This is a genomic window from Vibrio sp. PSi01 (assembly GCF_054960695.1).
In genome coordinates, this window is sequence record NZ_JBHNYN010000026.1 from 1 (window position 1) to 41,920 (window position 41,920).

The 41,920-nt window shown below is 43.4% G+C and carries 30 protein-coding genes; 14 read left to right on the forward strand and 16 right to left on the reverse strand.

The features are described 5' to 3' along the window. Nucleotides 1-63 precede the first annotated feature (63 nt). A complete protein-coding gene (locus tag ACFI6G_RS20945; protein WP_010428948.1) occupies nt 64-519 on the reverse strand; it encodes a methylglyoxal synthase in 456 nt (151 codons plus the stop codon). Nucleotides 520-581: 62 nt separating this feature from the next. Beyond that, nucleotides 582-1,652, reverse strand: coding sequence for a TMAO reductase system periplasmic protein TorT (torT, locus tag ACFI6G_RS20950; protein ID WP_010428952.1), 1,071 nt, complete (start codon nt 1,650-1,652; stop codon nt 582-584). A gap of 92 nt (nt 1,653-1,744) precedes the next feature. On the opposite strand from torT, the gene torS reads away from it, so the two are divergent. Then, complete coding sequence (torS, locus tag ACFI6G_RS20955; protein ID WP_010428956.1) at nt 1,745-4,801, forward strand: TMAO reductase system sensor histidine kinase/response regulator TorS; 3,057 nt, start codon at nt 1,745-1,747, stop codon at nt 4,799-4,801. Nucleotides 4,802-4,931: 130 nt separating this feature from the next. Here torS and ACFI6G_RS20960 read toward each other — a convergent pair whose 3' ends face one another. Genes ACFI6G_RS20960 through ACFI6G_RS20970 form a run of 3 tightly spaced genes read right to left on the reverse strand, consistent with a single transcriptional unit; the run spans nt 4,932 to nt 8,972 of the window. After that, complete coding sequence (locus ACFI6G_RS20960) at nt 4,932-6,512, reverse strand: hydantoinase/oxoprolinase N-terminal domain-containing protein (protein ID WP_102385251.1); 1,581 nt, start codon at nt 6,510-6,512, stop codon at nt 4,932-4,934. Between the two features lie 4 nt (nt 6,513-6,516). Next, on the reverse strand, nt 6,517-7,641 hold the full coding sequence (locus ACFI6G_RS20965) for a DUF917 domain-containing protein (protein WP_016785124.1): 1,125 nt from the start codon (nt 7,639-7,641) through the stop codon (nt 6,517-6,519). Between the two features lie 5 nt (nt 7,642-7,646). Next, the gene (locus ACFI6G_RS20970; RefSeq protein WP_016769184.1) at nt 7,647-8,972 is read right to left on the reverse strand and encodes a cytosine permease; all 1,326 of its coding nucleotides are present in this window, start codon (nt 8,970-8,972) and stop codon (nt 7,647-7,649) included. Between the two features lie 93 nt (nt 8,973-9,065). On the opposite strand from ACFI6G_RS20970, the gene ACFI6G_RS20975 reads away from it, so the two are divergent. Beyond that, nucleotides 9,066-10,004, forward strand: coding sequence for a LysR family transcriptional regulator (locus tag ACFI6G_RS20975; protein WP_010428964.1), 939 nt, complete (start codon nt 9,066-9,068; stop codon nt 10,002-10,004). Nucleotides 10,005-10,135: 131 nt separating this feature from the next. Here ACFI6G_RS20975 and ACFI6G_RS20980 read toward each other — a convergent pair whose 3' ends face one another. From ACFI6G_RS20980 to ACFI6G_RS20990, 3 genes are all read right to left on the reverse strand, one after another. Continuing rightward, nucleotides 10,136-12,490, reverse strand: coding sequence for a fatty acid cis/trans isomerase (locus ACFI6G_RS20980; protein ID WP_016769186.1), 2,355 nt, complete (start codon nt 12,488-12,490; stop codon nt 10,136-10,138). A 156-nt stretch (nt 12,491-12,646) separates the two neighbouring features. Then, nucleotides 12,647-14,311 (reverse strand): VRR-NUC domain-containing protein, encoded by a 1,665-nt coding sequence (locus ACFI6G_RS20985; protein ID WP_462710456.1) that lies wholly within the window; start codon nt 14,309-14,311, stop codon nt 12,647-12,649. 57 nt (nt 14,312-14,368) lie between these two features. After that, entirely contained in the window at nt 14,369-15,607 is a 1,239-nt protein-coding gene (locus ACFI6G_RS20990) for an L-lactate MFS transporter (RefSeq protein WP_010428970.1), read from the reverse strand. 594 nt (nt 15,608-16,201) lie between these two features. Here ACFI6G_RS20990 and ACFI6G_RS20995 point away from each other — a divergent pair. Beyond that, nucleotides 16,202-16,582, forward strand: a complete 381-nt coding sequence (locus ACFI6G_RS20995; RefSeq protein ID WP_010428971.1) for a hypothetical protein — start codon at nt 16,202-16,204, stop codon at nt 16,580-16,582. Between the two features lie 148 nt (nt 16,583-16,730). Here the strand turns inward: ACFI6G_RS20995 and ACFI6G_RS21000 are convergent, their stop codons facing one another. Then, nucleotides 16,731-17,075 carry a YajD family HNH nuclease gene (locus ACFI6G_RS21000; RefSeq protein ID WP_010428973.1) on the reverse strand — a complete coding sequence of 115 codons (345 nt, stop codon included), beginning with the start codon at nt 17,073-17,075 and terminating at the stop codon, nt 16,731-16,733. A 289-nt stretch (nt 17,076-17,364) separates the two neighbouring features. On the opposite strand from ACFI6G_RS21000, the gene yghU reads away from it, so the two are divergent. Beyond that, the gene (yghU, locus tag ACFI6G_RS21005) at nt 17,365-18,222 is read left to right on the forward strand and encodes a glutathione-dependent disulfide-bond oxidoreductase (RefSeq protein WP_016785129.1); all 858 of its coding nucleotides are present in this window, start codon (nt 17,365-17,367) and stop codon (nt 18,220-18,222) included. Between the two features lie 180 nt (nt 18,223-18,402). Then, nucleotides 18,403-18,726: a DOPA 4,5-dioxygenase family protein gene (locus ACFI6G_RS21010; RefSeq protein WP_010428978.1), complete on the forward strand. Its 324-nt coding sequence runs from the start codon at nt 18,403-18,405 to the stop codon at nt 18,724-18,726. 167 nt (nt 18,727-18,893) lie between these two features. Here the strand turns inward: ACFI6G_RS21010 and fruA are convergent, their stop codons facing one another. From fruA to fruB, 3 genes are read right to left on the reverse strand one after another with little or no spacing between them, the layout of a single operon-like run. Next, nucleotides 18,894-20,654: a PTS fructose transporter subunit IIBC gene (fruA, locus tag ACFI6G_RS21015; protein ID WP_016769188.1), complete on the reverse strand. Its 1,761-nt coding sequence runs from the start codon at nt 20,652-20,654 to the stop codon at nt 18,894-18,896. Between the two features lie 15 nt (nt 20,655-20,669). Further along, nucleotides 20,670-21,647: a 1-phosphofructokinase gene (gene pfkB / locus ACFI6G_RS21020; protein ID WP_016769189.1), complete on the reverse strand. Its 978-nt coding sequence runs from the start codon at nt 21,645-21,647 to the stop codon at nt 20,670-20,672. 9 nt (nt 21,648-21,656) lie between these two features. Further along, nucleotides 21,657-22,790, reverse strand: coding sequence for a fused PTS fructose transporter subunit IIA/HPr protein (fruB, locus tag ACFI6G_RS21025; RefSeq protein WP_016785130.1), 1,134 nt, complete (start codon nt 22,788-22,790; stop codon nt 21,657-21,659). 393 nt (nt 22,791-23,183) lie between these two features. On the opposite strand from fruB, the gene cra reads away from it, so the two are divergent. Further along, the gene (gene cra, locus ACFI6G_RS21030; RefSeq protein WP_010428986.1) at nt 23,184-24,188 is read left to right on the forward strand and encodes a catabolite repressor/activator; all 1,005 of its coding nucleotides are present in this window, start codon (nt 23,184-23,186) and stop codon (nt 24,186-24,188) included. A gap of 13 nt (nt 24,189-24,201) precedes the next feature. On the opposite strand, the gene ACFI6G_RS21035 is transcribed toward cra, so the two are convergent. From ACFI6G_RS21035 to nirB, 4 genes are all read right to left on the reverse strand, one after another. Next, nucleotides 24,202-25,992, reverse strand: coding sequence for a bifunctional protein-serine/threonine kinase/phosphatase (locus ACFI6G_RS21035; protein WP_016769192.1), 1,791 nt, complete (start codon nt 25,990-25,992; stop codon nt 24,202-24,204). 234 nt (nt 25,993-26,226) lie between these two features. Then, a complete protein-coding gene (locus ACFI6G_RS21040; RefSeq protein ID WP_010428993.1) occupies nt 26,227-27,696 on the reverse strand; it encodes a NarK family nitrate/nitrite MFS transporter in 1,470 nt (489 codons plus the stop codon). A gap of 141 nt (nt 27,697-27,837) precedes the next feature. Beyond that, nucleotides 27,838-28,182: a nitrite reductase small subunit NirD gene (nirD, locus tag ACFI6G_RS21045; protein WP_010428996.1), complete on the reverse strand. Its 345-nt coding sequence runs from the start codon at nt 28,180-28,182 to the stop codon at nt 27,838-27,840. Between the two features lie 249 nt (nt 28,183-28,431). Next, nucleotides 28,432-31,014, reverse strand: a complete 2,583-nt coding sequence (gene nirB, locus ACFI6G_RS21050; protein ID WP_462710457.1) for a nitrite reductase large subunit NirB — start codon at nt 31,012-31,014, stop codon at nt 28,432-28,434. Nucleotides 31,015-31,515: 501 nt separating this feature from the next. Between nirB and ACFI6G_RS21055 the strand changes: the two genes are divergently transcribed. The 8 genes from ACFI6G_RS21055 to ACFI6G_RS21090 all read left to right on the forward strand — a co-directional run bounded on the left by ACFI6G_RS21055 (nt 31,516) and on the right by ACFI6G_RS21090 (nt 41,648). Further along, a complete protein-coding gene (locus ACFI6G_RS21055) occupies nt 31,516-34,071 on the forward strand; it encodes a molybdopterin oxidoreductase family protein (RefSeq protein WP_349662743.1) in 2,556 nt (851 codons plus the stop codon). Between the two features lie 425 nt (nt 34,072-34,496). Next, nucleotides 34,497-35,162 carry a hypothetical protein gene (locus tag ACFI6G_RS21060; RefSeq protein ID WP_016793474.1) on the forward strand — a complete coding sequence of 222 codons (666 nt, stop codon included), beginning with the start codon at nt 34,497-34,499 and terminating at the stop codon, nt 35,160-35,162. Nucleotides 35,163-35,326: 164 nt separating this feature from the next. Next, entirely contained in the window at nt 35,327-35,992 is a 666-nt protein-coding gene (locus ACFI6G_RS21065) for a hypothetical protein (protein WP_462710458.1), read from the forward strand. Nucleotides 35,993-36,665: 673 nt separating this feature from the next. Beyond that, nucleotides 36,666-37,820: a TIGR02391 family protein gene (locus ACFI6G_RS21070; protein ID WP_462710459.1), complete on the forward strand. Its 1,155-nt coding sequence runs from the start codon at nt 36,666-36,668 to the stop codon at nt 37,818-37,820. A gap of 143 nt (nt 37,821-37,963) precedes the next feature. Beyond that, nucleotides 37,964-38,560, forward strand: a complete 597-nt coding sequence (locus tag ACFI6G_RS21075; RefSeq protein ID WP_010429435.1) for a DJ-1/PfpI family protein — start codon at nt 37,964-37,966, stop codon at nt 38,558-38,560. 372 nt (nt 38,561-38,932) lie between these two features. After that, entirely contained in the window at nt 38,933-39,139 is a 207-nt protein-coding gene (locus ACFI6G_RS21080; RefSeq protein WP_077681051.1) for a KTSC domain-containing protein, read from the forward strand. Nucleotides 39,140-39,285: 146 nt separating this feature from the next. Further along, nucleotides 39,286-39,924 carry an AbiU2 domain-containing protein gene (locus ACFI6G_RS21085; RefSeq protein ID WP_462710460.1) on the forward strand — a complete coding sequence of 213 codons (639 nt, stop codon included), beginning with the start codon at nt 39,286-39,288 and terminating at the stop codon, nt 39,922-39,924. 566 nt (nt 39,925-40,490) lie between these two features. Beyond that, on the forward strand, nt 40,491-41,648 hold the full coding sequence (locus tag ACFI6G_RS21090) for an SH3 domain-containing protein (RefSeq protein WP_133146531.1): 1,158 nt from the start codon (nt 40,491-40,493) through the stop codon (nt 41,646-41,648). Nucleotides 41,649-41,920: the final 272 nt, after the last annotated feature.

Consider the following 41,920-nt stretch of genomic DNA (forward strand, 5'->3'; position numbering starts at 1 on the left):
TAAAGCAGGCTTTTTAGTTCTCGCGTATTGCCGCATCTATATCCAATCCAAGAGTGAATACAGTTAAGTGCGCTCAGCTAGATACGCTTCATAATCTGGAATCTCGATGATCACTTCTTGATCCAACAGAGAAGAATTAAACAAGAAGTTTGCAGTTGCGCGGTTAGTGGCAACAGGAATGTTCCAAACACTTGCAATACGAAGCAACGCTTTTACGTCTGGGTCATGAGGTACCGCATTCAATGGATCCCAAAAGAAAATCAGCATATCGATTTTTCCTTCAGAGATAAGTGCGCCTAGTTGTTGGTCTCCGCCCATTGGACCGCTGATCATGCTCTTGATTGCCAAGCCTGTTTCTTTGCTTAGTAGTGAACCCGTTGTGCCTGTCGCATATAGGAAATGGCTCTGTAGCTTTTCTTTATTTTCCTTAACCCATCTTAGTAGCTCTGGCTTAAAATGGTCATGAGCAACTAAAGCAATATGTTTGTGCGTTGGCATTGTACGCGTTGTTTTTTGCATGAATGTTCCCTAAATTATTGTTCGTATTTTTATTGTTATTGACTACTTAACTCAATATAACACTATGGATTCACACTGAATACCGGCCGAAACTCAGAAGGTGACAAAGAGTCGGCAATAATTTGATCTTTTAATGTTGCAGGGGTGAGCGCTTCAATTGTTGGTGCACTGTGCACCTCATAAGGCTGCCCACGCAAGTAGCTGACGGCTTGTTTTACGGATAAACGACCTTGCTCGACCATTTTATCTGTTGGTGCAAAAAGTACCTTATTCCGCAATAAGCCTCGGTAGATTCCGTGACTCAAATAACTTGAAATTAACCCAATTTCTTTGGTTTTGCCTGCCGCTCGGAGTTCACTGATCGCTGCTTCAATTGCGACCGCGCTGCCCACAATGTATTTGATATCAGGTTGTTCGATGACTTGTTGGACAAGGTTTCTTTGTAGCTCTTTATCGTTATCTGCCCAGTAGCTGATCGCGATTGTCACATCACTGGATTTAATCGCGTCGTAGAAACCTAATGCTACGGGTTTGGTGCCGCCACTGGATTGTGGTCCAAGTAATAGAGCAATAGGGGTTTTGCCTGAGCCTTTAGGATGTAGTTTTGCTAAGTATTCACCGACTTGAAAGCCCATTTGATACCAATCAACCCCCACAGTTCCTTTCAACACTTTTTGTTGTTCTTCACTCACTGTTAATTCGTTAACCGTAGCAAAAACCGGCGTTGAGCCTACCCAGTCGGTAAGATTATCGTGATAAGCGTCAGGTGAAACCGTGCCTAAAATAATGGCGTCAGCTCCCCATTTTGTGCAAAGCACTAATTGAGAAGCTTGTTTGGCAACGTTGGGGTAACCGCCTGCTTCCAAAACTCTGAATTCTACTTGTTGCTTCTCTGCTTCGGAAACCATGCCGTAATTGACCGATAACCAATATGAATCCTTAAGGTGAGGATAAATAGCACAAATCTTCTCTTTCTGTGATGTAGCGGTTGCCGGTTTTATAGGGCTCAAAGGTTCGCTAGCCTGACTTAGGGGCTTTTCAGAATCACTTAAAGATTCACTCGCATTTGTCGAAGCGCTCGTTATCACAAGCAAAGAGATAAGAAGTTTTGAAGCAAAGGGTTTAGAGAGCATGAATTGCCGTTTTATTGGTATTAGATAAGAAACACTGCAAAATATAGCGTATTCTGCATGGGTAAAGAAGAACGTTTTAAGGTTTAGGTTTTATGTTGTTAGCTTCAGCAAGTATTGGACGCAAGCTGCTGGCCTCATTTTTAGTGATGGCGATGCTCGTTCTTTTGTCTGCATTGATTGGTGTTTCTGGGTTTAGCTTTGTAGCAAAAACAGAGAGAAACGTCGTCGATTCGGCATTACCTGCGATGATTGAAGCTCGTCAGGTTTCTGAATTGAGTAATCGTATTATTTCGTCAGTGCAAACCCTCTCGAATGCTCGAAATGAAGCCGAGAGAAAAGAAGCGGGAACCGTCTTATTCGATCAACTTGAGGCGCTGCTCCAACATATCAAAGAGTTGGGTGTTGATAGCTTTGACTCTGAGCTTCTGAATAAACTCGAAAACAACGTGCAAAGTGTTATCAATACGCTGGCTGAGCTGGGTGTTTCTGTTGAACGTAAGTTATGGCTAACTAAAGAGCTGTCATCTCGTGTCGAAGAGATGCGTTTGCTTGCCGAAGAGCTTGAGCAACTCACTCGAACGCAAGTTCTGAATACTGCCACTATCGCGGTTGCTAATGTCACACATATCTATGACCTGCTAGAGTCACAAGAAACTGATAAAGCCTATCAAGCGCTAGATGCGCTTGTCGAAGTTGATCTCGACCTATCTGAACGTCTGCACGAATTGCATCTCCTCGCATTTAAGATGCTCAACCAAATTGAAGAAACTCAGACGGTAACCAATGTTGAACGTATTCATCAAATCCAAACTGAATTCGAATCTAATCTCAGAATTATGGTTCGCCGTGTAAAAGCGGTAGAAGATCCTACCCGTTCAGCACAGATGTCTCAGCTTCTTGAAGAGTTAAGAAAACGCCAAGTCGTGTTTGATATATCGCTAGAGCAATATGAAAACACCAAGAAGTCAGAGTTTCTGATGCAAAATACGTTGCAGTTGTTTTCTCAATTGAATACCACCGTCAACCAACTTATTGATGACTCAAATTTGAGTACAAAGAAAGCGGTAGATGAACTGACATCTACGCTAAGCTTGGCTCAATGGTCGCTCTCTGTCATCTCGATTATCGGCCTTGTTATTGTTGCCTTTATCGTGTGGCGTGTCGTTTATGTATCAGTGGTGAAACGTCTGACCGAGTATTCTTCAGCGTTAATGTTGATCGCACAGGGGCGACTTAATATTGATATTTCAGTCAAAGGTAATGATGAACTCGCTCACATGGGGGAAGCCATTATTACGGCGAGAAATACAGCGCAAGCGTTGCAAGTGGTGGCAGTGGGCGAAGCGAAAGCAAAACGCGAATTAGAAGAGCATAAGGAACATCTTGAAGAGTTGATCACTGAACGTACTTATCAACTACAACAAACCAACGAAAAACTGAATGTCGAGGTTGGTAATCACGCAAAAGCTCGTAATGCTGCTGAACAAGCGAGCCGCGCGAAATCCGCTTTCTTAGCGACCATGAGTCACGAAATAAGAACACCAATGAACGGGGTTTTAGGTACGGCTAGGCTACTTAAAGACACAGGGTTAGATCCACTACAGTCTGGTTATGCCGATATCATCAACCGCAGTGGTAAGAACTTATTAGCGATTTTGAATGACGTTCTTGATTATTCGAAGATTGAAGCTGGTCACCTAGAAATCCGAGTGGCTTCTTTTGACCTTCACCAGATGGTTCAAGATACATATCAGTTGATGGAAGGGCGCGCTGCAGAGAAGAAGCTAAATTTTGACTTCCATATTGAAAGTGACGTGAAACGCTATTGGCGCGGAGATGCGACTCGTATTAGCCAGATATTGAATAACTTAGTTGGCAATGCGATTAAATTTACCGAAAGCGGTTCGGTCGATATCTTTATTAGCCTAGATGTGGAAGATGAAAATCGGGTGATGTTCGAAGTATCAGATACGGGTGTTGGTATTGATGCAAGTGAACAGACATGTTTGTTTGATGCATTTAGCCAAACGGATAGTGGTCGGAATAAAACAGGTGGTACCGGTTTAGGCTTAGCCATTAGTAAGAGTATTATGCTGGCGATGAACGGCGACATTGGCGTCCATTCAGAAGAAGGCGAAGGTAGCCAATTCTGGTTCTCTGTTCCGCTTGAAATAGGCGAGAAAATAGAGACGAAAACGGCAGTAGTCGAAACCTGTATTCGTGCGAAAGTGCTTTTGATTGAAGATAACCCAGTGAACTGTATTGTTGCCGAAGGTTTCTTACATAACTTGGGCCATGAAGTTGTGATTGCTACAACAGGTCAAGAAGCTCGAGTCCTCTTTACTGAACAAGCGTTTGATATTGCGCTGGTGGATATTAACTTACCAGACTGCGATGGTGTTGAATTGATTCAGCAGTTAAAAAGCAGTTATGACACCCAGCGAGTCCAGACTTTATATGCCAATACTCAACATGTTCCACCAATGGTGGCTGTGTCTGCACACGTATTCAATGAAGAAGTCGAAGGTTATTTATCATCGGGGTTTGATGGGTTTTTACCTAAGCCGTTAGAAAAAGAAGCACTGTCACAACTCATTGTGACTCAGCTTGATGGTAAATCCTTGTTGCTTCCGCAGCCAGGCCCAGACGATGCTATATGTAAAGAGGCTGCAAGGCTAAATAAAATTGATAGGCCCAACAAAACGGATAGATTGAGCCGAACCAACGAAGAACATCAAGAGCCCCCTTATATGGCTGGTGTAATAGTTGATTCAATCTCGGAAATGAGCGCTCAGAAGTCAGGCGTAGGAGAAACGACAGTGACACTGATTGATCGAAAAGTAATAGAAGGCGACTTGTCTATTCTTGGTTTGGAGAAAATGAAACAAATTGTTGGGTTATTTGAAGAGAGTAGCCAGCAAACGTTGAATGAATTGGTTCAAGCAAGTGAAGCAGCCAATGGGCGAGAAGTAAAATCTCTGGCTCATAAGTTAAAAGGTTCTGCGGGTAGTTTAGGTTTATCTGCGTTATTGAATTTATGTCAGAGCATTGAAGCAAGCGATGATCCGTTGAAGCAGTACCGAGATTGCAGTGAGTCTCTGATTCAATTGACGAAAGACTCGCTAGCTGAACTACGATTACAACTATAAAGTGGTTGTTGAACTGAAACTCCGAGACTAAAAGTAAAAAAGCAGGCTATTTCTTTATTTGAATATAAAGAAACAGCCTGCTTTTTCCATTGTCGAATAAGACTTTAAATTAGACATTCTAAAAACGGCTCTAAGCCGTCTTGATATGTCCTGCAGCTTTTATTTTGATGTGAACCATATTGCCTTGTAGGTAGCTTAATGGAATCTCGCTGCGTTCAATGATCGCGACATTATCGCTGCAAGCGCCAGCTTCAATCGCCAGTTGCTTTGATTGTTCTTCCAAGCCTTTTAAGGTTTCCTCTCGAGAAGCGGGCTCAATCGGAACGATCTTATCGAACTGACCAGATATTTCACCCAGCGCAACACCAATGGCATTCGCTACTTCAAAGTGCTCTGGGCGAACCACTTGGCTTACACCTTCAAAATGATCTGGGAATAGGGCACTGCCGCCGCCAACCATGATCACGGGTACGCTCGCAGCTGACGTCTTCATTTTATCGATTCCTTCTTCAACATCCGTGACCATTTGTTGGTATACCTGACTGGCTTGTTCGCTCGATATACCAATCTCATCACTCAATTGATGCTCTGCCTGCCACTGCATTTGACCTGTTTTGAGTGCAATATCGGTTAGCGTAAGTTCATCACCGCCAAAGCTACGAGCGGCCTGCGTTAAGGTATGGCCAACACTTTCTGGGCCAAGCTCTATACGCTGTTGTTCAAAGCGAACCTTGGTACCACCACCAATCGCTAATGCCAAAATATCAGGCATACGGAAGTTGGTTCTGACTTCACCAATTTCTACCGCGAGGCTCGATTCTCTTGGGTAGCCGTGAGTAAGCACACCAATATCCGACGTTGTGCCGCCTACATCGACCACAATCGCGTCTTTAAGTTTGGTTAGATGGCTCGCACCACGAATCGAGTTTGTTGGGCCACAAGCCACGGTGAGAATCGGGTACATCAACGCGAACTGTTGCGACATTAATGTTCCATCGTTCTGACCGAAATAAGGCGTGGTGTGGATTTCATGATTGATGAGTGCACTGCAAAAACCGTCAACGAATCGTTTTGCTGTGCCTTGCAGAGCCGCGTTGAGGATAGTCGCGTTCTCACGTTCTAGAAGCCCTAAGCTGCCTACTTTATGGGAAAGCGATAGGTTCACGCCCGGAAGTTCTTGCTGAATGCACTCTGCTGCTCGAAGCTCTTGGTCGCCGTTGACGGGAGAGAACACCCCGCAGATAGCAACGGAATCCACATGGCCTTTCATTTTCTGACAAAGCTCGCGGATCTCAGACTCTTGAATGTTAGCGATCAACTGGCCGTCGTATTCATAGCCGCCGTGCGCTTGGTAGAAGTGTTCACCAAGCAAGTTTTGCCACGCTTTGCTCCAACCACAAAGGGGCGGGACGCTATCACCACTTGGAAGCGCTAAGCGAATCATGCCGACTCTGTCTAAACCTTTTCGTTCAACAATTGCGTTGGTGCATTGAGTCGTCCCAAGCATCGCATGTTTCACTTGCTGACCGTCAATGTTTGCTTGGTTTAATAGTGCAGTTATCGCGTTATCAATACCGGTTGAAATGTCGTGTGTGGTTGCCGTTTTCACCTTAGCAATCACATTTAGGTCTGCGTCGAGCAACACACCATCGGTATTAGTGCCACCAACGTCAATGCCAAGGCGGCAGTAATCAAGCGTAATGTTTGTCATGTTACTACCTCTTCAATGCAGACTTTAGTTGTTCAATGGTTTGATACTCGACGGTGTAGCCAAAGTAACCCGGGCCCGCAACTTCAATACCTTTGTCAGTGCGCCATTTGGAGTCGCAAGGATAGGCGATAAGGTCGATGCGCTGTCCGTAACGAAGTTGTTCGGTCGTGATTGGTTTACCGGTTTCATGATCCAAGATCGAAATCAGATCCGGTGTCGAAGCCAAAAGATTATCTTGATTCATGTCTGCGCGGCTTGTGCCTTTGTGCACGAGAAGCAATTCGTTTTGGAACTGCACAAACACGTTATCGATGCCGGTATCTTCAAACTGAGCCAGCTTTTCAATCACGACACCGCCTGTTGCAAATCCACCATCGGTTTCACGTTGAATATCAACAATCTTGCCACTGATGATGGTATGGCCACCAACAATGTTTAGTACGGCCTGTGTGCCACTCTGATTGTTGTCGTTCGCCAATCTAATCGCTTCACCAATCTTCATTGCTTGGGTCAGTGTTGCAGGCAGTGCGCTGCGTTTTAGGTTCTTACCGTTCATTGGGTAATCGCACATTGCTGCGGAGCCACCCATCTGTTCGGTAATTGGTCTCGCAAACTTTTCAGACCAAATACCGTCAATTGGGTAAAGTGTGACGACATTACCACGCTCATCAGCCAATGTGTTCGGAGCAGAAGGGAGGCCATCAAGAAAGAAAGTCACCATCTGAGCTTCTGGGAACGCACGGCCCATTGCATCACAGTCAATTACAGGGATGTTCTTTTGTGCTGCAACAAGGATTGGAATCAGCGAATTAAAACCGCCCACTTCGATAGGAAAAGTTGCCGCTACTTCAGTGTCGAGCGCTTTTTCCATCGCTTCGAAAGCAATCAACATTTGATCTTTCGAATTGAGTTTTTCTACTGCGACGGTTGGTGCACCAATCATTGAAGAGGGCACTGTCATCCAATCGTCTTGCACGTCTTCTAAAGAAATTATGCGTACAGGGTGCTTTGCCGTTGCAATGGCTACTTTCGCCATCAATGCACCGCTGTATGGGTCACCACCGCCGCCAGTACCTAATACCGTCGCACCAAGCGCGATATCATCAATCATTTGTTCAGTAATAATCACAACTACTATTCCTTATTACTTGAAGGAGAAAGCTTCATTAGGGCGAGGTAAATCACACCAGCGGCAAGAATGCCGTCTAACGCCGAGATGCTGGTGAACGAAAACAGGTTGAAGAACTCTGGTGCGGTACAAGCGCTGAATGCAGTACCAAATGCCCAAGAAGCCAAGCCTTTAAACATCCAAGCTGGAACTTGTTGGATGTTCTCAAAGCTCATTTTTGTCGAATCTAAAACATAATATTGAACGATGTAGACACCTGCCGCAGGCGCAATGGTTACGCTGAGGAGCATTAAGAAGTCAGTAAACTTGTTCACCATGCCGAGTTGAGCAATGCCAATACCGACGATGGTCATGATCACAACCAAAACAGGGCGCGGAATCTTCGGTAGAACCATCGACATGCATAAGCCGCCAGAGGTCAGGTTGCTACTGTTGGTGGTCCATTGTGCGAACACCAGTACGATAATAGCCGCCATACCTAAACCAAGTGTGAAGAAGACTTCTACTAGGTCGTCGGTGCCTGTCATTTTGGTCAGGATCAACGCGATAAGAATAATGGCACTGTTGCCGACGAGGAAACCGATACCCGCTCCTAGAATCGCATCACGACGCGTTTTGGCGTAGCGAGCAATATCAGGCGCGGCAACCGCAGCTAGAATCCAGATAGACATAACAAATGAAATAGCTTGGCCAAGAGTCAAAGGATCTTCAATGGATGGCGCTGCGCCACCTTGATAATCAGCGGCCATAAACAAACCGATGGTAATCAGCGTCACCATCAAAGGCACTGAATAGGTACTGAGTTTGCCTAAAGCACGAACGCCATAGATAGCCGTCATCATCATTAATACACTGCCGCCAATAAGAGCGGTGAGGTGTGAAATTATGATGTCGTATTTCGCTAGTGCATCGACCATGATGAAAGCGAAGAAATCAGCCTGGAATGCGAACCAGCCAACTAATGAGATGCCGTTGATGAAGCCAAGAATTTTACCGCCGTTACGACCAAACACCGCGCTGCTCACCAGCGGGGTAGACACGCCAGCTTGAAAGCCAATGTTGGCACACAGCATCGCGATGATCGCCAATAAGCCTGAACCAATAAACGTGGCAAGCAGTGCGTCTTCAAAACCAATCCCGCTACTTAGAATCGAGCCGAGAAACAACCCCGAAATATCGATGCCGATAGCCAACCAAATAAGGCTGATAACCCACCAAGATCGTTTGGCTTTCTCGGGAACGGGTTCCAATTCGAAGTCGTCTATCTTTTTGTGGCTGTGTGTTGCTTCGGGTTTATTCACGTAAGCTTCTGCCGCCATAGTGCCATCCATGCATTGTTATTCCATAAGTGTGAATAAAGCATACTGATGTATTTATTGTTAATAAATGAATATAATCAGATGTAAACATAACAAAAAACAAATGTGAGTGACAAAGTGAATTCAAACAATAAGTTAGATAAAAGAGACCTGCGAAGATTAGAGCTTTTTTGTGAAATTGTTGAGCAAGGAGGCATCAATCAGGCGGTCGCAAGCACCGGGATTAGCCAGCCTGTGCTGAGTAATCAGCTTATTGCCTTGGAAAAAAGCTTAGAATTAACATTATGCCAACGTGGAAGAAGGGGTTTTAAGCTGACTCATGAAGGTGAGCAAGTGTATAAATATGCGAACCAACTAAAGTTAACCCTAACCGACTTCGCTTATAAGTTACGAGGTGTACAGACAGAACTCTCTGGGCATGTTCGAATTGGATGCTTGGATAACACCGTCACTTTGCCCTATAACCCACTTCCTAAAGCGATCGAGACGTTTTACCAACGCAGTAATAGTGTTGAGGTGAGTGTTGATGTTGGCGATTTCACCCAGTTGAATGAGAAGTTAGCAAAGAACCAGATTGATATGATGATAGTGGTTCTAGGGTCACATCAAAAATCAGCGTTTCAACATAAATACCCATTGTTTGAAGAGCACAGTTATCTGTATGCGCGCAAAGATCTGGCTGAGAAGATCATGGACAAGAACTTCTCATTGGATGGTTGTCGTATCAATATGGGGGGTTATGCTAAAGGTGAGATGTTCCGATTACTGAATATTGAGCAGTACGATTCTGTAAAGCCTTTTGATGGTTGGCATGTCGAGTCGGGGGTGATTCTAACCTTGGCTGGCACACACTTGAGTTTTTTACCGTCTCACTTAATCGACCGTGGCCATTATGACCAAGCTTTGATTCCACTTCAGCCTGAGAAATGGAGCCTTAAGAGCCAGTTTTACGTGGTGCTAAAGCAGCCTGTGGATTCCCTTTCCCCTGCCGCGCGTGCGTTTTTTGATGAGTTACACCAACTGGAAACATCGGACTCAAACTAGGGACTCCTTTGTTTCTAAATCATACTGAAGGTACTTACCTTCGCTTATAGAAAAACCCTCCGAGTGAGGTGCCCAGAGGGTTTTTATCCATTTAAAGTTCTAGGATAACTCGCTTACTGATCTTAATTCGATTAACGGTTCTCAAAGCGGTTGTAGTCCAACAGGCCAAATTCAATTGGTTGGTCTTTCTTATACCAACGATGAACGCGGTCACTGAACGGCCAAAACTCGCTAGAGCTGCGTCGTACTGCAAACTTATCAAGTAGCGCTACATAATCTTCTTCTGAATTTATCTTCTGCAACACCGATACGAGAGTGGGTATTTGCTCTTCTGTTAATGATAAATATGCGGCTGGATAGCTTCCTATAACGCCTCTAACTAACGTTAAATCATCATTGGCGTAATCTCTGTTACCTTCTTCATCAAATAGGCTCGAGATGTTGCTGTGGGCGTTATTGTGAATGAGCGTAAATAACTGTTCTTCACCGTTCTCGCCTTCAATCATGATCATGATGAGCTGAGGTACATGGCGTAAGCCTTCCCCTCGAATCAAATTAACTTGACTCAATAAGGCTTCATTTTTTTTACTAAAGCCTGTCTCGACGATGTCGAATCGGTTATCGAGTACAGGTTCTAGTTTTTCTTCAATCATGTTGAGCAGTTCACGCTTAGGATCGGCTGTTTTGTAAACCACGTTTGTCGGCTGCTCGAAAGGTGCGATGTTACGTTGCAGGAAGTCACTTAATTGCACGCTCTGGTTTTTGTACCAGCTTGAATGCTCAATGTGTCGAACGTCTTTAGGAAGAAGAGTTAAGAAGTTACTTTCACCTTCTAAACGTAAGAAGTCCATGAACATGCGTGTAATTAGTTGGTGGCCAAAATTACCGTAAACATCAAAACCGGCAACAAGGAGGTAATGGATTCGCTCTAATAAGGCGTAATCTAGAATCCAGGCTGTTTTAGGTTGCGGGCCGACCAATCCTTGGACAACAGAGGCGCTATCAAAATGTCTAAAGATGGTCAGCGCTGCATTTCGGTTAGTACCATTACCGTCCCAAATAATGCTTGTATCTAAGTTTACACCGCTCCCAAACCATTGGTTGGTGAAGTCTGATTTCGCATTGAGGTATCGTGCTTGTTGCTTCGCGTATCTTACCCAATTCGTTACCGGTACTGTGTTGCTTGTAAGCTCACTAGGTAGCTTTAAGTTTTTCTTTTGACTTGCGTAGAAGGCATTTATTTCTGGTAAATCGGCTTTCTCTGGATCGATAAAAAATACCCAAAAGCGGTCATTAATTACGTTGAGAGCGAGTTGACCACGACACACTGGTCCTTTAATAAAGGCCATAATGGTGTTTTGCGCATTGTCTAACATGAAGTGGAAGCGCGAGTTCACTGGTATCGCTTCGAAAGACGTCATGGGGTTAGCTGACACGTCTATATCATAGCTAGGAAGTTGTTTTACCTTGTAATCCGCATCAACAAACCATGTTTTCCAGTTTTGTAGACGTTCTTTATTCAATGCGAAAGGCATGTGAGTTTTGTCGACAATAGTGCCTTGCTCGGGTATTAGTCGATAGTAAACACGTCCAACTTTTGGATCGTCGTAAGGGCGACGAGTGCTAATGCGTTGAACGGCTTCGCCTGGAGGCGTGGCAGAGCGGACAAGCGTAAAAAAGCGAGTTGGCTGAGATAGGTCAGAGAAATACAGGTGTGATAAAAATAGGTGCTCGTAGATGTAGCGAGCGGAAAGTTGGCTCTTAAGGTCACTTTCATTAAAAAGGTTTTCATAGGTATCGACCAACGCTTGTTCACTGTCATTGAGGGGAATATGGTCATTCATCAGTGCACCATTTTCCAGCCAACTCATTAAGGTCGCATATTCCGTTTTATCTAAGTTAGGCATACCATAAGGCATCCCCCAAGTCGGGTAATCTCTTTCGTATTGAGCATATTCTTCAATAGTCGGACACTGTTGATCGCGATTGGTTGAAAAATCGAACCCTTCTAATTGCATTTGATCGGGGAGAGGGTGGTTTTCTTTCTGCATCAACATTCGAGAGACAAGACCTGCATCGAGGTTTGCGGTTGAATTCTGCATACGTTCGTTTAGCACAGGGTGGAAGCTTGCATCGCGCCACTCTTGCGTAGTGATTGCGTCTTCGAATAAACGAGTTGGAGCAGAGGCCGTTAAACGAGTGCCTTGGTAGACGAGTGTTTTGCTCGCACCTCGGTCTATGCCTTCCACAGACGACATTTTGAGTTGGCAAGGAGCGTCGTAACACGCGTGACAAACTACACAGCGGTTATCAATGATGGGCTTCACTTCGTCAATGAAGTGCTGGGCTTGAGCCGAGAGAATAGGGGCTTGGCGATCACGTACTTGTTGTTTACCAAACAGCTCGTCGAAGTTTAAACCCGCGTAGACAGCACAACCTGAGAAGACGCTAACAAAAGCTAAAATGAAGAGTTTTTTCAAATTCATACGTATTTAATATTAGACATTTTCTTTAATTATATCGAAAACGATTGAAAATGCTCATGTTCTAACGATTTTATAGACAAGATACGGATAGGATCGAATAACTCTCTCGCACTTATTATCTGAAATCGGGTCTCACTATTACACGCATGTAGCGGGTTATTGATTGACGTAACAAACTGAGAACGGCAATTCAAGACGCTCGAATTCTTTAATCCATCGCCATTGGTTGTCTTGCAGTTTATCTCCAGGCCCTTTGACTTCAATCCAATGAAACTCTTCGTCTTTGAACGCAATCAAATCCGGCATCCCAGTTCGAAACAGTTTTAAATCACTCAATATCACTTTGAAGAGATCAACAGCTAAGGCATTTGGAATCGAAGCCAAGCTGTGTTCGATGAGCGCCTTCGTGAAATAATTCCAATGAACAAAGGGATTAGCGATACCTTGTTTTTCATCGTAAGTGTCGCGCAAATGGTTTAGCCCATGTTTGGATATAGCCTGAAACACGGCTTCAACCTGTTCGGCTCTCTTGTCTACGAAATCTGAATGGTACAGATCCAGTGGTCGATGTTGGTATTGGTTGATAAAGGCGCCATCTACGTCTGCAAAAATCACATTCCAGAAAGCCAAACCAAATAAGCCACATAAAAAACTGTTCTCAGAGAAATAGACATTCCATCCTTGGCTTTCAAAGTGCTGCTTTACCGCAAGCTCGACTCGCATTTGACTGAGATCTAGCTCCAGCTTTATCTGATCGTAACTTGGTTTGGCGCTACGTTGTACTTTGTTTCCTTGCATACGGAATAACCTATGTTCAAGCTTAGCCGCGACCTCTAGCTCTGATACATCTGATGGCGTACTTTTCATTTCCGTGACAATGTCACACATTAGGTCTAGCTCACCTTGTTTGTCATAGATGCGAGCAAGCCGTTCTCTGCTGGGAGGAAGTATAGATTGCTTGAACCAAAAGACAGCTTGGTCGTTTAGGTTCAATCTTTCTAGATCGCGAGCAATATCATTGATCAAACGCGATCGTTTTCTGGCAATACTTCTGTGATCCGATTCAGTAGGTATCGACAGCAAAAGCTGCTCAAGAAACTCACTGTCTTTACGGTCCCCCTCAAAATACAAGCGTTGTACATCGTGCATTTGGATCAGTTGATTGAGCTGTTCTCTAGAGGTGAAGAAACGACGCTGTTTGCTTAATGGGTAGTTTTCGAAGTTGTTGAGTCCAAGGTCGCTCAGAACGAATTGGCTTAGGTCTTGATAAGTATTGGCAAAGAAGAGCAGCAGCAATACATCAATCACTTCAGATTCGACAACGTAAATACAATCGAACGACAAGTTTCGGAACTGATCAAAAGGTTGGTGGTCAAGTAACGCCAAGAGTTCGTCTTTCTTCGCTGTCTTATTGTTTTTAAGAGATGGAAATGCGCTGAACAGCTCTGGTTTAGTAAGTAGATGCAATCCTAATTCGAGATCACTAATGACGAGGTTATGTTGTTCAGTTGGGTGACTTAACGTAATGAAGCTCGATGCGTTTAGCTCTTGTAGGGCGCTTTTCAGATCTGGAATCTCAGCATAGTCGAGCTTATCACTTCTAAACCAACAGCCCTTGCGAGAAAGCAAACGAACCATTAGACACTGGCTTGTAACCGAAAGACGTTTGTATTCAGACAACCAACGGTATTCATCGTCACTCAGAAGATCGGGATAGAGTGTTTGAGCGTGTTCAATCAGTCGATTAAAGTTGTCGAGATAATAAGTAGGGAAAAGCTGAGGAGTGGTTTCTATCGTCAATGGGTTAGTCGCTTGATACAAAAAGAGCCTAACCTTAAGGTTAAGCTCTTCTGTAACAAATTCAATCTTTTCTGACGATTAAGCTTGAGAGGCTTTTAGTTCAGAAACTTTAGCTTCTGAGATAGGCTTCGTGATGATTGCTAGCACAATACACACTGCCATCATAGCTGCAGAGATTGTGTAAGCTAGGCCGTAACCTTCGCCATTTGTCATTGAGTAACCAACAACCGCTGCGCCAATAGCACCGCCGATACCCCATGCCGTGTAAAGCACGCCGTAGTTAGTACCGTAGTTTTTCAGGCCGTAGAATTCAGCAGTTAGTGTTGGGAATACTGCTAGAAGCGTACCGTAACCAACAGCTGCGATAGCCGTACCAATGATTAGCGTGAATTCAGAGTTGAACGTAGCGAATAGAGCCATGTTCGCGCCTTGAAGGATGAACGCTAGAAGTAGAGTACGTACGCCACCGATTTTATCTGCAAGCATACCCGCAGCAACACGGCCGCCTGAGTTAAATACAGCAAGGATAGACGCTAAGTAAACTGCGTTTGGTAGGTTCGCTTGAACGCTAGCAATCGTAGTGATGTTACCGATGATCATAAGACCAACAGAAGCAGCAAACGCGTACATGATCCATAGAGAGTAGAACTGAGGAGTCTTCAGCATTACTTTCCAAGTCAGGTCTTCAGTCTTCTTAACCGCTCTAGGTGCTTGGCCTTCTTTTACTTTAGGCTCAGCTGGCGTGTAATCCGCTGGTGGGTTGTTGATTGTTGCTGCTAGAGGTACTGCAATTGCAAGTACACCAACACCAAGAATCATAAAGCTTGTTTGGATACCCATGCTATCGATTAGCGCAGAAGTTAACGGTGCCAGGTAAATAGCGGCAAGACCGAAGCCTGCTGCGATTAAACCATTAACCATACCTTTCTTAGATGAGTGGAACCACTTCATTGCTGATGGAGAAAGACATGCGTAACCAAAGCCGATACCAGCACCTGTCATCACGCCAAATGTCATATTCAGCATCATAGGTGTAGTAGCGAAACCAGAAGCAATCATACCTAGGCCAGTAAGTGCTGTACCCAGAATAAGGATCTTACGTGGACCCATGCGGTCTTGTAGGATGCCTGCAACAAGAAGACAAACTGAGAATGTGATAGTTGCAATAGCGTAAGGTGAAGATGCTTCAGCAGCACTCCAACCAGCTTCTGTCACTAGCGCTTTGTTAAATACACTCCAAGCATACAGGATGCCAAGACAAAGGTTGATACAGAAGCCTGCTAGCAGGATACGTGATGCTTTATCAATCTTGCTCATTTTTATTCTCAGTTCTGTCATCAGTTAGGTGAGAGCCACTTAACTAAAGACGGGTTATTGTGATTGTTTCTTCAAAATTAGTTTGCGTTTATCAACAGATAGCGCAAAAGAGCGCGGATTATAACCAATAAAAATGTGATTGGAATCTCTTTTTCCATTTTTGGTCAATTAAATTCGGTTTGTTAATGAGTTGTTTTTTATTGGTTTTTAAATTGTTTTGAACACCTTTCTGTTTTGTTCTTTTTAGCGCTGTTGTCTTATTGTTTTAGGCGTTTTTCGATGATGCTCTCTAAATAGACGCGTATTCCGTGCGGATATCACAGAGTTACGAATTATTTAAAATTTTTTCTAAGGTTAATTTTGTGTAACAAAATAAATCAAAATGGAGCTTTATCCATACGAGACAAGGAGTAACGGAGTTCTATTAAAAACAAAATGTTAACCAGTTGTTACGGCTGGTTTTTGTTAGCACCTTTGCTTACATTTTGTTCGATTTGAGGGGTTGTGTTGTCTGTAAAAAGTGGGAAAATAGTACGCAAACAAAGATTCCAAATTTGAAAGGATGCGTTTCCAACTTATGGTGAGGCGAGTATTATGAAACTGTTTTTAATTCTATTGATGTCAATTTCTGGTGGTTTAGCGGCAGCTGACCATATTCACTCTTTCTTATTCGGCTTCTATATCGCTGCGTTAGCGGTGGGTAGTTGTTACTGGCTTGCATTCCGCAGCACACGCTTCCCACAGTTGGCTTTGATGCTATTAATGTGTGGCTTCTTCGCGAAAATTGCAGTGACGGTTATCGGTGTTTCTTGGGGTATCTCGAACGATATCATTCAATCACCGTTCATTTTCTCGTTGTCATACCTGTTTTTCTTAATGGTTGTTACTTACGTTTGGTTTGCATACCGCGATAAGTTAACGTTGAAAAAACGCGCCAAGCAGGTTGAAGAGTCCCGCAAACAAGCGACAGCATAATTCGATTTGATTCTTAAAAAGCCTTCCTCGGAAGGCTTTTTTGATCCTGTCTAGCTATCAATTTAAAGGCAGATAGATTAAACCCCAGTATGCTGACATACTGGGGTTTATTGTTATTCTTTTTAGTTTCTACAGCTTTAAAGTTGTGCTACTTCTTCATCATCTTAGCGAGATCAGCAAACGGATTATGTGTTGCTGACTGATGATCATCTAAACTTGCTTTTGCATCCACACCATAGCGTTCATGGTCAGTGTATTTTGAGTGCTCATGATCGTGACAGTATAGACACAATAGCTCCCAGTTACTGCCATCTTCAGGGTTGTTTGTATGGTCGTGATCCACGTGGTGAACGGTAAGCTCTCTCAAGTTTGAGTAAACAAATTCACGTGCACATTTACCACAAACCCATGGGTACAGTTTTAGTGCTTTTTCGCGGTAGCCTTTCTCTTGGCGAGCGTACGCTGCACTCGAGCCTGTGTAATCAGAAGACATTGCCAAATCCTTATCAATTGTAATCCACCAATTTTATCACAGCTTTCTTAAACCTGTAGGCATGTCGTCTGTAAATGTCGATTCCAAATAGTACTACGGATTAATCTCTATTTAGATTGAAGTTTGAATAGGTACTTATCTTTTACACAAGCCAATTTTTAAAGCGGGTTATGCCTTTCTGGAATAAGCCATGCTTAACAGTTTGAAAATAAATCGTATTCAGGGGTTTTAACCAAGGGTATGTGACCTAATATCAGATTGTGAGACCCTATATTAATAAGGAAATATCATGTCAGAACAATACACACCGCCAAAAGTTTGGGTTAACGATACCGCTGGTGGTAACAAGTGGGCAAACATCAATAGCCCTGAATCTGGAGCTCGGTTTGATAAAGAGCTCGCTGTTGGTGAACATGCTTTACAATTGTATTCTCTTGGCACACCTAATGGTCAAAAAGTCACTATCATGCTTGAAGAGCTATTGGCAGCAGGTGTAAAAGAGGCTGAATATGATGCTTACTTGATCAACATTGGTGACTCTGATCAATTCTCTTCTGGTTTTGTTGGCGTGAATCCAAACTCGAAAATACCAGCACTTGTCGACAAGTCTGGTGATGAAGATGTTAATGTTTTCGAATCGGCATCTATCTTGATGCACTTAGCTGAAAAATTCGGTCACTTCTTACCAAAAGAAGGGGCAGCAAGAACACAAACCATTAACTGGTTGTTTTGGGCACAAGGTTCAGCGCCATTCTTAGGTGGTGGCTTTGGTCACTTCTACGCTTACGCTGATGAAAAGCAAGAGTACCCAATTAACCGTTTTGCGATGGAAGCTAAGCGTCAACTAGACGTGTTAGACAAACAGTTAGCAAATAACACATTTGTTGCGGGTGAGGAGCTTAGCATCGCTGATATCGCGATTTGGCCTTGGTATGGCAACCTTGTACTAGGCAAATTGTATGATGCAGCTGAGTTCCTACAAGTTGAGTCTTACATCAATGTCGTTCGTTGGGCGAAGCAACTTGAAGCGCGTGAAGGTTTCCAACGAGGTCGAGTGGTGAATCGCTCATTTGGCGAAGAGTGGGAGCAAGTTCCAGAGCGCCATTCAGCTGAAGATATTGATCGAGTTTTAACGTTACGCCCGTAGTAATTTTTAAACGATAGTCGTCACTAGTATCTCTAGAGTTTGTTTTAGCGAATAACGTTAATTCAAACTCTAGTTTTTTGTCCTACGGATTTTTCCATAGTAAGTCCACTTATTTAGATTTAGCTATTAAAGGCGGTTTAGGTATAAACTTGCGGCATCATAATTCTAAAGGATGGTGTCATGTACCACGCACATATTTATTTCCCTCTGCGATTTGCAGAGCAGGCAGAAACACTGCGTCAGAAAATTCTATCAGAACGCAGGGATGTGTTAGAGACTTTCCCATTAATACAGCGTTTGGTTGGCCCACATAAGATGCCAATGTTTGAGCTCCATTTTGCGAACAAAGAGTCGGGTATTATCGAATGGCTTGAACAAGAACGTGGCGATATGTCGGTGTTGATTCACCCAGTAACCGGTGGTGAAGAAAAGCTAGATCACACAGTACGTGCGACTTGGCTTGGTCGTGAACTGGGTGTCTTTGAAGAAACGCTGACTAGTTAATCAAACATACAAGTGTTGTTATTACCTCTTTCTGAACGGAACAATTCACAAACTTAAAAGGCTCCTCAAATGGGAGCCTTTGTTTTACCAAGGAACAGTTTTACCAAGGGACTGTTTAATCAAGAGCCTCCGTCCATCGGGTTTAGCCGTTAAACAGAGTAGGGGGATTAAGCCTCTGCTGTCACTTTATCGCTGCTCATCTTTTTAAGAGCTGCGTAACCGAAGCCTGTTACTGCCGTACCTGCTGCAATCGCCACTAGGTACATAAGCACTGGAGAGATAGCACCAGGAATCAGTAGTACGAACAAGCCGCCGTGTGGAGCCATTAGCTGTGCGCCAAACATCATTGATAGTGCGCCAGTTAGTGCACCACCTGCCATACAAGCTGGGATAACACGCATTGGATCTTTCGCTGCGAATGGGATTGCACCTTCAGAGATGAAACATAGGCCAAGAACGAATGATGCTTTACCTGCTTCACGCTCGCCTGCTTCAAACTTGTCTTTCACTAGGAAAGTCGCAAGGCCCATACCTAGAGCTGGAACCATACCTGCTGCCATGATAGCCGCCATTGGTGCGTAAGTTTGCGAAGCTAGTAGACCAACACCGAATGTGTACGCCGCTTTGTTTACAGGGCCACCAAGGTCGAAACACATCATTGCGCCTAGAATCACACCCAGAAGAATCGCATTAGACGTTCCCATGTTGTTTAGGAAAGTCGTCATTGCGCTCATCACGCCAGAAACAGGGCCACCCACGATGTAAACCATCACCAAACCAGTGAACAAACTCGCGATAAACGGAATGATCAGGATTGGCTTGAGGGCTTCCATGGATTGTGGAAGTTGAACCTTGTCGGCAATGAATTTCGCTGCGTAACCGGCAATGAAACCTGCTGCGATACCACCTAGGAAACCTGCGCCCGTTGAGCTAGCCAGCATACCGCCGATTAGACCTGGAGCCAGACCCGGACGGTCAGCAATTGAGAATGCAATGAAACCAGCAAGAACAGGAATCATTAGAGCGAATGCAGAACCACCACCGATAGTCATCAATGCTGCTGCTAGTGTGCCTTCTTCTTTAAACGCTTCGATACCGAATACGAAAGACAGAGCTATGATCAAACCCCCCGCAACAACTACAGGAAGCATGTGCGATACACCTGTCATTAGGTGCTTGTACACGCCTTTCTTCTCGTCAGCAGGTGCTGAATTTGAAGAAGCAGTGTGTTGGTATGGTTTAGCTTCTGCGAACGCTTTTTCCATCTCTTGCTTTGTTTTCTTAAGCGCAGGACCCGTTGTCGTTTTGTATAGCGCTTTGCCGTTAAAACGATCCAAAGGAACATCGATGTCTGCCGCGATGATAACAAGGTCAGCATCTGCGATTTCTTGGTCTGTCAGTTGGTTCTTCGCACCTACAGAGCCGCGAGTTTCCACTTTAATTTGGTGACCTAGGCGTTTACCTTCTGCTTCAAGCGCTTCAGCTGCCATAAAGGTGTGTGCAACGCCAGTCGGGCAAGCCGTAATCGCTACGATCTTTTTGCTGCCTGTGCTTGCCGTTGTAGAAGAGTTTACTGATGTACCAGTCACTTCCACTGTAGACTCAACTTGAGAAGCGTCTAGTACTGTTGCTTCTGCTACCGCTTTCTCTAGAAATGCTTTTGCATCTGCAGTGCATTCAGAGATAGCCGCTTGGTACACTTTCTTACCAACAAAACGTGCTTTATCAACGTTTGTGTTAGCTGCGATAACCACAACGTCGCTGCTGTCGATAGTGTCTTGTGATACGGTTGAGTCAGGTAGCACGCTTGATTGGCATTCAATAGCGGCGTTCCAACCCAGTGCTTTTGTTGCTTGCTCTAACAAGCCTGCTGCGATGATGCTGTTTGCTACGCCACTAGGGCAAGCCGTGATAATGGTAATATTCATAATAAACCTTTTGTCCTATTTGCTTGTGTCTAACTGGTTAGTTGGAGCACTAAGCGACTGTAATTGGATATTTTGTAGTACTGAATCCAGCTCTTGTTGGCTGGTAATGCCCACGCCTACCTGTGAAACTGCTAGAGCAGATAAGGCGGTTGCGAATTTAATAAGTTCTGGTTTTGGCATCTGTTGCATGTGACCCCAACATAGGCCAGCGACTAATGTGTCGCCTGCGCCAACCGTGCTTACCACTTGCATGCGCGGCGGTTGAGCATGTAGCCATTCACCTTGGTTTAGCCACATCACGCCTTCAGCGCCAAGTGACACCACGATGTTCTCGATGCCTTTTTCACTGAGGGCTTGGCCTGCGTGTTGGCATTGGTCGCGTGTGGTTAGTTCTGCATTGAACAGCTGAGAAAGCTCTTCATCGTTTGGTTTAATTAACCAAGGCTGTGCATTGATACCGGCTTTAAGTGCGTCACGGCTGCTGTCGAACAGCACCTTTTTACCTAGGTCACGCAAGCGTTGTACCCAAGAAGCGCAAAGCTCTGGTGATACGCCTTGTGGCAAGCTGCCTGCAATCACGAAGTAATCGTGTGTTTCAGCAAGCTCTAACAACGTTTCTTCAAACGCTTTGATAGCGTCAGCATCAACAGGAACACCTGGGAAGTTGATGTCGCTTACTTGGCCTGAGTTTTCTACCAATTTCACGTTGATGCGAGTCGCGCCGTCGACACGGATGAAGCGGTCAGTTGCGCCCATCTGTTCGAACAGTTGGCAGAATGCTTCTTCGTTATTACGACCAAGGAAACCAGTTACGGTAACCTTCGCGCCAAGCTCTGAAAGTACTTTTGCTACGTTTACACCTTTGCCTGCTGCATGTAGAGAACCTTTGTTCACTAGGCTGACTGAACCCACGTTAAGTGCGTCGATAGCGCCAGTCAGGTCTAGAGCAGGGTTTAGCGTAACGGTAACGGCTTTGATTTGTTTATCAGACATATCGATTCCTTAACCTTCACCAAGGCCTGAAGCGATAGCTTTACCAATCGATTCAAGAGCTTGTGCTGCATCTTCACCTTCAGCAACAAACTGAAGCTGATGGCCGTGTTTAACGCCAAGAGCGATCACTTTCATCAAGCTCTTCGCATTCACTTCTTTTCCGTCACCATCTAGGTTTGAAACGCGAATGGTTGACTCGAATTTCTTCGCTTCAGCGACTAGCATTGCACCCGGACGAGCGTGTAAGCCGTGAGCATTTTTGATTTTAAATACCGCGCAGTTGTCATCGTCTTGAGACGCTGTAGAAACCGCTTCATCTCTTAGAAGGCCAATGACTTGTGCTATGTCAGCAGTCAACAGTTGTTGCTGTTTACCTTCGAAAATCATTTTGCTTAGGTTCGCTAAAATAGATTGGTGAGCGCTGTTACAAGCGGCGAACGCTACCAATGCTTTAACGGGTGTGCCTTCGTACTCACAATGGTTAGCCGTTGAAACGAACGATACGCCAGTGCGAGTTACGCCTTTGTCGCTGCCCAACAACCAAAGGCCTTGGCCTAGGTGAGTCGGTGTTTTTGTTACGAGGTCAGCAACGAATGCGTTGTCCGTACAACCTGTATTCTTAAGTAGGCCGCCCGCTACTGCAGACATTTGAATCATGTCGCTTGCAGGGAACAGTAGCTGCACTAAAGAAGCGTCTAGATCGGCTTCAAGTTGAACTTCACCGTTCAGTAGAGCGATGATTTCGTCTTCTGATTTCGCTTGCTTTAACTTCTCTTCGACACCGTCTGCAGCGAGAACTTTGGTCAGTTGCTTAAGAATGCCTAAGTGCTCGTCAGATTTAGCCGCAATACCAATCGCAACGTAAACACGGTTGCCGTCTGCCCAATCAATACCTTCAGGGAAGTGGTGTACCGCAACGCCTGTCTCTTTTACTAGGCCACGAGTATCAGTGGTTCCGTGAGGAATCGCGATGCCGTTACCTAGGAACGTAGAGTTCTGGTTTTCACGGTTCAGCATTCCTTCAACGTAGCCAGATTCAACTAAGCCTTTCACCGTTAAGTCGCCAGCAATGTTTTGGATTGCTTTGAATTTGTCTTCGGCAGTTTGGCCTAGAGTAATGTCAGATTTTGATAATTTAAGCATGGTGCCTCTTTAGCGTATCGCTTGAGAATTTGTGTTTCGCTACGATTCAGTTTAGAGCAAGAATTAGTGAACTTTACTCTTTGCTTGCTCTTTGTTTTACCCTGGCTGAATCGGTTCAGCATTTAGTGTAAAAAAATTCAGCAAAGCCGATTTTGGTTTTCAAAATAGTTTGCTGCGTGTCGTTAATTTGCTTCGGTTGCGATTCGTAAATAATGAAAAGCTTATTAACGACAAATGGCTCTCAATTCATTCAAAAGGATGATTGAAGTCACTTTTCAGATTTTGCTGAATCCTTTCAGCTTTTATACTGAATCGATTCAGCATATAATTCAACTAATCCAAGGATCAGAATATTGGTTATATGATCCTACGCACAAAATACAGGTCACCCATATGACACTTGATGAAATTGCCAAACTAGCTGGTGTGTCGAAAACCACTGCTAGCTATGTGATCAACGGCAAGGCGCAGAAATACAGAATCAGCGAAAAGACTCAGCAGAAAGTGATGGCAGTCGTTGATGAGTACAACTACCGTCCAGATCATGCTGCTTCGTCGCTGCGTGCTGGTAATAGTCGTTCATTTGGTTTGATTATTCCTGATCTTGAAAACAGCAGTTACGCGCGTTTAGCAAAATTGATAGAGCAGAACTCACGTAAAGTGGGCTATCAAATCCTGATCGGCTGTTCAGATGATGATGCTGAAACCGAACGTAAAGTCGCTGACGCTTTGGTGAGTCGTCGTATTGATGCCTTGCTGGTGGCGAGCTCTATGCCAGACGCTAATGAGTTTTACTTGAAGCTGCAAAACTCAGGCACCCCCGTAATCGCGATTGATCGTCCATTAGATGATGAGCATTTTGCTTGTGTGATCAGTGAAGATTTTGAAGCTGCGTTTGAGCTGACGCATTCTATTCTTGATGACAGTATTGAGAGTGTTGGTTTGATAGGTGCATTGCCAGATCTGAACATCTCACGTGAACGTCAGTTGGGTTTCGAAGCGGCAAACAAAGCGTATGGTCAACAAGTCGGGCTGTCAGAAAACAAACCTACCGTTGTTGGTTACGGCGAGCACTTTGACCGAGAATCTGGGCGTGAAATTTTTGAAGGTTGGATTGCAAAAGACGCAGTGCCCGATGCGATTGTCACCATGTCATACACCTTGTTAGAGGGTGTACTTGATGTAATGGTCGAAAAGCCAGAACTGGTTAATCAAGTGAAGTTGGCGACCTTTGGTGATAACCGACTGCTCGATTTCTTGCCTTTTAAGGTCCATTCACTTCCGCAGCAGTTTGAAGTAATTGCGGATAGTGCTTTTGCTCTGGCTTTGAACGCTTCTGCTAAACGTTATCAAGCGGGTATTGAATTAGTGCCAAGAAGCTTAGTTAGGCGAGGCTAATTCGTAAACGTATCTAGCTTGGGTTTAACAACAAACCTAGTTCTACTATCGCAATAATGCCGAGCAACAAGGCTAAAACTTTCCAAAACTGGATCGGGTTTCGGTTTATCAAAGGTTGCTTGGCTTTGCTTTTTACCAAGCTTTGGTTAGGTGTGTAAAGGTCGGCCACAAAGTCCCCTAACACTTGATGGCGTTCGCTTGGCGATTCGGCACACGCTTTTTGTAAAACCAAATCAACCCAAGCTGGTATGTCAGTACGCTTTTGTGTCAGCGATTGGTATTCCCATTGATGATGACGAGATTGCTTGAGCGATTGTGCAGACATCTCAGAGTAGGGCAGTTCGCCTGTGAGCATTTCATACCCGATGACTGCAATAGAGAATAGATCCGAACTTGTGGTCGCGGTATTGTGCTTTATGGTTTCCGGTGCAATGTAATTAACAGCGCCCAATGGTACCGAGTCTTGCTCTGATTTACTTCCTTCTTCAATACCTCTTACCAACACAGCCCCAAGATCAATTATTTTAATCTCGCCATCACGTTGAATCATGATGTTTTCAGGTTTTAAGTCTCTGTGCACCATATCTGCACGTTGTAGCACTCGGATACCTTGTGTGATCTTATCGAGTATATCGCGCACTTGTTTGAGTGAAGGTTTTGGATTGTCGTACATCCACTGTCTCAGCGTGATGCCTTCTACCCATTCACAAATTTGATATAGGAATTGCGAGTGTTCTGGCGTCGGGTAGACCTTCATTACTTTCTTGTTGTTCAGTAGGATTCCTGCCCATTGCTCGTTAAAAAACGCGCTCAGTTGTGCTGGGCTGTCGTGATACTGAACCGAAGGTACCTTGAGGACGAATTCGGTTTGTGTCTCTTTGTGCATGACACGGTATACATGGCTTCTTGAACCTGCATATAGGACTTCGAGTACCATATAGTTGTCGATGCTTTGCCCGAGCTTTAAAGCGGGTGGGATGGCTCGTTTAGCGAGCTTTTCATGGAACTCAATGAGCGAAGGCTTAGGTAGATGACTGACTTGCACAATCAAGCAGCTCACGTTATCAGAGCTATTGTGGCTTAAAGCGGTGTTACAGATGGTTTGTGCTGCATATTCGAAATCCGCTCCGGGTTTGTCGATGTGTTCCTTGAAGGTGTTAGGGGAAACAAACTCATGCACGCCATCTGATGTAAGGATGAAGCAGTCATTTTTTTTAATCGGTAGTGTTTGGTAATCAACGTTGAGTTGGTTATCCATACCTAAAGCTCGTGTTAGGTAGTGTTTCTGTCCCATATTCTTGCGGGTATGATCGCGAGTAAGCTGACGTAATTCGCCATCTCTCAATAGATAAATACGACTGTCGCCGACATGGAATATATGGGCGGTGTTTGATTTTAGGATCACGCTGCTAAAAGTGGAAACGAGCGCATTATGGTTAACTTGTTGAGTGGGGTGGATATTTGAGACTGAAGTGTTAAAAAGCCAAGAGTTGAGCGAGGTTAGGACTTTTTGAGCTGAACGTTGAATACTCCAGCTCTGCGGGGTTGAGTAATAGTCATCAATGAATTGCATCACGCTGGTATGGCTGGCTTTTTGACCGTGTTCACTGCAACTTGCACCATCCGCTATACAAGCAACACTGCCTTTTAACTCTTGCTCTGCGCGAGTTTTGGGGTGTTTTACAATGATTGCATCTTGGTTTTCATCACGTACGCCTTTATTCGAATAGCCACCAAACTTGAGCGTTAGTTGGTTGTTCGATTCCGGTGTGATGACTTGCCCTTGGCTGAATGAAATTGTCATAACTGTTCTTCTTCTTAACTGCTCTTCTTCCCGCTTCCTTGACAGAACCCCCTAGGAAGAACAAAAGCCCTAGTGAACGTAGAGCCTTTGAACGAAGCACCCAGCATTGATATATCGAAACTTGAATAAACTTATGCGTTAGTACATTTAAGCATTAAAGATTCAAGCATAAATATGTCAGCTAAGGTGCTCCTCCCGATTTGATAATATCTACGTTAACCGTTAGTGCTCAGACTAACTCGAAACATTGATAAGCGTGACACTGCCATCATCGTTAACTTCAGCAATTTGACCGTTAGGTTCTTCCATGAACAATAGAGTCACAAAGCCAAGTACCGCTGTTGCAGCAATCACTAAGAAAAACGTTTGGTAGCTCACGAAAGACAATACTGTTAGGTAAACTACCGCACCAACGTTACCGTAAGCACCAGTCATACCTGCAATCTGACCTGTCATGCGTCGTTTGATTAGAGGAACTGTCGCAAATACCGCACCTTCACCCGCTTGAACGAAGAAAGAACACGCCATTGCTGCGACAACCGCTAGCCATACAGGCCATGTACTGTCTACTTGACCCATTGCGAAGTAACCTACAGCAAGACCAATCGTTAGAATAAGCAGGGTTGGTTTACGACCGAATTTATCTGAAATCCAACCACCACCTGGGCGAGACATTAGGTTCATAAAGGCATAAGCCGATGCAACCATACCTGCAAGAACGGGTGTTAATTCAAAGGTTTCAGAGAAGAACAGTGGCAACATAGAAACAACAGCCAGCTCAGAACCAAATGTCGCGAAATATAATACGTTCAGTACCGCTACTTGCTTAAATTTGTACTGGTGAATTTCTGGTACTTCTTCTTTAAATACGTTTTTGTTCACTTTCCAAACTTGTGAAACTTCATATACGTAAAGTGCGGCTAAACCCACGTAAACCGAGTTAACCGCCATATCAGAAAGCATGTTGATGTTGGTTGGCGATAGTTTCCATGTTAGTAGAGCAAGAGCGGCATACATCGGGATCTTCATAATAAGTAAGAAGAAAAAGTCACCCTTTGATGTTACTTCCATCGCTGTTACTTGAGCCGGTTTGAAGTACGTTGAGCCTTTTGGTGTGTCTGTTACGTTTTTGTAGAAGATAAACGAGAACGCTAAGCTCATTGCGCCAGTAATACCGACTGCATAACGCCAGCCATCTTCACCACCAAACGCTAGAGCTAATGTGGGAAGTGTGAATGCTGCCGCTGCTGAACCGAAGTTACCCCAACCGCCGTAAATACCTTCTGCTGTACCCAGTTCATTGTGTGGGAACCACTCAGACACAAGGCGAATACCAACAACGAAGCCTGCGCCAATGAAACCTAATAGGAAACGTGCAATCGCCGCTTGAATGAAAGAGTCTGCCATCGCAAACATAAAACAAGGAATTGAACAGACAGCCAGTAGTGAAGAGTAGACCAACCTTGGGCCATACCTATCGGTTAACATACCAATCGCGACACGCGCTGGAATAGTCAATGCAACGTTGAGGATCAGAAGTGTTTTGATCTCTTCAGTAGAAAGACCAAGCGTGGTTTTCACCATTTGCAGTAGGGGAGCAAAGTTGAACCATACAACAAAGGTGATAAAAAAGGCCATCCAACTTAGGTGTAAGGTTTTCATCTTACCCGTAAATGAAAGCAGCGAAAATTTTGTGTTATCCATGGTTTAAATCCTTTAAATCTGGAAAATTACCTGGCTTGAGCACGTGCGTTACTTCCGAAATTCGAACGCTTAAATGTGCTAAACCTTTATGCCGAAATTACTCACGCCTTAAAGCGTTTTGAGGATGATGTCGGCTGTTTATTAACTGGCGATAGCAAGCGGTGCGAGAACTTGTACATGTTCACCTTGCTTGCGAACTTCAAATTTCATGAGCTTGAGTTCTGGTTGTTCAAGACATGCTCCAGTTTCTAAGTGGTAATGCTGCTTGTATAAGGGCGACGCGACATACGGTTCACCGCTTAATGAGCCAATGATACCACGAGACATCACATTCGCTTTGCCGATAGGGTCGTAGTTAGATAGCCCATACAGTGTGTCACTGCGTTTGCAGTAAAAAATAGCCACTTGGTTATCGTCTACTTTGGCGCAAATACCACCGTTTGGGGTTAAGTCCTTGGTGTTGCATACGGTTGTCCAATTTTCCATGACTTTCTCCTAGTCTAAAATTGAGTCTTTAATCATTTCTCTAATTTTTTCGTTTCTAAGCAGTTCGTTTCCGAGCTGCTGTAATCTTTGTCATTTGAGTCGTCTTTCTTGTCTTTATAGCTGAGCGGCGGGAGCGACTTGCTGAGCATGCCAGTCACTTCCTAGCGTTTTATGTTAGATGCTTTACCTTACTCAACTGTTTTTTGGGGGTACGACTACTGTTGTTTATAAAGCTGATGAAACTGATATTTATGAAACTTCAGTCACTTCGATTTGGTCAGCCTTGGTTAGCTTTTCATCGCGTTGCGAATCTAAAGACGCGCTAATGTTTGGTTTAGGAAAGCGCTGCTCTCGTTCTTTGATGAATGAAAGGCTAGTGTCCATCTCTTCGCTGTTGATGTAGTGCTGGAAGCGCTTCATCTTTTCAGGGTTTTCGATGGTGGTTTTCCATTCACACTGGTATTTCTCGATGTTGAGCGCGATGTCGGCTTCAAGTTCTTCAACAACATTGAGCTTGTCTTCAATCACGACTTGTTTGAGGTATTCAATGCCGCCTTCAAGGTTTTCCATCCATACTGATGTGCGTTGCAGGCGATCTGCAGTACGTGTGTAGAACATTAGAATGCGGTCTATGTATTGCAGAAGGGTGGTTTCATCAAGGTCGGTAGCAAAAAGGTCACCATGGCGAGGGCGCATACCACCGTTACCACAGATGTAGAGGTTCCAACCTTTGTCGGTCGCGATAATGCCGAAGTCTTTCGACTGCGCTTCTGCACATTCACGAGTACAGCCAGAAACTGCAAACTTGGTTTTATGTGGCGAGCGTAGCCCTTTGTAGCGGTTCTCTAATCGAATCGCTAAGCCTACGCTGTCGTCGATACCGTATCGGCACCAAGTGCTGCCCACACACGACTTAACAGTACGAACCGACTTACCGTAGGCGTGGCCTGTTTCGAAACCTGCATCAATCAGCTTTTTCCAAATGATAGGCAGTTCGTTAAGCTGCGCACCAAACAAATCGACACGCTGACCACCGGTGATTTTGGTGTAAAGGTCGAACTCTTTCGCGACTTCGCCAAGCACGATCAATTTGTCAGGTGTGATTTCACCGCCTGCAATACGTGGCACAACTGAATAAGTGCCGTCTTTTTGCATGTTGCCTAGGTAGATATCGTTGGTGTCTTGCAGTTCAATATGCTGATCTTCTAGGATGTAATCGTTCCAGTAAGAAGCCAAAATTGAACCGACTGCAGGCTTACAAACTGTACAGCCTAATCCATTGCCATGAGAATCCAATAGCTCATCGAATGTCTTAATTTTGTTGACGCGGATAATGTCGGTAAGTTCTTGTCGAGAATAGGCAAAGTGCTCACAAATATCGTTTGAGACTTCCACACCAAGGTTGCTTAGTTCACTGTCTAGAACTTGTTTAGCAAGCGCAGAACAACCACCACAACCTGTTGAAGCATTGGTTGTTTCTTTTAATGCTGCCATGGTGGTGCATCCAGCAGATACGGCGTCTTTGATATTGCCTTTGGTCACATCAAAACACGAACAAATCACTGCGCTGTCAGGCAGGGCTTCAACACCCATTGCTGAACCAGAATCGTCCGCGAGGTTTGGCAGAATAAGCACGGATGGGTTTTCAGGAAGAGGCATATCATTTTGTTTGATTTGCAGTAGTGACCCGTAAGCCTCTGCGTCGCCCACCAATACTGCACCAACAATCTTTTTACCATCAGCTGAGATGATAAGGCGTTTGTAAACTTGCTCGATTTCGTCGTTATAAGTATACGATTGAGCACCTTCTGTTTGGCCGTGTACTTCACCTATACTTGCGACATCAACACCAAGCAGTTTGAGCTTAGTGCTCATGTCGGCACCAGTAAACGAAGCGTCGCTCGCGCCATCAGAGATGATATGCGCTGCTGCGACTTTCGCCATTGAATAGCCAGGAGCCACTAAGCCGAAGATCTTGTTGTCCCAAAGTGCACATTCACCAATCGCATACACATTGTCAATGTTGGTTTGGCAATGATCGTTAATCACGATGCCGCCACGTTCACCAATGGCAATATCAGAGCTACGAGCTAGGGCATCTTGAGGACGAATACCCGCAGAAAACACAATCATATCGGTTTCAAGATGGGTGCCGTCTGCGAAGTTCATACGGTAGCGAGAAGTCTCACCCGCGACTATCTCAGAGGTTGCCTTCTCAGTGTGAACCTGAACACCAAGGTCTTCAATTTTACGGCGTAAAAGCGCACCGCCACCGTCATCCAACTGTACGGCCATCAGGCGAGGAGCGAACTCCACCACATGGGTTTCCAAACCAAGGTTTTTAACTGCATTTGCGGCTTCTAAGCCAAGCAGGCCACCACCAATAACCACGCCCGATTTACTGCTTTTGCTTGATAATTCAATAGCGTCTAAGTCTTCGATGGTGCGATAAACGTGGCAATGTTCTTGGTCGTTACCGGGAATAGGAGGAACAAAAGGAAATGAACCCGTCGCTAGAATTAATGTGTCATAACTCTCGGTATGTCCCGACTCTGTCACAACGCACTTATTGTCAGTGTCTAGTTGAGCGACTTTTGCGTTCAATAGGTAGTTGACGCCATTGCTTTGGTAATACTCTTCGCTGGTCAATGCCAAATCTTCGGCATTTCCACGTTTGAAGTAAGCTGTAAGCTGGACTCGGTCATAGGCTAACCTAGGTTCTTCGCTGAAAGTAATTACATCAAAATCATCACTTTCTGATTGTAAAATGTTGTCGATAAATTTGTGTCCAACCATACCGTTACCAACGACGACGATCTTCTTCTTGCTCATAATCCATTCCTTATTCTCGGCTTCATTGTTTATAGCGTTAACGTTTATAGCGTTTAACTTCTAATGGTTAACAAATGAATACCGGGTTGAGATTCCACTCAATTCATCATTATCAAGAAAACAAAAATTGTTTTTCTAACTCTTGGTTTTTAGTAGAGCAAGGAGGGTGCCAAATTGTGATTTAGCAAAATAAATAAAATAAAATTTATATTTTTCAATAAATTAAAAATTATAGGTAGAACGCAATTACCCCTAAAGTGGTATGTAATTTTTTTGTTAAATTTATGGAAATGAACGTTTGTGGTGCAACTTTCCGCAAGATGGTGCAAAAAATAAGTTTTTGATATCAACCAGTTCTTAGTAACTGGTTTATTATTGTTTTTATTCCGATAAATTATTGTTTTATAGCGATTTTTCTTATTTGTTTAATTCTTGGATTTAATGGCGTGCTATTTGCTTTAGTTAAACAAATGCAATTTTGGATAATTGAGCGAGAAACGGATGAGTGATTCAAACAGTGGCTGGATAAAATCGACATGTGCCTATTGTGGTGTTGGATGCGGAATAGAAGCGAGGCCCACTGCATTAGGTAAGCTTGAAGTACGTGGTGACAAAGAACACCCGTCGAATTATGGAAAGTTATGTACTAAAGGTATTGCTCTAGGTGAAACCGTAACACCTCTAGGTCGTCTTACTCAACCTACTCATATTCAGAATCAACAAAAACACGAACTCGTATGGGATGACGCCACTCAATTGGTCGCTGATAGGTTTAACCAAACCATTGAAGAGTTTGGTCCTGATTCAGTTGCGTTCTATGTCTCTGGCCAACTGTTAACAGAAGACTATTACGTTGCTAATAAGCTGATGAAAGGCTTTATTGGTAGCGGAAACATTGACAGTAACTCAAGGCTTTGCATGGCATCGAGCGTTGTTGGACATAAACGTGCATTTGGTAGCGACACGGTTCCTATTTGTTATGAAGATTTAGAGCAAACCGACTTGGTCGTGATTACTGGCTCAAACTTAGCATGGTGTCATCCGGTTCTTTTTCAAAGGTTAAGAGCAGCTAAGCAAGCGAATCCCAAACTGCAAGTGATCGTCATAGATCCTCGTTATACCGACACATGTGAAATAGCAGATCAACATTTAGCGATTGAATCGGGCTCTGACGTGGCCTTGTTTAACGGGTTACTTTCATACTTAGCGGATAATGATGCACTTGATGAAGGCTATATAAGCAAACATACAGAAGGCTTCCAACAAGCGATCAAGTCAGCAAAGAAGTATGTTTACCACGCTGATTCAAGCATCAATTCAGAGCAAAGCGTCAGCCAACTGACCGGGTTAGCGGAACAAGAGGTTGAGCGCTTCTATCGCGCGTTCGCTTCTAAACAAAAAGTCGTCACCATTTATTCTCAGGGCGTGAATCAGTCGAGCCAAGGTTGTGACAAAGTGAACGCTATTCTCAACTGTCATTTAGCCACCGGAAAAATCGGACAAGCAGGTATGGGGCCTTTCTCTGTGACAGGTCAGCCCAACGCAATGGGCGGTCGCGAAGTTGGTGGTTTAGCGAATACGCTAGCGGCGCACTTTGAGTTTGGGGATGAGAAATCACACCAAACGGTGAGTGATTTTTGGCAAACCGATAACTTAGCAACCCAACCCGGCTTGAAAGCAGTCGAGTTGTTTGACGACATGCTTGAAGGCAAGATCAAAGCGGTGTGGATTATGGCGACCAACCCTGTGGTGAGCCTTCCAGACAGTGCGAGAGTGAAAGCAGCGCTAGAAAACTGTCCATTTGTGGTGGTGTCAGATTGCATCGCCGATACTGAAACCACACGCTTGGCCGATGTTGTGTTACCTGCGCAAGGTTGGAGTGAAAAATCGGGTACCGTGACCAACTCCGAGCGCCGTATATCAAGGCAGCGCCGCATATTGCCAAGCCCGGGTGAAGCTAAACCTGATTGGTGGATGATTAAAGAAGTGGCGCAGAAAATGGGTCATCAACATGCCTTTGATTATCGTCATGAAGGGCAGATATTTGAAGAGTACTGTCAAATGACGGGGCTTGATAATACTAACGGTAAAACGCGAGACCTGTGTTTAATTGGTCTAACCAAATTGGACGATAAAGGTTATAGCGAGCTAAAACCCCAGCAATGGCCTGTACTAGAATTACAGCAAGATATCGTAAATAAACGAATGTTCACTGATGGCGAGTTTTTCACTAAGTCAGGAAAAGCCCAGTTCGTTGCGGTTGAACATGCTTTACCATTAACGACGTCGTCACCAGACTATCCGCTTATTATGAACAGCGGACGAGTGCGCGATCAATGGCATACCATGAGTAGAACAGGGCTTGCCTCATCACTTGGAGACCACACTCCCGAGCCGTTCATTGCTGTTCACCCTGAAACCGCCAAGAGATTTGGATTGGAAACGGGCACAAACCAAACCAACCAGGTTGTTAAAGTGAAAAGCGCTCAAGGTGAGTCTCAAGCGCGCTTGGTATTAACCCAAGAGATGCGTAAAGAGCAGGTGTTTATGCCGATCCACTGGAACGGCACCACGGCCAAAGACAGCAAGCCGTGTGACCTGATTTTACCTAACACCGATTCCAATTCAGGACAGCCAGAATTTAAACACACACCTGTGATGTTAGAAGCATGTGCTTATCGCAGCGAAGCGGCACTGGTCAGTGATAAGGTGATGGATTGCAGCAGCTTTGATTACTGGGTTAGACAGAAAGTCGAGGGCGGATTTTTGTATCGTATCTCGTCATCTAAGAATCCTATGGAGTTGGTGATTCAGCTTGCCAACACACTGGATGAATTACCTGAACCCAACGCAGAAGCGGTTAAATCACTCCATTATCACGGCAATAAATCGTTCAAGAACTATGGTTCAGCCAAGCTTGGTGAGTTTGGTGTAAAACAAGCGTTCGTGGTGAACAGTAACCTAGATCATGAAAGTATCAACTGGCTGGTGGAATGCCTAACCCGAGAAGCCGATGAAGAATTCGAAGCCGAATTTTTGAGTACCATGGCGAAGTAGTTACTACCTCACATTCATCCATACCAATGGCGTAGACGCCGACAATCATGTCGGCGTTTTTGTTTGAGTGTACAGCTCCCCAATCCGTGACAATTCATTGCCTGAACTGCGGTTCACTCATCACCCAACCCAAAGACTTAGATCAAAATTGCCTAGGATTTGGTCAGTAAATCACCGAAGAAGGTAACGATTAACTCACACATTGAGGTGTTTTCTGCATTTTACTGGAACTATATAGAAAATTTCTGCTTTTGGTCATGTTCGATAAAGCAGTAATCAGGTAAGGTTCTGTTATTAAATGGGTTATTAGACCGAGCCTGAACTGTTGAGATGACTAGACAGAATTGTTTCAGGGACAAAATACAGAATTATTCTGTCTAATATAGCTGTTATGGCACTCGCCAGATTCAGGCTTAGGAGGAATATTGAAAAATTTAGTATCGGCATGTTCAACTGAAGTTGGCATTGCGACAGAAGTGTTTTCAGTTTTGCGAGCAGCTAAGTTTGGTTATCAACAGTATCGTATGGAACAGTTCTTACAAAGCATACAGCTTTGTACTGATCGAATGACAGAAGATGAGCGCTTAGAGTTTAGAAATCGGTGTTTAAGTGACACAGGGAAAAGGGTCGCGGCAGATTTTGCTTCTGCTGTTACAGATACCCCCTGCGATGTTGTTTTGGCTACTTATGCACTATTATTTTCTTCTGATCCAGATTTCGATTTTACCGAAACACAAATTGAACGATTTGTATCATCCACAAAAGGGCTAAATACTAGGAAAACAGAGTTTTTTATAAAACTTTGTTCACTAAACCCTAGCGATCCAGAAATGATTTATCCTATGTACAGCTTAAGTAGCCATAATAATTATGGTGTAGATCTTATTTTTGATATGGATGAAATATATGCGTATACGCAAGAGTTCTATCATAGAGGGTTGATATTGCCGGACCCTCAAGCAAGTATAAATGTCAGCCAAATGGGCGGGTTTCCTGGAAAAGGAGAGTGGCTAATTAGATTTGGTATTAGTGATATATTAGACCGATACTCGAAATTGTTAGCTAAAGCAGAGTACTTGATAAGGAAATAGTGCCATAACAAGCAATTTAAGAGTGATTCCCCACGCTTGGCATTTTTGGTTTGGGTCTAGTTTAGTGTTTACGGTGTTCAAATTGAGTTCCGTGGTAGCGTGGCTCACACCTTAATTGGGCGTTAGTTTTATATTTGAATTCATCACATTAAGGTTTCTGAGTAGTGAAGAAAGTAGTTATTGGGCTTACTGGGATCTATCTAGTAGCCGTTGGATTTTTTATTGGGGTAACTGACCGAGAATCTATGTTTGATTCAGTAAAGTGGACTGATATTGGTACGTTAATCGTCACTTTTCTTGGTTTTACATTTGGTTTCTATACCTACTTTCAGTGGTTAAACAACAAACGAAAAGAAGATTCATATATTGCGGCTAAGAGGTATATCGCATCGATCGATGAAATTGAAGAAAACCTACATGAACTGCGCTTTCATTATGATCATATATGTCCTGTTCCTGGGGTTGTCGTCGAAGATCAAAGCGTATCAATCAAACGTGTAGAGCACCTCAATAATGTTTGGGGCAACCTGTACCAAGCGAGAAGAAGCCTTTATAAGTCTAACCGTGAGCTTAGCTTCTGGAATGTTCGTCTAGATGACAGCGCAATAAAAAACTACGAGTCAATGAATCAATACCTTGATAGCATCAGTGTTGTCTCTTCAGTATTGAACAGTCAGTTGTATCACTTTGTCAGTGGTAATATGCAGAATATGGGCGAAGTCATTAGCCACAAAAAGAGATTTGATGAGTTACATAGCCAGTTGCATGAAGCTATTCAACATCGTATTAGTCGTGGCTTTAAGTCTATGTTTTTGTTTGAGATACAATGAAACTAACAAACGCTTTAAATCTGATTCGTGAACGCGTGCCGAACTCGCTAGCGCTCAGACATGGCACACGTTAACTCACAGTTTAAGCGGGCGTTAGTTTGCAAAGGGCAGAAAAGCATTTTTAGTCTAAAAGCTCACTCTGTTTCTTTGCTATTCACCTGTCAGTTCTCCAATCATCATCATCGTATTGTTTATCATGCGTAGTGAGTTTTTCGTTTAAGTGATTTACGCGTTATTCAGTTCTTCTACGTTAGTAAGGTTTTTTTTTCACAAGTTCTTTGGCGCGGCTTCTTTGGTGTTTTTAGTGAATCACATCTTTCAAGGCTTGGCGTGTTTGGCTATCAGTATCTTCGAAAGTCTTCTTTGCCAAGTACGTTTGGTGATTGGGTTTGAATTTCGAACTATTCATTTTACTTATGAGTTCAAAGCCAGTAGTTTTGTAACCAATTCAGCACCTTGGCGCTAAACCTTTGGCTTTATCGCGGTGGCAAACTAACAAAGCGCTAAAGACGGACTAACAAACGCTTGGCATTTTCAGTTCGGTTTAGTTACGTGTTTAAGGTGTTTAAATTGGGTGAGGTGGCAGGTTTGTTAGCCGCTTAGCTAATCGTTAGGTTTCAATCAACTATCAATAATTAAAGTTACGTATCAAGTAAAAGGCTAGGTTAGTTAAATGTATAGAAAAGAGAATTTTAACGAGGGCAACTTCGACAAGAAACTTGTTGAAGCTATAGGGAATCGTCTGGAGCATGGGCTTTATACGGATGCTATTCTTCAGGGAACAAAGTATTTAACTCAGTTGTTAAGAGAAAAAGGTGGTTGTGAAGGTGATGGCGCCAATTTAGTTGGTCAAGTTCTTGGTGGTAATGTACCGAAACTCCCTATAAATGATGGTAATACCGTTTCAGAGAGAGATGAACAAAAAGGGATTGAACAACTGTTACGTGGTTACTATATAGGGATTAGAAACCCTAGAACCCATGAAGTAACCGAGGATTCAGAAGAGTTTTGTATTCGAATTTTAATCTTACTTGATACTATCCTTAGCTATCTAAATGTGGAGCTAGAGGAGTTTGATATAGCCCCTGTTGTTGACAAAATTTATGACCCTCATTTTGTCCCTAGTATTGAATATGCTGAAGCTTTGATTGCACATGTCCCTAATAACAAGTTAGTCGATATGTTTATTCTTGCCTTTAATCGTAGAAGTGAAGGTAAAACAGATGACATTAAGTTTGCATTTAGTGCTATTTATCAACAGATATCAGGTGAGGATGAAAGGAAAGTTACAGAACATCTAGGTGCAGCCTTGCGTGAAGCCGCAGAAGATACTGACATCGCTGAGATTTTTAGATTAATGAAGCCTAGTGCATGGCAACTATTACAAGACGACGTAAAAATGCGCATGGAAAATATCATTATAAATAGTTGTGGTGTTGGTCGTTACGATATGTATGCGAGTTCTCTTACCCATGGCTCAATCGGTACTTGGGGAAATACGTTTGGTCGTTACTTCTCACGCATCAATGATTTAGGTGAAACTATTATCTCAAGGCTTGGAAATGACTGGTACACGCAAAATTATATTGCGCAGTACTATCCATATGCTTTGACGACCGTTATAACTAGTGATGAAATGCTCAAGAGGTTAGCCGACCAATTGGCATATGCGGCGATAGGAAATCAAGCAAAAATACTCAGAACAAAACTACTAGAAGTAACCAAAAACTATCCAGTGGAACTTAAAGAGTACCTCAAGGTTTCGGTGCAAGAGCGTAGGCATGGAGATACAGATTATGCAGATAAGCTTTTAGCTGAGCTTGCCTAAGAAACCTAACAATCTGTTTAAGAGTGATTCGCAACGCGTGGCATTTTTACCATGCGTTGTGTTTGGTGTTTAAGGTGGTATGCGGGAGCTTCGGTATTGCGTTGCTCACACCTTAACAGGGCGTTAGGCAAATAGGAGTAGATATGGATATCGCAGTACTAACATTTGACGGATTTAATGAACTTGATTCATTTATAGCCGCGGGAATTTTAAACCGAATGAAAGACGCAGGTTGGAACGTGCAAATAACGAGTCCATCTCAGTACGTCACTTCAATGAACGGAGTTACAATTCAATCTCAACAGCCTCTAGAGTTTGCGAATCAAGCCAACGTTGTATTGTTTGGTAGCGGTGTACTAACGCGCGATATTGCTCAAGATAGAGATATACTTTCAAGGTTAAAGCTAAACCCTGAAACTCAGTTAATTGGTGGGCAATGTTCAGGTACTTTGCTCATGTCTGTGCTTGGCTTACTGCATCAAATACCAGCTTGTACCGATTTAACAACGAGACCTTGGGTTGTCGAATCAGGAGTGACCGTTCTAGAGCAGCCATTTTATGCTAATGGTAATCTTGCAACAGCAGGTGGTTGTTTGTCATCAAAGTACTTAGCTGCGTGGGTTATTAGTAAGTTGTCGAGTAGGGCGGATGCTGAATCGGCAATTCATTATGTCGCGCCAGTCGGTGAAAAAGAGAACACGGTTCAGCACTGCATGTCAGTAGTCGGTGCATATCTTTAAAATTTGCCTAACAAATTGTTCAAGGGTGATTCGGCACGCGTGGCATTTTTACTATGCGGTAGGTACAGTGATTAAGGTGGTATGCAGAGGCGTCAGTATTGCGTGCCTCACACCTTAACAAGGCGTTAAATGTCGGGAGGCGGTATGTAGACTGGATATTGGATCGATGATGGTTTTATTTGGGGACCATCTGAGTCAGGTAGGTTTTGGATTGATGATGGATGGGTTTGGGGTCTATATAATTCAGGAAAGTGGTGGATAGAAGATAATTGGATTTGGGGTCCAAACGATGGTGGCAAGTTCTGGATAGATGATGGTCACATTTATGGTCCTTCAAAAATACTACCGTGGTTAAAGAAATAGGAGTTTCTAATGACAGAATGGGTAAATGTTAGTTCAACAGCAATTCGCCGAATTGGATATGAAGCTGAGTCTATGCGAATGTATATTGACTTTGAAGATAGTGACCCTGTCTATACATTTTGTAGAGTTCCTGAGAGTGTTTTTAGAGAGTTTATTAGCGCAAGGTCAGTTGGTCGCTATTATCACCAATACATAAAAGATCGATACGACTGCTGAAAACATTTAACAAACTGTTTAAGAGTGATTCGCAACGCGTGGCATTTTTACTATGCGTTGCGTTTAGTGTTTAAGGTGGTATACGGAAGCTTCGGCATTGCGTTGCTCACACCTTAACAGGGCGTTATACAAATTAGGAGAAAACATTGAATCCAGTTGAACAATATGAGTCGTATGTATCAACTTATTGCGACCTTATATACTCCAAGGTTGCTTTAAAACTCGGAGTTTATAGAGCACACGTTGAAGCTCTGGAACGTGAGCCATATGATATGACTCGGGCTAATCCTTTGATGCCACTTATGGTTGAATCAATTCAGATCGATTGTGTTATGACCGTGTCTAAGTTGATTGAACGTGGGCGAGGAGATAGAACGTTTCAAAAATTTTTGGCTTTTGTTGAAAGTAATATCAAGGCTATTAGTAAAGCCTACCCGAAGGTTGATGCTAGCCTCGTCAAAGAGCAGCGTTTAGCTTTGGAAAAAGTAGAGACTCAGGTTGGTAGCATTTTGACTCAACGTGATAAGTATTTTGCACACGCCGATAAGAAGTACTTTTTTGATCAAAATAAAATTACTGAAGACTTTCCTGAAACTTATCACGAGTTAATACAAATAATCAGGACTCTACAGGGTATTGTTGGAAAACATAAGCAGCTTATGACTGGTGGTCATCCTGTTTGTATGTCAGGTTTTGCATATGCATTTTCAGATAAAACTTTAAATCATGTGAAAGTTGCTGAAAAAGAATGGCACGAGACATACCGACAAGGCGAAGAGTGGTAATTTGTATAACAAAGCATTTAAGAGGGATTTTTGTTTTCTGTTTAAGTTATTGTTTTTTAAAGCTTTAATTTCAAGGTGTAACTTTTGGGGGAACATTAAGGGGAACTATGGAAAATAACTATTTATTGTGACCTATATCACTATTTAATTCTGATTCTTGACCTCATTCTTAACCTATCAGTCGCTCAAACTGAAAGTCCTTGTGAATCGGATTCAAGTTAGTAGAAATAATCCCAGTCTTCGAGATATTTTTAAGAAAGCGTATAAGCTTTTTAAAGTGGTAGTTTAAACACGTCTTCGCCCCAAAGCTTTTTAGGCCCGTCGAAATGAGTGCAGAGAATGCGCTAGAATAGACCAAATTAATCTAATCCATACATCTGAGGGTTATACGGAAAATTTCCGTAGTTTAATCCCGAAATTCTCTTTCGAATTACACAACAGATTGATATCGGTAGCGTTTCATAGTGAATAACCGCAATTTTGTCTATAAAGCGTTGGTGTTCAAGAAAAAAATTTAGATTCTGATACGATATATTGTATGTGCTATCAAAACTTAAGGTGTTAATGTGAGTCAAAAGCAAGCTCTCGATAATCTCAAGATCATCAGAAATAATCCTCTAAAGGAACATCGAGAAATGATGGAAGCTTTGGCTAATCCAATGAAAGATTTACATGGGCTAACATCATCATTCCAAGATCCTTTAAAAGAGCACCGTGAAATGATGGAAGCTTTGGCTAATCCAATGAAAGATTTGCATGGGCTAACATCATCATTCCAAGATCCTTTAAAAAAGCACCGTGAAATGATGGAAGCTTTGGCTAATCCAATGAAAGGTATGCATGGGCTAACATCATCATTCCAAGATCCTTTAAAAGAGCACCGTGAAATGATGGAAGCTTTGGCTGGTCCAATGAAAGATATGCATGGGCTAACATCATCGTTCGAAGACCCTTTAAAAGAGCACCGAGAAATGATAACTGCTTTAGTTGACCCAATGAAAGAGTTGCGTGCAATGACTCTATCATTTCCAGATCCTTTAAAAGAACATCGTGAAATGATGGAAGCTATTGCTAATCCAATGAAGCAATTCCAAGCAACAATGGCTAACATCATTGACCCTGTCAATTTGTTTCAACAGAATTCGTCCTTAGCTATATTGAAGCAGATGGCTGAGGTTGAGTTATTTGATGCAGCAATGCGATCAACGAAAGTTACTGAAGCTACAATCAATGAGATATCTTCCGAAATACTGGTAAGTTCAGCTAACTCAGAATCTGAAAATTTAGAAAGCCTTCTCAATAATATCTTACTGGAAATTAAAGCATTAAAAGAACCTAAGCTACAACACCTTATTGTTAGCTATATTTTTCCGTTAATCCTAGTGATGTTAAGTATTATTTTGGCTCCTATAGCTGATTATCACATTAAGGCATATCTACAGTCAGATAAAAGGTTACGTAACAAAGCAGTGAATCAACAAGTAGTATCGTCAGCACCTGACCGTGAGATTCTAAGTACACTACGATATGTTTCCGCTGATACTTTAAATGTTCGTGCTAAGTCTTCTACTAAATCAGCGATCTTAGGGTATTTTCACCATGGTTATGTTGTAAGTATCATTCGTAAAGACAAAAATTGGTCTCTAGTTGAATGGATAGATCAAGAGTCGGGATTACAGGTTACAGGATGGGTGAACACTAGATACCTTAAGCGGTTTAGGTAACAGAGCCCGAACAAACGACTATGGCTGCAACATAACTAATTCTACTTATCAGTTTTAGTTTGAATATCCAAACTCATTTGTCCAGAATCGTGACAGTTGGTATTTCGTAGCTCGCAAATGCCCCAAAGCTTGTATCAACTGACCTACGAATCAATTCACTAAACCATAATTTGACTTATTTTTCATAATATCAAGTGTATGACTGATGTACTTGGAAAGCGTGAGACTGTGTATACCGATTTTAAGTGGTATTACTGATGTTGACAATCTAG

Excerpts from the sequence above, each read along its gene's own strand:
- ACFI6G_RS20995 (WP_010428971.1), top strand. The coding sequence starts at position 16,202 with ATGAAACTGTTTTTAATTCTATTGATGTCAATTTCTGGTGGTTTAGCG.
- ACFI6G_RS20970 (WP_016769184.1), bottom strand. The coding sequence starts at position 8,972 with ATGGATGGCACTATGGCGGCAGAAGCTTACGTGAATAAACCCGAAGCA.
- fruA (WP_016769188.1), bottom strand. The coding sequence starts at position 20,654 with ATGAATATTACCATTATCACGGCTTGCCCTAGTGGCGTAGCAAACAGC.
- ACFI6G_RS20990 (WP_010428970.1), bottom strand. The coding sequence starts at position 15,607 with ATGAGCAAGATTGATAAAGCATCACGTATCCTGCTAGCAGGCTTCTGT.
- ACFI6G_RS21010 (WP_010428978.1), top strand. The coding sequence starts at position 18,403 with ATGTACCACGCACATATTTATTTCCCTCTGCGATTTGCAGAGCAGGCA.
- cra (WP_010428986.1), top strand. The coding sequence starts at position 23,184 with ATGACACTTGATGAAATTGCCAAACTAGCTGGTGTGTCGAAAACCACT.
- ACFI6G_RS20980 (WP_016769186.1), bottom strand. The coding sequence starts at position 12,490 with ATGAATTTGAAAAAACTCTTCATTTTAGCTTTTGTTAGCGTCTTCTCA.
- ACFI6G_RS21070 (WP_462710459.1), top strand. The coding sequence starts at position 36,666 with ATGTATAGAAAAGAGAATTTTAACGAGGGCAACTTCGACAAGAAACTT.
- nirD (WP_010428996.1), bottom strand. The coding sequence starts at position 28,182 with ATGGAAAATTGGACAACCGTATGCAACACCAAGGACTTAACCCCAAAC.
- torT (WP_010428952.1), bottom strand. The coding sequence starts at position 1,652 with ATGCTCTCTAAACCCTTTGCTTCAAAACTTCTTATCTCTTTGCTTGTG.
- fruB (WP_016785130.1), bottom strand. The coding sequence starts at position 22,790 with ATGCTTAAATTATCAAAATCTGACATTACTCTAGGCCAAACTGCCGAA.
- ACFI6G_RS21000 (WP_010428973.1), bottom strand. The coding sequence starts at position 17,075 with ATGTCTTCTGATTACACAGGCTCGAGTGCAGCGTACGCTCGCCAAGAG.
- ACFI6G_RS21040 (WP_010428993.1), bottom strand. The coding sequence starts at position 27,696 with ATGGATAACACAAAATTTTCGCTGCTTTCATTTACGGGTAAGATGAAA.
- ACFI6G_RS21055 (WP_349662743.1), top strand. The coding sequence starts at position 31,516 with ATGAGTGATTCAAACAGTGGCTGGATAAAATCGACATGTGCCTATTGT.
- ACFI6G_RS21035 (WP_016769192.1), bottom strand. The coding sequence starts at position 25,992 with ATGACAATTTCATTCAGCCAAGGGCAAGTCATCACACCGGAATCGAAC.
- nirB (WP_462710457.1), bottom strand. The coding sequence starts at position 31,014 with ATGAGCAAGAAGAAGATCGTCGTCGTTGGTAACGGTATGGTTGGACAC.
- ACFI6G_RS20960 (WP_102385251.1), bottom strand. The coding sequence starts at position 6,512 with ATGACAAACATTACGCTTGATTACTGCCGCCTTGGCATTGACGTTGGT.
- yghU (WP_016785129.1), top strand. The coding sequence starts at position 17,365 with ATGTCAGAACAATACACACCGCCAAAAGTTTGGGTTAACGATACCGCT.
- pfkB (WP_016769189.1), bottom strand. The coding sequence starts at position 21,647 with ATGTCTGATAAACAAATCAAAGCCGTTACCGTTACGCTAAACCCTGCT.
- ACFI6G_RS21075 (WP_010429435.1), top strand. The coding sequence starts at position 37,964 with ATGGATATCGCAGTACTAACATTTGACGGATTTAATGAACTTGATTCA.
- torS (WP_010428956.1), top strand. The coding sequence starts at position 1,745 with ATGTTGTTAGCTTCAGCAAGTATTGGACGCAAGCTGCTGGCCTCATTT.
- ACFI6G_RS21080 (WP_077681051.1), top strand. The coding sequence starts at position 38,933 with ATGACAGAATGGGTAAATGTTAGTTCAACAGCAATTCGCCGAATTGGA.
- ACFI6G_RS20945 (WP_010428948.1), bottom strand. The coding sequence starts at position 519 with ATGCAAAAAACAACGCGTACAATGCCAACGCACAAACATATTGCTTTA.